This window comes from Dulcicalothrix desertica PCC 7102 (assembly GCF_003991905.1).
GTDB lineage: Bacteria > Cyanobacteriota > Cyanobacteriia > Cyanobacteriales > Nostocaceae > Dulcicalothrix > Dulcicalothrix desertica.
In genome coordinates, this window is record NZ_RSCL01000003.1 from 321,777 (window position 1) to 378,746 (window position 56,970).

General features: G+C 38.3%; 64 protein-coding genes and 1 pseudogene (2 of these 65 running past the window's edge). 34 read left to right on the forward strand and 31 right to left on the reverse strand.

Features of this window, described 5'->3' with window-relative positions:
• Nucleotides 1-102, forward strand: partial view of a hypothetical protein gene (locus DSM106972_RS08105; RefSeq protein ID WP_127080213.1) — the 3' end only. The gene continues 576 nt to the left of window position 1, outside the view; 102 of the gene's 678 nt are visible here — the last part of the coding sequence; its start codon lies beyond the left edge, outside the window; its stop codon occupies nt 100-102.
• A gap of 210 nt (nt 103-312) precedes the next feature.
• On the opposite strand, the gene DSM106972_RS08110 is transcribed toward DSM106972_RS08105, so the two are convergent.
• The 6 genes and pseudogenes from DSM106972_RS08110 to DSM106972_RS08135 form a co-directional block, all read right to left on the reverse strand.
• On the reverse strand, nt 313-603 hold the full coding sequence (locus tag DSM106972_RS08110) for a hypothetical protein (RefSeq protein WP_127080214.1): 291 nt from the start codon (nt 601-603) through the stop codon (nt 313-315).
• 430 nt (nt 604-1,033) lie between these two features.
• Nucleotides 1,034-1,135, reverse strand: a pseudogene (locus DSM106972_RS08115) (element excision factor XisI family protein); the annotation flags it as partial.
• Nucleotides 1,136-1,327: 192 nt separating this feature from the next.
• Nucleotides 1,328-2,545, reverse strand: a complete 1,218-nt coding sequence (locus DSM106972_RS08120; RefSeq protein ID WP_127080215.1) for a SulP family inorganic anion transporter — start codon at nt 2,543-2,545, stop codon at nt 1,328-1,330.
• 234 nt (nt 2,546-2,779) lie between these two features.
• Nucleotides 2,780-3,475, reverse strand: coding sequence for a L,D-transpeptidase family protein (locus DSM106972_RS08125; RefSeq protein ID WP_127080216.1), 696 nt, complete (start codon nt 3,473-3,475; stop codon nt 2,780-2,782).
• Between the two features lie 5 nt (nt 3,476-3,480).
• Nucleotides 3,481-4,038, reverse strand: coding sequence for a hypothetical protein (locus DSM106972_RS08130; RefSeq protein WP_127080217.1), 558 nt, complete (start codon nt 4,036-4,038; stop codon nt 3,481-3,483).
• Nucleotides 4,039-4,127: 89 nt separating this feature from the next.
• Nucleotides 4,128-5,165: a hypothetical protein gene (locus DSM106972_RS08135; protein WP_127080218.1), complete on the reverse strand. Its 1,038-nt coding sequence runs from the start codon at nt 5,163-5,165 to the stop codon at nt 4,128-4,130.
• A 318-nt stretch (nt 5,166-5,483) separates the two neighbouring features.
• Between DSM106972_RS08135 and DSM106972_RS08140 the strand changes: the two genes are divergently transcribed.
• Nucleotides 5,484-6,338, forward strand: coding sequence for an isocitrate lyase/PEP mutase family protein (locus DSM106972_RS08140; protein ID WP_127080219.1), 855 nt, complete (start codon nt 5,484-5,486; stop codon nt 6,336-6,338).
• 109 nt (nt 6,339-6,447) lie between these two features.
• On the opposite strand, the gene DSM106972_RS08145 is transcribed toward DSM106972_RS08140, so the two are convergent.
• From DSM106972_RS08145 to DSM106972_RS08155, 3 genes are all read right to left on the reverse strand, one after another.
• On the reverse strand, nt 6,448-10,962 hold the full coding sequence (locus DSM106972_RS08145; protein ID WP_127080220.1) for an nSTAND1 domain-containing NTPase: 4,515 nt from the start codon (nt 10,960-10,962) through the stop codon (nt 6,448-6,450).
• Between the two features lie 188 nt (nt 10,963-11,150).
• A complete protein-coding gene (locus tag DSM106972_RS08150; RefSeq protein ID WP_127080221.1) occupies nt 11,151-11,909 on the reverse strand; it encodes a class I SAM-dependent methyltransferase in 759 nt (252 codons plus the stop codon).
• A 26-nt stretch (nt 11,910-11,935) separates the two neighbouring features.
• On the reverse strand, nt 11,936-12,862 hold the full coding sequence (locus DSM106972_RS08155) for a sugar phosphate isomerase/epimerase family protein (protein WP_127080222.1): 927 nt from the start codon (nt 12,860-12,862) through the stop codon (nt 11,936-11,938).
• 259 nt (nt 12,863-13,121) lie between these two features.
• On the opposite strand from DSM106972_RS08155, the gene DSM106972_RS08160 reads away from it, so the two are divergent.
• Nucleotides 13,122-16,286 (forward strand): hypothetical protein, encoded by a 3,165-nt coding sequence (locus DSM106972_RS08160; RefSeq protein WP_127080223.1) that lies wholly within the window; start codon nt 13,122-13,124, stop codon nt 16,284-16,286.
• 380 nt (nt 16,287-16,666) lie between these two features.
• Here the strand turns inward: DSM106972_RS08160 and DSM106972_RS08165 are convergent, their stop codons facing one another.
• The 12 genes from DSM106972_RS08165 to DSM106972_RS08220 all read right to left on the reverse strand — a co-directional run bounded on the left by DSM106972_RS08165 (nt 16,667) and on the right by DSM106972_RS08220 (nt 24,986).
• A complete protein-coding gene (locus DSM106972_RS08165) occupies nt 16,667-16,918 on the reverse strand; it encodes a hypothetical protein (protein ID WP_127080224.1) in 252 nt (83 codons plus the stop codon).
• Nucleotides 16,919-16,921: 3 nt separating this feature from the next.
• A complete protein-coding gene (locus DSM106972_RS08170; protein WP_127080225.1) occupies nt 16,922-18,001 on the reverse strand; it encodes a hypothetical protein in 1,080 nt (359 codons plus the stop codon).
• The gene (locus DSM106972_RS08175) at nt 18,002-18,499 is read right to left on the reverse strand and encodes a hypothetical protein (RefSeq protein WP_127080226.1); all 498 of its coding nucleotides are present in this window, start codon (nt 18,497-18,499) and stop codon (nt 18,002-18,004) included.
• Complete coding sequence (locus DSM106972_RS08180) at nt 18,480-18,761, reverse strand: hypothetical protein (protein ID WP_127080227.1); 282 nt, start codon at nt 18,759-18,761, stop codon at nt 18,480-18,482. Before DSM106972_RS08180 ends, DSM106972_RS08175 begins: the two co-directional genes overlap by 20 nt.
• Entirely contained in the window at nt 18,761-19,297 is a 537-nt protein-coding gene (locus DSM106972_RS08185; protein ID WP_127080228.1) for a hypothetical protein, read from the reverse strand. Before DSM106972_RS08185 ends, DSM106972_RS08180 begins: the two co-directional genes overlap by 1 nt.
• A 130-nt stretch (nt 19,298-19,427) precedes the next feature.
• Nucleotides 19,428-20,228 carry a hypothetical protein gene (locus tag DSM106972_RS08190; RefSeq protein ID WP_127080229.1) on the reverse strand — a complete coding sequence of 267 codons (801 nt, stop codon included), beginning with the start codon at nt 20,226-20,228 and terminating at the stop codon, nt 19,428-19,430.
• On the reverse strand, nt 20,221-22,518 hold the full coding sequence (locus DSM106972_RS08195; RefSeq protein WP_127080230.1) for a hypothetical protein: 2,298 nt from the start codon (nt 22,516-22,518) through the stop codon (nt 20,221-20,223). The genes DSM106972_RS08190 and DSM106972_RS08195 overlap by 8 nt, the downstream gene beginning before the upstream one ends.
• Nucleotides 22,519-22,521: 3 nt before the next feature.
• Nucleotides 22,522-22,848 (reverse strand): hypothetical protein, encoded by a 327-nt coding sequence (locus tag DSM106972_RS08200; RefSeq protein WP_127080231.1) that lies wholly within the window; start codon nt 22,846-22,848, stop codon nt 22,522-22,524.
• Nucleotides 22,848-23,417: a hypothetical protein gene (locus DSM106972_RS08205; protein WP_127080232.1), complete on the reverse strand. Its 570-nt coding sequence runs from the start codon at nt 23,415-23,417 to the stop codon at nt 22,848-22,850. The genes DSM106972_RS08200 and DSM106972_RS08205 overlap by 1 nt, the downstream gene beginning before the upstream one ends.
• A 1-nt stretch (nt 23,418) precedes the next feature.
• Nucleotides 23,419-23,868 (reverse strand): hypothetical protein, encoded by a 450-nt coding sequence (locus DSM106972_RS08210; protein WP_145837742.1) that lies wholly within the window; start codon nt 23,866-23,868, stop codon nt 23,419-23,421.
• A 12-nt stretch (nt 23,869-23,880) separates the two neighbouring features.
• A complete protein-coding gene (locus tag DSM106972_RS08215) occupies nt 23,881-24,651 on the reverse strand; it encodes a hypothetical protein (protein WP_127080234.1) in 771 nt (256 codons plus the stop codon).
• 2 nt (nt 24,652-24,653) lie between these two features.
• Complete coding sequence (locus DSM106972_RS08220) at nt 24,654-24,986, reverse strand: hypothetical protein (RefSeq protein ID WP_127080235.1); 333 nt, start codon at nt 24,984-24,986, stop codon at nt 24,654-24,656.
• A gap of 215 nt (nt 24,987-25,201) precedes the next feature.
• Here DSM106972_RS08220 and DSM106972_RS08225 point away from each other — a divergent pair, with 215 nt between their 5' ends.
• From DSM106972_RS08225 to DSM106972_RS51260, 4 genes are read left to right on the forward strand one after another with little or no spacing between them, the layout of a single operon-like run.
• Nucleotides 25,202-25,792 (forward strand): tyrosine-type recombinase/integrase, encoded by a 591-nt coding sequence (locus tag DSM106972_RS08225; RefSeq protein WP_127080236.1) that lies wholly within the window; start codon nt 25,202-25,204, stop codon nt 25,790-25,792.
• An 11-nt stretch (nt 25,793-25,803) separates the two neighbouring features.
• Nucleotides 25,804-26,316: an N-acetylmuramoyl-L-alanine amidase gene (locus DSM106972_RS08230; protein ID WP_127080237.1), complete on the forward strand. Its 513-nt coding sequence runs from the start codon at nt 25,804-25,806 to the stop codon at nt 26,314-26,316.
• The gene (locus DSM106972_RS08235) at nt 26,313-26,510 is read left to right on the forward strand and encodes a hypothetical protein (protein WP_127080238.1); all 198 of its coding nucleotides are present in this window, start codon (nt 26,313-26,315) and stop codon (nt 26,508-26,510) included. The genes DSM106972_RS08230 and DSM106972_RS08235 overlap by 4 nt, the downstream gene beginning before the upstream one ends.
• Complete coding sequence (locus DSM106972_RS51260; RefSeq protein WP_158632780.1) at nt 26,507-26,665, forward strand: hypothetical protein; 159 nt, start codon at nt 26,507-26,509, stop codon at nt 26,663-26,665. The genes DSM106972_RS08235 and DSM106972_RS51260 overlap by 4 nt, the downstream gene beginning before the upstream one ends.
• A gap of 53 nt (nt 26,666-26,718) precedes the next feature.
• Here the strand turns inward: DSM106972_RS51260 and DSM106972_RS08240 are convergent, their stop codons facing one another.
• The 6 genes from DSM106972_RS08240 to DSM106972_RS51265 all read right to left on the reverse strand — a co-directional run bounded on the left by DSM106972_RS08240 (nt 26,719) and on the right by DSM106972_RS51265 (nt 29,665).
• A complete protein-coding gene (locus DSM106972_RS08240; protein WP_127080239.1) occupies nt 26,719-27,513 on the reverse strand; it encodes a hypothetical protein in 795 nt (264 codons plus the stop codon).
• Nucleotides 27,506-27,709 (reverse strand): hypothetical protein, encoded by a 204-nt coding sequence (locus tag DSM106972_RS08245; protein ID WP_127080240.1) that lies wholly within the window; start codon nt 27,707-27,709, stop codon nt 27,506-27,508. The genes DSM106972_RS08240 and DSM106972_RS08245 overlap by 8 nt, the downstream gene beginning before the upstream one ends.
• A gap of 34 nt (nt 27,710-27,743) precedes the next feature.
• Nucleotides 27,744-28,505: a hypothetical protein gene (locus DSM106972_RS08250; RefSeq protein ID WP_127080241.1), complete on the reverse strand. Its 762-nt coding sequence runs from the start codon at nt 28,503-28,505 to the stop codon at nt 27,744-27,746.
• Between the two features lie 169 nt (nt 28,506-28,674).
• A complete protein-coding gene (locus tag DSM106972_RS08255) occupies nt 28,675-28,965 on the reverse strand; it encodes a hypothetical protein (RefSeq protein ID WP_127080242.1) in 291 nt (96 codons plus the stop codon).
• Between the two features lie 27 nt (nt 28,966-28,992).
• Complete coding sequence (locus tag DSM106972_RS08260) at nt 28,993-29,178, reverse strand: hypothetical protein (RefSeq protein WP_127080243.1); 186 nt, start codon at nt 29,176-29,178, stop codon at nt 28,993-28,995.
• A gap of 142 nt (nt 29,179-29,320) precedes the next feature.
• Nucleotides 29,321-29,665, reverse strand: a complete 345-nt coding sequence (locus DSM106972_RS51265; protein WP_158632781.1) for a hypothetical protein — start codon at nt 29,663-29,665, stop codon at nt 29,321-29,323.
• Nucleotides 29,666-30,246: 581 nt separating this feature from the next.
• On the opposite strand from DSM106972_RS51265, the gene DSM106972_RS08270 reads away from it, so the two are divergent.
• The 10 genes from DSM106972_RS08270 (at nt 30,247) to DSM106972_RS08315 (ending at nt 36,493) form a co-directional block, all read left to right on the forward strand.
• The gene (locus DSM106972_RS08270; RefSeq protein ID WP_127080245.1) at nt 30,247-30,450 is read left to right on the forward strand and encodes a hypothetical protein; all 204 of its coding nucleotides are present in this window, start codon (nt 30,247-30,249) and stop codon (nt 30,448-30,450) included.
• Nucleotides 30,451-30,556: 106 nt separating this feature from the next.
• A complete protein-coding gene (locus DSM106972_RS08275) occupies nt 30,557-30,793 on the forward strand; it encodes a hypothetical protein (RefSeq protein WP_127080246.1) in 237 nt (78 codons plus the stop codon).
• 34 nt (nt 30,794-30,827) lie between these two features.
• On the forward strand, nt 30,828-31,100 hold the full coding sequence (locus DSM106972_RS08280) for a hypothetical protein (protein WP_127080247.1): 273 nt from the start codon (nt 30,828-30,830) through the stop codon (nt 31,098-31,100).
• A gap of 2 nt (nt 31,101-31,102) precedes the next feature.
• Complete coding sequence (locus DSM106972_RS08285; RefSeq protein ID WP_127080248.1) at nt 31,103-31,393, forward strand: hypothetical protein; 291 nt, start codon at nt 31,103-31,105, stop codon at nt 31,391-31,393.
• 7 nt (nt 31,394-31,400) lie between these two features.
• Nucleotides 31,401-31,616 carry a hypothetical protein gene (locus tag DSM106972_RS08290; protein ID WP_127080249.1) on the forward strand — a complete coding sequence of 72 codons (216 nt, stop codon included), beginning with the start codon at nt 31,401-31,403 and terminating at the stop codon, nt 31,614-31,616.
• Nucleotides 31,600-31,824: a hypothetical protein gene (locus DSM106972_RS08295; RefSeq protein WP_127080250.1), complete on the forward strand. Its 225-nt coding sequence runs from the start codon at nt 31,600-31,602 to the stop codon at nt 31,822-31,824. The genes DSM106972_RS08290 and DSM106972_RS08295 overlap by 17 nt, the downstream gene beginning before the upstream one ends.
• A gap of 265 nt (nt 31,825-32,089) precedes the next feature.
• Nucleotides 32,090-33,505, forward strand: a complete 1,416-nt coding sequence (locus DSM106972_RS08300; protein ID WP_186538894.1) for an IS110 family transposase — start codon at nt 32,090-32,092, stop codon at nt 33,503-33,505.
• Between the two features lie 222 nt (nt 33,506-33,727).
• Nucleotides 33,728-35,761, forward strand: a complete 2,034-nt coding sequence (locus tag DSM106972_RS08305) for an FAD-dependent oxidoreductase (RefSeq protein ID WP_127080251.1) — start codon at nt 33,728-33,730, stop codon at nt 35,759-35,761.
• 106 nt (nt 35,762-35,867) lie between these two features.
• Nucleotides 35,868-36,191 carry an ATP-dependent Clp protease adapter ClpS gene (clpS, locus tag DSM106972_RS08310; RefSeq protein WP_026093452.1) on the forward strand — a complete coding sequence of 108 codons (324 nt, stop codon included), beginning with the start codon at nt 35,868-35,870 and terminating at the stop codon, nt 36,189-36,191.
• Nucleotides 36,192-36,199: 8 nt separating this feature from the next.
• Entirely contained in the window at nt 36,200-36,493 is a 294-nt protein-coding gene (locus DSM106972_RS08315; protein ID WP_127080252.1) for a DUF2103 domain-containing protein, read from the forward strand.
• A 13-nt stretch (nt 36,494-36,506) separates the two neighbouring features.
• On the opposite strand, the gene DSM106972_RS08320 is transcribed toward DSM106972_RS08315, so the two are convergent.
• Complete coding sequence (locus tag DSM106972_RS08320) at nt 36,507-36,830, reverse strand: hypothetical protein (protein WP_127080253.1); 324 nt, start codon at nt 36,828-36,830, stop codon at nt 36,507-36,509.
• A 343-nt stretch (nt 36,831-37,173) separates the two neighbouring features.
• On the opposite strand from DSM106972_RS08320, the gene bcp reads away from it, so the two are divergent.
• From bcp to DSM106972_RS08355, 7 genes are all read left to right on the forward strand, one after another.
• On the forward strand, nt 37,174-37,653 hold the full coding sequence (bcp, locus tag DSM106972_RS08325) for a thioredoxin-dependent thiol peroxidase (RefSeq protein ID WP_127080254.1): 480 nt from the start codon (nt 37,174-37,176) through the stop codon (nt 37,651-37,653).
• Between the two features lie 3 nt (nt 37,654-37,656).
• Entirely contained in the window at nt 37,657-39,081 is a 1,425-nt protein-coding gene (locus DSM106972_RS08330) for an aldehyde dehydrogenase family protein (protein ID WP_127080255.1), read from the forward strand.
• A 227-nt stretch (nt 39,082-39,308) separates the two neighbouring features.
• Nucleotides 39,309-40,703 carry a histidine--tRNA ligase gene (hisS, locus tag DSM106972_RS08335; protein ID WP_127080256.1) on the forward strand — a complete coding sequence of 465 codons (1,395 nt, stop codon included), beginning with the start codon at nt 39,309-39,311 and terminating at the stop codon, nt 40,701-40,703.
• A 234-nt stretch (nt 40,704-40,937) separates the two neighbouring features.
• A complete protein-coding gene (locus tag DSM106972_RS53240) occupies nt 40,938-41,078 on the forward strand; it encodes a hypothetical protein (protein WP_233787737.1) in 141 nt (46 codons plus the stop codon).
• A gap of 130 nt (nt 41,079-41,208) precedes the next feature.
• On the forward strand, nt 41,209-41,481 hold the full coding sequence (locus DSM106972_RS08345; protein WP_127080257.1) for a hypothetical protein: 273 nt from the start codon (nt 41,209-41,211) through the stop codon (nt 41,479-41,481).
• Nucleotides 41,482-41,831: 350 nt separating this feature from the next.
• Nucleotides 41,832-43,373, forward strand: coding sequence for a type I restriction-modification system subunit M (locus tag DSM106972_RS08350; RefSeq protein WP_127080258.1), 1,542 nt, complete (start codon nt 41,832-41,834; stop codon nt 43,371-43,373).
• The gene (locus DSM106972_RS08355; protein ID WP_127080259.1) at nt 43,363-44,691 is read left to right on the forward strand and encodes a restriction endonuclease subunit S; all 1,329 of its coding nucleotides are present in this window, start codon (nt 43,363-43,365) and stop codon (nt 44,689-44,691) included. Before DSM106972_RS08350 ends, DSM106972_RS08355 begins: the two co-directional genes overlap by 11 nt.
• Before the next feature lie 109 nt (nt 44,692-44,800).
• On the opposite strand, the gene DSM106972_RS08360 is transcribed toward DSM106972_RS08355, so the two are convergent.
• The gene (locus DSM106972_RS08360) at nt 44,801-45,082 is read right to left on the reverse strand and encodes a hypothetical protein (protein ID WP_127080260.1); all 282 of its coding nucleotides are present in this window, start codon (nt 45,080-45,082) and stop codon (nt 44,801-44,803) included.
• A 17-nt stretch (nt 45,083-45,099) separates the two neighbouring features.
• Entirely contained in the window at nt 45,100-45,678 is a 579-nt protein-coding gene (locus DSM106972_RS08365) for a hypothetical protein (RefSeq protein WP_127080261.1), read from the reverse strand.
• A gap of 183 nt (nt 45,679-45,861) precedes the next feature.
• Here DSM106972_RS08365 and DSM106972_RS52135 point away from each other — a divergent pair, with 183 nt between their 5' ends.
• Nucleotides 45,862-46,107: a hypothetical protein gene (locus DSM106972_RS52135; RefSeq protein WP_170213557.1), complete on the forward strand. Its 246-nt coding sequence runs from the start codon at nt 45,862-45,864 to the stop codon at nt 46,105-46,107.
• Nucleotides 46,108-46,278: 171 nt separating this feature from the next.
• Complete coding sequence (locus tag DSM106972_RS08370) at nt 46,279-46,593, forward strand: hypothetical protein (protein ID WP_170213562.1); 315 nt, start codon at nt 46,279-46,281, stop codon at nt 46,591-46,593.
• 79 nt (nt 46,594-46,672) lie between these two features.
• Here the strand turns inward: DSM106972_RS08370 and DSM106972_RS08375 are convergent, their stop codons facing one another.
• A complete protein-coding gene (locus tag DSM106972_RS08375) occupies nt 46,673-47,299 on the reverse strand; it encodes a hypothetical protein (RefSeq protein WP_127080263.1) in 627 nt (208 codons plus the stop codon).
• A 282-nt stretch (nt 47,300-47,581) separates the two neighbouring features.
• On the opposite strand from DSM106972_RS08375, the gene DSM106972_RS08380 reads away from it, so the two are divergent.
• The 8 genes from DSM106972_RS08380 to DSM106972_RS08415 form a co-directional block, all read left to right on the forward strand.
• Complete coding sequence (locus DSM106972_RS08380) at nt 47,582-49,849, forward strand: type I restriction endonuclease subunit R (RefSeq protein ID WP_127080264.1); 2,268 nt, start codon at nt 47,582-47,584, stop codon at nt 49,847-49,849.
• Nucleotides 49,850-50,094: 245 nt separating this feature from the next.
• A complete protein-coding gene (locus DSM106972_RS08385; protein WP_127080265.1) occupies nt 50,095-51,759 on the forward strand; it encodes an IS200/IS605 family accessory protein TnpB-related protein in 1,665 nt (554 codons plus the stop codon).
• A gap of 165 nt (nt 51,760-51,924) precedes the next feature.
• Nucleotides 51,925-52,734 (forward strand): type I restriction enzyme endonuclease domain-containing protein, encoded by an 810-nt coding sequence (locus DSM106972_RS08390; RefSeq protein WP_475395214.1) that lies wholly within the window; start codon nt 51,925-51,927, stop codon nt 52,732-52,734.
• A gap of 140 nt (nt 52,735-52,874) precedes the next feature.
• Nucleotides 52,875-53,321: a hypothetical protein gene (locus tag DSM106972_RS08395; protein ID WP_127080267.1), complete on the forward strand. Its 447-nt coding sequence runs from the start codon at nt 52,875-52,877 to the stop codon at nt 53,319-53,321.
• 226 nt (nt 53,322-53,547) lie between these two features.
• Nucleotides 53,548-54,345 carry a hypothetical protein gene (locus DSM106972_RS08400; protein ID WP_127080268.1) on the forward strand — a complete coding sequence of 266 codons (798 nt, stop codon included), beginning with the start codon at nt 53,548-53,550 and terminating at the stop codon, nt 54,343-54,345.
• A complete protein-coding gene (locus DSM106972_RS08405; protein ID WP_127080269.1) occupies nt 54,327-55,961 on the forward strand; it encodes an ATP-grasp domain-containing protein in 1,635 nt (544 codons plus the stop codon). Before DSM106972_RS08400 ends, DSM106972_RS08405 begins: the two co-directional genes overlap by 19 nt.
• A 105-nt stretch (nt 55,962-56,066) precedes the next feature.
• Nucleotides 56,067-56,651 carry a protoporphyrinogen oxidase HemJ gene (gene hemJ, locus DSM106972_RS08410; protein ID WP_127080270.1) on the forward strand — a complete coding sequence of 195 codons (585 nt, stop codon included), beginning with the start codon at nt 56,067-56,069 and terminating at the stop codon, nt 56,649-56,651.
• A 141-nt stretch (nt 56,652-56,792) separates the two neighbouring features.
• Nucleotides 56,793-56,970 carry the beginning of a hypothetical protein gene (locus DSM106972_RS08415; protein WP_127080271.1) on the forward strand. It continues 302 nt past the right edge of the window, so only the first 178 of its 480 coding nucleotides appear in the window; its start codon is at nt 56,793-56,795; its stop codon lies off the right edge, out of view.

The window sequence follows — 56,970 nt, forward strand, 5'->3', positions numbered from 1 at the left end:
TTGGGTACCTTAGCTTTTGGCATTGGTGGTATAGCTTTGCTTATGAAACGCAAGATAAAAACAAAGCGGTATCAAGATAAACTTAGTAAAGCTAGTATTTAGGTTTCGGCGTTGCATCCGAGCAAGTATAAACTAATTTTTTTTATGAAAAGCAAACCTTAATTCTTTGCGCCTTTGAGTCCTATTTTGTAGAGTAGCGGGTATGCCCACCCCCTAGATAAAACCTTTGTCAGCTTCCTTAAAAATGGAGAAACATCAACTACCTATATATTAACCTTTGAGTAGAGTCGGCGCCGTCTACCGCTGCTGCCACTACGTACTTGAAATATCTTTAAGATTGAAGTACAAAAAATTAGCTGAAGGGTGCCGAACTACTCGACCATTAATCACAGAAGTAATATCGATTGTGTAAACAAAAGACAACTTAGGATTTTTCAGCAAATCAAAAGGAACGTTAAAACGGCAAAGCAATGTTTTCTCAACATTAGAACAACTTAGTTTACGAACACCTTTAATACTCGAAGAATTCTTAGTAATCTCAACCAAGCTCAAACTAGTTTCTGTATACTGCGGCAGTTCCACAGATTTAGATATAATTCTCACCTCAAAGGCAACCTAGTTGGGATTCTTGTTCTGAAGGCACCTTGCCTCAAACTGTAATCCTTTCTGAATACTTGTATTAACTTGCACTTTATTAATAACACTGGCTGCATTTACTGTTAAACAACAAGTAAATGTCAAAACGCTTATAATTACACTTAAACAATATTTATTCATAACATTCAACGCAACTCAAAAGGCGCCAGCCATTACAAAGACAGTTGTAACATAGACCAAGGCGCCTGTGCAGTCTACGAGTGTGCCCATGTATCTTTAAAATATAGAGTCAGAGTATACATCTTGCATACGAGCCTTTTTTAAAGCCGTCGATAATTGACGCAAACGCTCGCTCACCTCTAAGTTTGACTCTTGCGACCTTAAAGAGGGGCCAACTTACAGTTACTTCAGGCGCCCTGTTGCGTTCAAACTAGTTTTAACCCACCGCATATTCTGTAAACTGACGTTTAAATGGAGAATGAAAACCAATTACAATATCTTGCTTGGGAACACCCATATTTACCAGGTCTTCTGTCACTATATTATTTTAAATGTTGTTTTTTCCTCTGTGTCCTCTGTGTCTCTGTGGTAAAAATGAAACAACGGCACATCTGAGGACAGATGTTCCACAAGATGCTACATCTTTGAGAAACGAAAAAACCGTCCCAATTACTTAATTGGAACGGAAATATTCTGTGCAGAACGTTTAAAACTTGTAGTATTAGGCGCCTCAATGCTTCATTTTCTTCAATCCAAAGACCATACCGCTAACTACCAAACCCACTGCAACTCCTTTTGCCAAATCATGAGTCCAGAGGGCAAATACCATAGTTATGGGCATAATCACAGCTTGCGAAGGCGCCAATTCACGGAATAACTTCAAAGATTTCCAGTCAAAAGTCTCAAAAGCCACCATAATCATTACACCAACCAAAGCAGCCATTGGTATTTTGACGACAATATCTTTGAGTACAAATATCAAAACTAGTAAAAATGCTCCAGATACGAAGGTAGACAACCTACTGCGTCCACCACAGCGATTATTGATAATCGACTGTCCCACCATACCACAGCCAGCCATACCACCAAAAAACCCAGTAATAATATTAGCTATACCTTGTCCAGATGCTTCATGGTTTTTAGAACTCTTAGTTTGAGTCGTCTCATCCAGCAAGTCAGCTGTTAATAAAGACTCTAAAAGCCCAACCATTGCTAAAGGTATTGAATAAGGCAGTATAATTGACAGCGTTTGTAGTGATAAATCAACATGTGGCAAATGCAGCGATGGTAATTGGTTTGTAATAGTACCAATATCACCAACACGACGAACATCGGCGCCTGTTGATATTGCAATAACTGTCATTACCACAATAGCGACCAAAGGTGATGGTATAGCTTTAGTAAAGCGCGGAAGTAAATATACAATTGCTAATGTACCTGCAACCATAAAGTACATAGGTAAAGCTTCACCAGCAAAAAGTTTAATTTGGGCAATAAAAATTAGAATACCAAGCGCATTAACAAATCCCGCTACAACCGTTTTGGGAATGAAGCGAAAAAATCTACCTAATTTGAATAAACCAATAAAAAACTGAATGATACCTGTTAATATAGTAGCCGCAAATAAATATTCAATACCATATTTTTCTACCAGCGTTGTCATTAACAACGACATAGAACCCGTTGCCGCTGATATCATCGCAGGGCGTCCACCAAATATAGATATACTGATTGCAATGCAAAATGAAGTGTATAAAGCAACCATTGGCGGAACTTTTGCTATTGCAGCAAAAGCCAATGACTCAGGTATTAGCGCTAATGCAACGGTTATCCCCGCTAACACCTCTGTTTTTATATTCGCACTTTCTAAATTTTGATACTCTCCTAATTTAAATTTGTGAGCTAACTTAATATTGATTTTTTTTGCTTGGTCTTTGAATGATATCACTAATTAGTCCCCACATAACTCACATTCAGCCAAAATCATTGCTTCTTCAGCTTTTTAATTAAGTAATGCTATCACTACTCGTGTACTTCCAAAGATTTAACTATATGAAAACTATAAATTTCATCAATAATTTATTGTTCGCAAGTGAAATATAAATTTTTGATAAATTTAGAAACCGGGTTTCCTTATCAATATCTTCTAAAAAAAGAAAAATTTTGCTTAGAAACCCGGTTTCTAGGGTTGTGAGACAAATGCTACAGGTAAAGTGTTTTGATACCAGTTAGGGGGCAAGTTTGCGTCGGCACCAGCTTTTTTAATTATTGCCATAAATCTTTGCATATCTTCAACACGATGACGATAGCAACCATTAGACCCACCTCCTGCCATTAAGTTACCTGCACGTCCGTGAAACCCAATATTTACCGGATTTCCATTTTTATCTTTTTTGCCTTTCGGAGAATAAAAGTTTGCATATGCGGGTTTGAAGCTAGGACTATTATCTGATTTAATATAATCTAGGGTATACATTCCCGCTTCTGGATACCACTGTTGATAACGGGCGCCGACTGCTTGGAATTTTTCTTGGATAATTTTATTTTTGATTTTGTAAATAATAGTAGTTGTAATGGTTTGTGATGGTTTGCCCACCTCAAAAACTATCATCACAGGAGATTTTATATTTGTATCGGGGTTATAGCCAAATGTATTGAGACAAGCTTCGGTAGTTTGTCTATCTCCGTTTTGAGGTAGTCGCTTTAATAGTCCGTCTAAGCATTTATTATTTTCTGAAGTTATACTAGGGTCATGATAAGCATTGTCTGTAAGGCTCAAGTTATCGGTATTATAAGTATATATTTGTGCTGAATTAGCTTTTGAAATAGTCGCAGTGAAAATCAATGCGGCTATGAATAGTTTATTGAATTTTAACATGAGTATTAATATGTAAAATTTATTTCCCAACCTTGGTTATATGGTAAATTTAAATTTAAGTGCTGTTGAGGCAAGGGTCTGATTAATTTGAGATTTCTTCCGAATATACGATAGGCGCCAACCGCACATTTAGTTTGTGCATCTAATAATAATGTATTACTTTGTTCAACTTGAATTGGAATTGAAGGATGGCGCCCAAGTTGTAAAAGCATGACTTTAGTTTCTCCTCCTAGGTAGTCTGTTAGCTGAGATTTCCAAGGTTGCTTATATTCAGTTCGCCATGCAGGTAGTGTTTGACCAGAACCTGCAAAATAGTAAGGAGTGGAAAGAATTGTGCCGTCATTTAAATAGTTAGTGTAAAAAGCTGTTTTGAGGAAACAACTATTTTGACGAGTAAATGTAACAGTTCCAGGAAGGATTTCACGTTTTATTATAGTTGCTTGTGGAGCTTGGATTAGTAGCGCTTGGGCATTTGAAGCTTGAACTTGTGCTGTTGCTATTGTATAAGGTGTAAATCCAAGAATTGTAGAGATTATGGCTATATAAATATTTTTAATTTTCATTTTAATGTACCCTTTTTATTTAAATTTGATTTTGTAGGGTGGGCAGTGCCCACCCTACAGACGTTACATGTAACGTCTCTACAACTGTATTAATTACAACCGCGCGCTGTGCATGTACGTGGTTTTTCAGTAACTTCGCGTCGAATAATTACTGTTCCGTCGCTTGAAACATTGCGAACAACAGGAGTAGTAGGAGCGCAATTTGCTATTGCACGAGTTTGCGCTTCAGCTAAGGTTACAGTGCCTAAGTTTAAACGTCTTTCAAATGCTTGTTGAGTATCAACTACATTTAACGCTGTTTCAAAAGCGCTGTCCATTTTTCTTTGAACACCCGAACGATTATCGAGTGTATCTATATCTGTACTTGAAATATCGAGTGCAAAACCTAAACCACCACCACCAAAACGCTTGGGTTTGAGTGCAAAACCTTGACGATAACCAACTGATGCTCCACAAGCTGAACGATATTGGAAAGAAAATGCTTCTCCACCTGTTCCAGGCGCCTGATTACCAAATTGGATATTATTATATTGGTCGCCGTCAACTTTAACTCGTGTAGATGGCGAAACTGATGTTCCACCAGTACTGATGTTTCCAACGCTGGCGCCGCTACTTGCATTACCACCAGCACTGTTTGAGTTGTTTGTATTTTTGCTGTTAACGCTGTTATTAATATCTACATTAGAGGTTGCATTGCTATTTGAATTACTTGAAGAGTTAGAATTAGCTGTGTTAGGAGTAATAACAGTTGTATTGCTTCCACCATTGGAGACGTTTTGATTCAAGGTTGGAGGAATATTGTTGTTATTGTTATTGTTATTGTTGTTATTATTGTTGTTATTATTGTTATGACCACCTGTGCCATGCTGACCATAAATTGCAATATTACGTCCATCGCAGCGTGGGTCAATAGGTACAGTGTTTCTAGCTTCGCAATCAATCTTCTGATTTAAAGTACCTGTGGGATTAACTGTAAAGTTAGTGATATCAACAAATGTGTCAGGTCCAATAGCGCGACCATTAAGTTCTTGGTTTACGGTTTGAGCAATAGCTGCGTTCCCGAATAAAATAGAAGTCGCAGAAAAACCAGCTAAACTAATCAAAGCAAATTTCTTAGATAAAAACATAATAAAACCCTGTTTTATTTAAATAGGTAAAAGTTTGGTAAATGAACAGTAGGTATACACTTATTTATTTAAATGTAGTGAACTTTATATATATGTGTGGCTCACTGTATTTATTTATTCAGTGTTTTCACTGTGATGGAATAGACTTCAGCTACATTTGAAGATATTTCGGAAAACATATCTATAAAACTTTTAAGTAATATTTCGCCATGAGAAATGTCCCCTAGAGGGTAGGCGTCCCACCTAGTCCTGAATATTGGTAGCGAAAATTGAGCTTGGCATCAATTAGAATAACTTGATTATTAAAGATGAAAGAAGATGTCTAGTCAAACATTACGCCAGTTACTCGCACGTCCTTCTATTCTTGTTATTCCAGGTATTTACGACTGTATAAGTGCTAAACTTGCCGAGCAGTCAGGGTTTGAGGTTGTGGCAACTAGTGGTTTTGGTATTGCTGCATCAACGCTTGGTTTACCTGACTATGGGTTTATGACTGCTACTGAAGTACTTGATAGTGTTGGTAAAATTGCTCAGTCGGTAAATATTCCCGTCATCGCTGATATGGATACTGGTTACGGGAATGCTTTAAACGTGATGCGGACTGTAAAAGATGCTGTTAAGGCAGGTTTAGCTGGTGTAATTTTAGAAGACCAAGAGTTTCCGAAAAAATGCGGACACTTTGAAGGTAAGCGTGTTATTCCAACAATTGAACATGTTAATAAAATTAAAGCAGCAGTTCAAGCGCGTGGTGATAGCGGTTTGGTAATTATTGCCCGTACTGACGCACGCGCTGTGTTGGGTTTGGATGAAGCTATACAACGTGGACGTGCGTATATTGATGCAGGTGCTGATGTACTGTTTGTTGAGGCGCCGCAGTCTGTGGAAGAATTACAAGTAATTGCAGCAGCGTTTCCAAATGTACCCTTGGTTGCAAATATCATAGAAGGAGGCAAAACACCCCAACTTTCTGCCGCAGAGTTGGAAAAGATGGGTTTTAAAATCGTATTCTTTGCACTTTCAACATTGCTAGCTGTGACTAAAGTGATGAAAGCTTGTTTGCAAGAATTGAAGGAGAAGGGGACAACAAAAGATTTTACAGAAATGATGACCTTTGACGAGTTTAAAGAACTGATAGAAGTTTCTAAATATCTAGATTTAGAAAAGCAGTTTTAAATTAACATGGCCAGCAGTATCCTGTTGGATATATGTGGGATAGTTAAATTTTTTTAGAGGCGGGCAGGGATGCCCGCTCCACAAGATGTTATTAATTTAACATTTGCTCCTAGTTCCCCTTCTCCTTTACTAGGCAAGTATTGAATTGTGTTTTTTGTTGAGGATTACTTTTAAAATAGTCTTGGAGCCAGGTACAGCCTTCTGAAAGTAGTTGATTTAAATCTTTAATTTGCCAAATTATAGCGGCGCCATCTTCGCTTGCTGTACCTAAAAGCTTACTATCAGGGCTAAAGTTTACACTTCTAATAATGCCTTGGTGTCCTCTTAATTCCGCTAATTGTTTTCCTGAAGATGTCCATAATCTCACAGTTCGATTAGTTGAACCTGTAGCAATTAGCTTACCATCTTCGCTAAAAGTCATATTTTCGACCTTGCCCTGATACGTTTTAAATCTTACTAATTGCTTTCCAGAATCAGTATCCCAAATTCTAACTGTGCCATCATCTCCAGAGGTGGCTAGTTGTTTATTTTTATAACCAAAATTAAGCGTATTGACCCTGCCTTTATGCCCTTCAAGTATTTGTAAAATTTCACCTTTGTTGCTCCATAGCTTGACAAGACCATTATTATCACCTGTCGCAATAATTTTATCATCTGAGCTAAATCGGAAGTTTTTGATGTTTTCATCAGGTAGCAGCAATGGATGGAGAGATTCACTATTAATATTCCATAGCTTTAGTGTGCCATCTTTTCCAAGTGTACCGATTACTTTTGCGTTGTCATACTCTCCAAAATTAATACTCGTGATTCCATCTTGTTCGGTATGAATTGGTTTTTTAAATAATTTAACTTCAAGTTTGCTATCAATTTTCCAAATTTTTAGCCAGTCGTCTTTTCCACCCGTGGCAATCAATTTTCCATCTGGACTAAAACGGACGCTCTGAACTATACTATCAGCATCAAATTCTTTTAGTTTTGTTCCATCGCGGTTCCACAAAATTACTTTACCATCCTCAAAAGAAGTGGCAATTATTTTACCATTTTTGGTAAAGCGTATACTAGAAACAGCACTACTTTGGCGCCGTGTTAGTTTAGTTAATGGCTTCTCTTGAAGATTCCACAACCTGATGGTACTATCCTCTTTTCCAACTGTAGCAAGTATTCTTTCATCAGTTGGGTTAAAACGAATACTTTCAATACTGCCCTGATGCGCTCTAAATTCTTTCAAAAGCTCACCATTTAAGTTCCAGATTTTAAGTGTTCCGTCTTTACCAGATGTAACTAATTTTTTATCACCTTTGCTAAAACGAACGGTTTCAGTACTACCTTGATTAGCTCTAAAGTTTAATATCTCTTTTCCTGATAAATCCCAATGTCTAACTGTACCATCTTCGCCTGCTGTTGCAATTGAGGCGCCACTACTACTAAATTGCACACTGTTTACAGAACCTTGATGACCTTTAAATTCTGCCAGTAACACTCCATTCAAATCCCATAGTTTTGCTGTACCATCTTCACTTGATGATACAATTTGCTTTCCATCCTGACTCAAAATAAGGCTTTTAATACTTTTTGTATGAGCTTGAAATTCTTTTTCCTGGCGCCCTGATAAATTCCATAGTCTAACTGTACCATCATCTCCAGATGTTACAACCCGTTTGCTATCAGGAGTAAAACGAACATGGTTAACACTACCATCATGACCATTAAATATTGCTATTAACCTTCTTTCTCCTGCCGACGACTTCTCAGCATCCCACAATTTTGCCGTACCATCACTTCCTGCTGTAGCTATATATCTCTCATCTGAACTCAAACGAACACTTTTGACAGCATTGTTTCCATGAGCCTTAAATTCTTCGGGTGGATTTTTTCCAGATAAATCCCATAATTTTACAGTACCATCCTTTCCACCTGTGGCAAGTGTTTTACCATTTTTGTCAAAGCTGACGCTGTTAATACCATCTTGGTAAGTTTCGATTTGGTTTGTTTGGCTAATACTGTCTAAAATTGTTTGCAATACTAGTAGTGGACTGACTGCTGGATATTTTTCTGTCGAGCGAGTGTTTTTAATAAAGCTTAATGGCTCTTTAATTAAGTCTTGTAGTTGTTGCCCTGTTTGCATCGCTGCTAATAAAGCTTCTATTTGTACAAACTCAAACTGTTGTAAAGCTGTATAACCTGCGCGCTCAAGTTGTGTCGCTTTAGCTTCTTGTTGTTGCCAAACTGTCCCCCACGCCAAGCTTAATGCTAAAAACACTCCAAAAACTAATCCAGCAATAATACTTCTTCTTTGATATTTCTCTTTTTGTCGTAGTCTTATACTTTTTTGAATGAATATCTGCTGTGGTTTACTAATTTCTGCACTGCGTTTTTGCAAATAGTCTTCTGCTGCTGCTAAAGGCGCCCCCCTCAACAAAGCTCCATTATCCTGTTTACTATCTATCCATTGCTGCAACGCTATTTTCAACCCTTCTTGCCAAGTGCGAAATTTACGGTTTTCTTGCATCCAACCACTTAGGCGCCCCCAATGTTGAATTAAGGCTTCATGCACAAGTTCGACTGTTTCCTCAAAAGTTGATTCATTTCTATTTGTAACAACCAAACGTTCGGATGCTAAGTATATAACTAAATCCCAATTTTCGTCTAATATATCCTCGCGCGTTGCTAACTTGCGGGTATCTTGTGTACCTTCACCAGGTTGTACTAACTGAATAAAAATTTGTTGGGCTGCTTTTTGTTGTTCCTCGCTTAAAGAAGTGTAAACAGCTTCAGCATAATTAGCCAGCGCTTGCTCAACTCTTCCTATTTTTTGATATGCTTGATACGTCAAACGTCCTGATTGTTGCTGTTTCCATAGTTGAGTCAGTGTAAACTCTAATAATGGTAGGCGCCCTTCTCCATCTTGAATATGATTAATTATTGTTTGGCATAAACCTGGCTCGAACTCAAAGCCTAATTTAGTTGCAGGTAGTGTAATAGCACGTTTTAATTCTTCTTTGTTCATCCGTACAAGTAGTTCTTGCTGATACTCTTTAAGTGCTTTGCCAAATGGTTCATAATCAAGTAATTTGCTCAAAAAGTCTATCCGTAAAGTCAGTACTACCGTGCAAAATGAAGAGTCATTTATTACATTTAATAATTCATCTAAAAAGATTTTGCGTTCAGATGTATCTGTGCAAAGAGTGAAAATTTCTTCAAATTGGTCTATAACGAGTAAAACCCGATGGTTAGATGAAGCGTTATTATGTTGTAATGCTGTCGTTAAACACTTTAATGGATTTTTGAGAGGACGAAACGATATTATATGCCAATAGTTTGCAGCATCTTGACGTAAGCGAGGAATTAAACCAGCAAATACTAGTGATGACTTGCCACTTCCAGAGGCGCCGATAACAGCTACTAATGGTTTACTATTAACAGCAGCGACTAAATCAGACGTAGCTTTTTCTCTACCAAAAAAGTATTGAGCATTTTTTTCGGTAAATGCAGCTAACCCTTGGTAAGGACAAAACGAAATTATACCTAAGCTTTGCCAGGTTGGTGGTGTTTCTGTTTGATTTTGAATAATTATAGGCAACCAGCTTGCACAAGGAAAATATTTCTCTTGCTTCCGTAAAAGTTGACGCGCGTTTTTTACAGAAGCGTACAACGACTCTCCACGAGTAAAATGTAATAAAAAAGATTTTAAGAATATTTGTGCGACTTTATCAGGAACAGGTTCACGCATAACAATTACTTGGGGAATATGTAATTGTTCTAACTCATAGGCAATACCCAACCCATCACAAGAATTAAAAAATGCTATTTGTAAGCGCTTAGTAATTGCAACTTGTAAAGCATCATTTAACTCTCCCATCGTCAAGCTATCGTAGCTATTTATAAAAATTCTACTAAAAATTCTACTAAAAACTCTACCATGTATACTCTCTTGGTTATGAGTTCGGGAATGTCCAGAGAAAAAGAGAATATCCCAACCGATATTATCTTGTAAGTGGTGACTTAATTCTTCACGCGAAGGTTGTTTGAGCAAGACAATTTCTGCCTCACCGCAATATTTTTCCAACTCAATTTTATCAACATCTACATTGATTCCGGTAGTGTCACCCAGAATAATCAAAATTCTAATTTTTTCGCGTAAAGGTCGTTCACCCCGTTTAGCATTAGGCGAACTCAAAGCTACTTCTGCCCGTGTATACTTATTTATGGCGCCGCACAAATGCCAAGGTAGTTGACGTAGTTCGTGACAACAGCTACAAATAATAACTCTAATTTCATCTTGATGCTGCTTTAATTCCCTGAGACAGTTAATAACAGGACTAAAATCATCTGAGTTTAACCAGGAGTTAAAATTACTTAACAAACTCTGCGACTTACGTTTAAAATCTTTACTTAGCGTATCAATATTTACGCTTCTACTATTAATCGCTTTAATCCTGAAATCACCAAACTGACCGCGATAGGTGTTCTGCCACTCATTCAATAAAGAAAAGAGAGTAGTATTTGCAGGTAACTTCGCTGTCACCATGCGATAAGCTCGTTCTCCTTCATTGGCAACTTCTAAGCTTACATTAAACTCAGTGCCAGAATCACCATCAAACTTGAGAATTATCAATTTTTTCATAGGCAATGCTTTTTATCATCCTAAAGATAGATTGACATAATATATTTATTGGTATGGGCGCCGGATTAACATAACAACCCTAAACAGTAATACAAATTTAATCGCAGTTTTTATGCAAGGACTTGCAAAACTGCCTTCATTTTGAGAACGGGCAGGGATGCCCATTCCACAAGAAAGAATAAAAATAATCAAGAATGCTTTCTGCCAACACGCAGATAAACAGGCCATTGAATAGTTCGTCTAGAATTTTCACAACTATTCCAAAGCTCAGATATTCGTCCAAACAGTCTCAAAATATACTCTTCCCCCTCCAAAGCAATGCATCTTTGAGTTGCAGACCAGGTTCTTAAATAACCTATCAACTCACTAACCCCCCACTCAGCAGTCATTAAAAAAATGGGAGTCTCTAATTCGACGAAGGGAAAGGGAACAGTTAAGTACCGTTCATCAACAAATTTTCTTTCTGGAGGCCAAAAAGGTTTTATCCTGTCGTAAAACACAAGAAAGCTATCTTGCAATTCCTCCGAAGCATCTAATAGATTAAAAAGCCCATAGCACCAAATTGCTAGAACTCCTTCTGCTTTCAGAACTCGGTTTGCTTCATTATAAAAGCGGTTAAAATCAAACCAGTGAAAAGCTTGTCCAACAGTAATGAGGTCAATTGAACTACTAGGAAGCGAAGTTGACTCAGCACGAGCAACAAAGTACTTAATACGCTTGTTTTGCAAAGCATTGGCAATCTGTTTTGAACTAGCATCAGAAGCATAGACAGATGAAAAATATTTTACCAATCCCTGTGCAACCTGACCATTACCAGTTCCACAGTCCCAGGCTAATTCATGAGATTGAACTAATCCACTTAGATACTTAAAGAGTTCTTCTGGATACAAGGGACGATAGCGAACATACTCGCTCGCTTGCTTGGAAAAATAATCTTTGAAGCTCATTACTGACATCCTTTCATCAGGTTGACTTAATTATCTCTAAAGGCAGCAGCACAAGCAATATACTCTTCTGCTCTGTAACCTCTGTCAAGAGCATCTACAATTAACTTCCCTCTATAAGAATGCTTATCAAGCACAGCAAGAATTTGATGAACTGGAAGATTTCCTTTCCCTAAAGGAAGATGCAGGTGTTGGCTGTCATATGTATCTGCCAAGTGGCAGTTCCTTGTAAAAGGAAGTAACTTTTCTAGAGTTGCAAAGGGGTCTGACTTTAGAGAAAAAACATGTACAAAATCCGTAGTCAGCGCACAACCTGTTGTATAACAGGCAGTTATGCACTCCTCATCAGTTAAGAGTAGCCATCCCGGACGATCTGCTCCAGTATTCTCTAGACAAATACAAATTCCATACTTTTGAGTCTGAGACACTAGTAAATCAAGTGAACGTAATAGTTGTTCTAAACTATGCGCTCCTCGTCCACTCGTGTGAACCGTCAAGTATCTCACTCCTAGTTCAGCACAGAAAGGAATAAGAGTTGCGACTTGCAAACAAGAGTAGCTACGCAAATCTTCATCATTGGCGCCTAAATTTATCTTTAAATAAGGTGCATGAACCGTGAAATCCATGCCAAAATTTAACGTGCAACCTTCAAGAAATCGTTCTACTTCAAGTAATGCGTAATCATACCTAGCTCTAAACTCTAACTGCAACTCGATATGCTTAAATTTATATTGATGAAAGCAGTAAACAGCTTCTATCAAAGACAAGTTCGGCAAAATGTTAGTGGAAATACCAAGAGGAATACCATATAATTGCATTGGGTTTCCGAGTGGAAATGCTCGTTCCCAAATTTGCCCAGAATATCGAACAGATGAAAAGTCAGTACTTGTGTTCTGAAAATAACGCGAATGATGTTGTGAGAGACTATTTTCCCGAAAGCATTTGATTTGCGACATATGTATTACCAACAAAACAGAATTCTTAAGAGTTGCTTTACTTTTATCGTGAAGCAATTTGGCTGTCAACAATTGACATAATGTCAAATAAAAAATAAATTAATCTTGTGGAACAGGCATCTTGCCTGTCCTATAATATAGAAGAACAGGCAAGATGCCTATTCCACGAGATTCAAAACAGATATTTTTTGACAAAACGTCAATAAATATGTAAGATTTAGAAACAAAAATATTTTCTACAACTTAATAAGTATACAAGATGTCAAAAAAGACACGGCGAGACACAGAAGATACCGCGCGCGATGCAAAGATATATGCTTATCTTCTGCATATAAGTGGTATTAAAAACAATCCGCAAAATCTGAATATCAATAAACTGGAAGCGGATATAGCTAAAATATGGGATCAAACAGCTAATAGAACATTTGTTCGGAGAGTAATTAACAACCTCTACCCAGGTTTAGCTAAAAACAAAATGAGCGAACAAGATGCTTTACCAGCTCTTAGCTTGAATAAACTAGTAAAAATATTAACGGCAATAGAAGAATATTGGAAAAAAGACGCTAAAAACTTCAGAGCTAATGATAGTCAGTCAATACCAGAGTTTTTAAAAGATGCAGATAAGCTTCGAGCTATTCGCAAGTATTGTGAGTTGTCGCGCGCAGAAAGGAAAGAACTAAAACTTCCCGTTGATTTTGATACCTATGTCAAAGATAACTTTATTAGTGATGTAATTACTGAAAATAAATCAAACACCTCTGACATTCCATCTAACATTCCATCTAACATTCCAAAATATATTGAAAAAGAAGACAATAATGGCAAAACTAAGATTATCAACGAAGCTTACATTGATAATTTAATTCAAAGTGTGATTGAGCAAGAATTACAACTTGAATGGGAAAATAGAAATAATACAATTTTAGAGATAAAGGAAAAGGTAAAGAATGAGATTAAAGCAATAGAAATGCAATCGGGTTTGCAAGCTGTTAAATATATGCGTCCAATTATAGGAAATAGTAACGCAAACCTTTTTGATGAAGCATTTATAAAAAAATGGGAAAGTTGCTTACCTAATGAATTGATTGAAAGATTAACTAAGTTTTTTGTTGATAATGTAAGACTTTCCAATGAGTTTCCTATTTACTTCAAGTACATTGAAGTAGAAAAAGTAAGGACATTACCACTATACGTGAAAACAGAATATAATAGTGTTGGTTTACTCAATAAAGAATTGTGGAAACTAGACGAACGAAAAAGTAAAGTAGTCGGTGAGGGAATTAATGAATTTATAAACGCATTAGGGGGAAGACATGCATGTCGTGTCAGAGTACATTTTTGTTTAAAGTTCGATGAACATAACCATGAAAATTTACTAAAGAAGTATAAAGATAAGTTAGATAAAAATTTTGTTAAAGAACTACATTTTTTTGAAGAGGTGAGTGGCGCCTCTAGTATAATTTCTTTAATAAGAAAAGCTTTAAATAGAGCAGTTTTATGGGACTTACCAAGTCTTAAAAAATATTTTCCTGTTGCTCAAGAAGTATACATTGCACCCGAAGGAAAACTTTATGGGAATGATACGTTAGCAACTGTTTGGTCTGCATCGAGAGTTAGATTAGTTGAATTAGAAGATGTCAAAAAACTTTTGAATTTAACTCACCATAATCAAGAAACCGAGTCTAATTTGATTGATTTCGATTCGTATATTAATGGTTCAGATATTTTTCAAGGAGATTATATTTGTTTTGATATGGTGGAAGCAATTGCTGTTTCGGGATTTTACGCACGCTTGAAAACAGTGAGGGAAATTGGAGTTGATGCACAAATTTATCTAGAAGAACTTTGTGATAGAATTATTGCTCAAAAAAGTTTAATCAAAGGGAAAAAACGTTTATGGTCTTATCCATTTTCGCTAAGAGTAATGGAAAGTTATCTTCAAAATACAATACTTCCAAAAAACTCTAAAAATAGCAATGAACCTTGGAGTAATCTTGCTTACGAAGCTCAACTACATATAACTCAAGGATATATTGAAGAAGGTTTGACGAAAGCAGCGAATACTTTGCTTGAAGAATTAGAACCACATATTAAATATTTTAGCCATTTAACGCGCGCAAATTATTACTTATGCAAAGCTACGTGCGAATTTCTTTCAGAGGATGAAAGAGAACGTGCTATTTCAAAATGTGAAAATTTTTTAGACGAAGCTAGTAAAGAACTAGAGGAACGCTCGCTCAAGTTTTTTAGAATAGGTGAGTTTTCTCAAGCAAATCTTTCTCCTTCTTTTTCTTATTGGGCACGTATTTATGCTCTCAAAGCACGTATTTCTGTCTTTTTCCCATTATTTATCCAAGAAAGCGTTAATGATTTAATTTACCCTATATCTTTATTAGAAAAAGCAAGAATATCTGCTGCTAGAGATGGAAATTCTGATTACTATGCCAAAGCAACACTTTCTCAAAGCTGGTGTTACTTAATGCAAGCATATATTGGCAAAACAAGAGAAGGAGAATTTGAACAATCTAATTGTATAGAGTGGGCAAGAAGGTTAATTGACCATGCGCTTCTTTGCTACTCAGAAACCAGTCAAAAAGCATATCAAGATTATTTAAAAGATGTGGTGTTTTATAACAATGAACAAGACATCGATAGAATGGAAAGATTTGGAGATATCATAGTTCCATCACCTCCATTGCTTCATCCAGTTTTTAACATGACTTCGGGTCATAAAGATAATGAACGAACTAATAATGAAGAGACTGCTTTGAATAAATCGAATATGGTCATTAATATAGACTCATTTCTCATCAAAATACATTGCAGTTCAACTGGTAAAGTCGTTGACTTATTTGGTCAACATTCTTCAAGCTATTTTTTTTCTTGTGGAATGTTGAAACTCTGTGATAATTACTCTAATGCTTCAGACGATGAAATTATAGAAAGAATAAAAGAAGCAAATAAATTTTTTGTTTGTTGCTGGGCAATTGCCGAAGGAGGTGCTTATCTTAACGAAGAGACTAATACAATTGAAAGAAATTTTAAAAAGTTACCATCCGATAATTATGGTGTATCAACAATTCGAGGATTATACTTACACCGTATAAGTGAAATTGCAGACTTAGGAAAGGTTTTTACTGTTGTTTGCAAGTGTATAATATCTAAATGTCAACCACCGACTAATCAGAATTGGGATGATATTATTGGAGAAATTTTTCCACATGAAAAAGGTGTAATCAGCAAAATTAGAGATGAGCAGTTAGAATATGCCAAAAAGCAAAAGCATTATAATACTCATTTAAAAAGACACTTTGAACATATCGTTGAATATCTCAGAAGCTGCGAATCAAAAACTTTTGAGTCTGTCCAAAGTTGTCGAAAGGAGATTTTGATTGGTACTTTCAGGCGCCTGCGAGGAGAGTAGTGGTCTGTATCATTAATTCTGAGATGTAGAGACGCGATATATCGCGTCTCTACAAGATTTCTCTCTCCGTGTACTCTGTGTGCCTGTGGGAAAAATTATACAAATGCACAGACTTTTAGCCCTGTGCTACATGAAATGCTCAGGATATTTACTGTATGAGGTTGAGGGAATCCCCAAAGAGTTGGAACCTACTAGTTGAAGTGAACTAGTGAGTGAGAATCGAATCCCCAAAGAGTTGGAACCTACTAGTTGAAGTGAACTAGTGAGTGAGAATTATGGGAATTTGGTTTAACAAATGTTGCGTAGTCACATAACTCACACATAACTCACACGTTTTTATGAGTAAACCCACTAGCTTAAATGAACTAGTGGGTTGTGTACTACTCGCGGCGCCCGTTACCAGGAAATTTTTTATCCTCAAGCTGTTGTAATCGGTACTCGTATATCTGATTTTGAGCTTGATATAACTGGTTTTGAGTTTGTACGTCTTTGCGTAACAGCTTTAGCTCTGTCTGCATTGCTTCCATACGACTACCAGCGTTATAGCTGCCTGATGCCAAACTCCAAAAAAGCTGCACACCAGCTGTTGCAATTCCCGTTGCGGCTGCAATAGCTCCTAGCTTTACAGTCACGGTTTACCTCCTCAGCAAGTGATAGCGTAAAGAAACTCCAATCCTTACGCCTGGTGGATTACCGTATTTTTGATACATCAAAAGTACTCGTTCGCCTTGTGCGGGTACGAATTTTTGGTTTATTGGAAATAGCTTTGACATGTTGTCATTTGGGATGGCGCCACTTCGAGCGAAAGTTGTACCTGTGGGTTGGGTGGTGACAATAGCGCGCCAGTAATTTGTAGTTTCGTCTACAGTTCCACTTCCTGAGTAGATACAGTGAACCAAAAAGTCTTTAAACAGGTAATCGTAGCGAAAATCAAACGGGATGTTGTAGCTAACATTGCCTGCAATACTGCTAGTTGGTCCCCAGTAATCAAAGCTGTATTTGGTTTGACTTTGCCAGCGGCTGTCAATATACACCCAAGTTTCAACCAAGCAACCATCTGTATCAAGTTCATTCCACCCTAAACCCTGAAACGGGTTATTAGGTACAGTTTTGGACGTAACAAAATCAATGGGTACTGGTGGTTGTATCGATTGAATCAACTCAACCAATCCAGCAATATCAGCAACTACGTGTGTGTGTTCTACTGGAGCCTTTTGAGCAACTTGGGCTAGTATCAATTGCTCAAGCGTTGTTAAATCAGTTATTTCAGCCTTTTGAGCTAGAGTTGCTACTAGTCCTGTAATATCAGAAATAACGTGCTGGTGTGGGTTTTGCGCTTTGCTGTCGAGTGCAGATTGTAACCCATCAATTTGAGATATGGGTAAAGGTAGAGATTCAGCCAAATCTATTAACTCCTCAATTTTTACAGTCCAAGTAACCGGAATATCGTCTAAGCGTTGCAGCGCTAAAAACCTGCTTTCAATACCATCAGGCTTATTAAATAAATGCCCCTCTTCTGTACCCAACTTGTACCCAATCATGCGACGGTCAAACACAATCGACTCTACGCTTTGACCAATAGCAGCCCTCAAGGTACCTGATGGGTTAGCGCTTACAGTGTGTGTAATTCGATAAAGCGTTGCAGAAGTTAGTTGTGTAAATTGCCATTGTTTAATTAAGTTAAACTTTGCGACTTCTCGCCAAACAAGAAGCATTTAACTACCTCCATAAGTCGAGATATCATCAATTTTTCGTTCAATACTTGCAAGGTTTACATCTCTAATTTCTTCAATCAAGTTATCAGTCGAATCAATCGAGTCACCTGTATATTGCCAGATATTAATTGCTACATCTTGTATCCAATAATGAATATTTATTGATATTGAATATTCATTTGACAACTGCGGCAGTATCAACAAAGTAATGGCATTTAAATTTATCCTGTATCCACTGCCGAATCGGGTATTCGGAGTGCCCCCAACTACTAAACCAGTTCGTATCAAATAGTTAAGGAAACCCGCCGACTTCCATTTATTTGATGCATTCTGGCTACTGGTTGATATAGCTAGAATATGATTTTCAAGAAGCAGCGGGACGGTAGTTTCTTGAATAGGAAAGTACCGTCCGTTCCCAGCATCAGCCCCGACTAGGTTCGTGTTATATATCGATTCCCAGTTGTTTGGATTTCCAAAATTAGCTATTAGTCGGCTCATAATAGAAAATCGTGTGGGGAACGATTAAATCATTGCAAATAACAAAATCAACATTTGACTCAACCATATCAACATATTCGGCTGAGTCGATGCCTTGTTCCTCTAATAAATCGAACAAATCATCAAAATCTTCACCTTTTAGTAAGGTATTTTGTATGACTTGTTGGCGTTGCAATAACTGTTGCATTTCTCTGGCAGCATCAGCATTGTTGTACTCGCTATTTTCTCGGTAGCAAGTACCAAAAATTAATAATTCATCCACTAGACTATGGGTACCACTTCGGGTGAAATAGTAACAATGGCGCCTGCGACTCGTGTTTGGATTGCAGCCTTAACCTCTGCTGCCGCTGCTGCAAATTCCTCTGTCTCGTTTTTTCGCCCAAAAGCGACAGATATGGATTTTCCCCCATAGCTTAAATACTTCAAGCCAGTAACTCTAGAAGTTTTAGCTGTACCACTAGTGGTTCGACCTGTAGTAATAATTGCACGAGCTGCACGGTAGCTACGAACAGGAATGATATTATCCTCGTTTGCCTCAGTAGCTTGAAAACGTCCTGCAATGTCAGCACTATAGGCAGTGAAAGCGGGTTCACTACTGGTAACAGGTACCACTTGACCGGCTCCAAGCTTAATACCGAATGGGTCAATAAAATATTTTTTGGATTTAGGACGTGGGTCACCAGTTCCTACCCTACCACCGCGCTTGGATGCATCTGTAATGTACTTGATGTAGTTATCGACTGCTGAGTAATACTTTGCTGCTTGCAAAATACGGCTGTACTTTCTATCACGTGCCATAAGTTAAAGATTGGTTGGTAAAAATATTGAAGCTCTAAAGCCTTTATAGCAAGCGGGTTTCACGTCTACGGATATCTGGAAAGGCTTAACCCTTCCAGGAGTAAACACCGTATAACAAATCTATGCCACTTCACAGAGTTACCAGTGGATTAGCAAACGTACCCGTTCGGTCAACCAAGGTTATTGCTCTTGGTAGCCCGTGGACGTGAAGCAAAGCATACTGAAAGCGAACATCAGCAATAGGACGCTGTCTAGGTTTCTTCTGCGATTTACCGAGAATTGTTTGGTTTCCTGGGATAGTAGGGTAAGTAGCAGCCGAATCTACAGCCTCATTTTTACGCAAGCGCTTCCATTCGGGTGAATGGGACTGTATATCTAGTACTTGCTCAACCACGCGACGCGCTTCGGACTCGTTTCTACAAAGTAGCTGCAACTGATACCCCTTAGCCCAGTCAGTATACGAGTATAATTCTTTACCTTTTTTCCAAACGAATGATGGTTTAGCGAACGCCGTTTTAATTTTATTTGCGTAGCTAGTAGCTTCAGCTTTTGACAAGGTTGTGGTTTCTTGGTTCATCAACCTAAAGGATATTTCACCTGTAACAGGACTGTAACCCGCGTCTACGTCCCCTAAGTCCTCCTGAAAATACAATTGTACTTGAGGTTTAAATTTACGCTGTTCCTGGAATGAAGTTGTAGGAATACCGTATACAGGACGCCCCTCAAAGGCGCCGCAAATAATATAGTAAGCAAATAACCTCATTATGCTTAGTTCTGATGTATCAACGTCTTTGTGCAAACAAAGGTTTTTAGCTAACCCGCGCGGTGTTGTTAAATCGTCATCCGCTGTTACATCCTTAAAAAACTTCCTAACTTCTTTGTTAACCTGTAACCTGAAAAAGTTTTGTAATAGCTCTACATCGTTACTCATCGCTGTCACTCCTAGATAAATTAGAACCATCGAAGGTGAGTGTTAAGTTCGGCTTTTCTTTCTGTTCATCTTGTTCTTTTTTCTCAGTTTCACCATTTACAGCGCTAATAAAATTATCTTTATTCTGCTTAAATTCATTTAATTCGCTTTGAATAGAAACAACATCACTAGCGACACTTTCAACACTGGATGCTATATTTTCTGCCGATTCTAAACCTTGACGAAACTTTTCAAAAGATTGCTGTCTCGCTGTAGCTGCACTCGCTTTTTCTGACATCCAATTGTAAGCATTTTCATAAACCGCACCCGCTTTTTTGAGTGCATTACCAATTTTACCAACGTTAGCAACAGTCATTTCTGCTATACTTCGAGCAGTGTCAAACATAGATTGCACATTATTTAATAAGTTTGAAGCTGATTGATAAATACGCGAGTAAGTCAACCATGCTTTACGCATTCCACTATAGTTATCATCACCAAAGATTAACTTGAATGTGCTTTCAAACATTCCGTTAATTACATTGCCTATGCCTATCTCATCACCCTTTGCATCTTTAATTTTTACACCAAATGCTTGTAGAATTGTGTCACCTGCACTGAATAATGTTTGAGCGAGGTTATTTGAAAGCATCAAAGCATTGTGAAGCGAAGTAACCATTGTTATGTAGGCAATAGCTCTATCAATTATTTTGTTCTCAAATATTCGACCAATTGCACCCCCTAAACCACCATTAGGGATTGCCGTGCCGATTTTATCATTGATGGTATTTGATATTGCTGTATTTGCTGTAATTAATGCGGTTTGGGCGGCGTCGAGCGCGCTAACTTGAGTTTTGACACCATTCGCCGCATCATAAATCGGTACTTCAGTAAATCGACAGCTAGACTGTGGTGTGTTGTCACGCACAATATTTTTAATATCATTCTTACTAGGAATATTCGGATTAACCAAATCAGCAGTTTTACGTGGTATTAATGCCAGTATTGGAGGTATTCCTAATGACCATTTTAATAAATCATCAAGTTTTTTGTTGCCCTCTGCATTCACTTTTTCTTGCTCCCTAACTTTCTGCTTTAATACTTCTATGTCAATAGCCTGTCTATCGTTATCAATGGATTCTCTATCGATTCTGCGAGTGTTATTGTCTAAGTCAGTTCGGAATCCACCAAACTTTTGTGATAGATTCCCGATAGCTTGCGCTAAATTTGGTACTGTCAATTCAAGCCCTTTGACGCTAGTGGCAACGGGAGAAATAGCGTTAGTAATTGCAGGGGTGATAATCCTGATAATATCGCCAGATTTTTGCTGTATTTCAGTAATTAATTTGTCTTTGTCCAACTTTTGACTAAGCTTACCGTCAAAACCTTTTCTTACACTTTCTAACTTACCATCTACATATTTGGCGGTGAATGGTTCAGTAATGTTATTAATAGTTTGGGCGTTCTGCCTAATCAAGTTAGGGAAGTCAAACTTTCTTACTAAGTCGTTAGTATTTGGGTTATTGTTCGGTGTGGTTGGAATAAGTCTAAGTTTATTTTCTACGGTTTGAACTCTCGTGTTCAAAGAGTTAACTCTCGTGTTTTGTTGATTTAAGCTTACTTCGAGTTTCGCACGACCCGCACGCACCTCAAATAATGCATCATTCCCCTTTTTCGCAGCTGCCGCAATTTGTGCTTCGAGTTTCGCACGACCCGCGCGCACCTCAAATAATGCATCATTCCCCTTTTTCGCAGCTGCCGCAATTAACGCTTCGAGCTTCGCACGACCAGCGCGTACCTCAAATAAAGCATCATTTGCAGTTTTACGAACGCGGGGTAAATTTCTTAACAGATTTTGAACATCACCATATAGCGTAACTTTCGTTGCATCTAAGTCGCGCTTTAACTTCTCAAATTGTTTATTTAATGCTGTCACACGAGAGTTAACAACAAGCGTAGCCTGCAAAGAGCGCGTTAAACTTTTTGATAAAATTTCAAAATTCCGAATAGCTGACTCATTTATCTGACTAGATAAAAGTAAATTACCTACTCCCATTAGTACGCCAAATATATTAATGGCAATACCAGCAAGTTTCATAAAAGCACCGAATTTAGAGCCGACTTGCGACCATCTACCATTTTGCATAGCTTCGGTAACTTTTTTTGATGCAAGAATACTCTTCTTGCTTACTCTCAAATACTTCCCTTGCTTTGTAAGAAATTTATCAAGTTTGGGAGGAGTGCTTTTAACAATTTGCTCTACACTCTTTACTCTCCCGCCCAAAACAGCATCATAAGGTCTAGGTTGCATAATTTAAATACTAAAGTCTAGGTTTACAAATTTATTCATAACTTCTAAAAAAGGTTTGAAATTAACAAGAGCTTCAGCTATATCTGTAGTCGTTTTATAATGGTTCTCTTCCTGTTGTTTTAAAGAATTAAAATCACGCTCTAATTTAGCCAATCGCCTTAATATATCAGCTAAGTTATCCCCTTTCCCCTCTTCCTGTTTGGTTTTATCTTTGCAGCATTTCAACGCATCATTGGTTTTATCATCAAGATTTTTTAGCTTATCTTTGAAACCGTCAATTTTTCCGCTTAAATCTCGCAACGCCTTATCTATATCTTTACATTCAGCCATTACTTTATTTTGTTAGATAGGTTTTTAATTCTTTGAGAAGTTCCTTGACAAGAAATGCAGCAATAACCGGGATAAGTGTTACTTTTGCATTCAATTTCACCACTTGCACAATTGCCGCACTGAACAGAATAAATTAACGGACATTGTCCTTGGTCTTGGAAAATAATTAAATCTTGATGTCTTATTATTATCGAACATCTAACTTTACCTTGTTGGTCAATAGGACATTTTTTAGTTGCGTCAATAGTTAACGTCTGAGGGTCGATTTCAACTGAGCTTTGAAAGGAAGTCTCACCGCAATTTTTCCATTTAATTGAATTATACAAGATTCCATCTATTTCTTCTTTAAATACTTTATAATCCAAAACTGTTGCTTCTACAAACCTAGAATTATTAGGTGAATAAAATGTAATAGTGAACCCTTCAGCCTGGTAACTGTCACTTCCCTCTATCGGTGTTTCTTTTGTTTCTATGGTTATTGGAGATTTTGGAGATTTGAATTTTTTCTCTACACCATTAAAGCTATATTTTACTATTGGTTTATCCCCTTCTGAGCAGTAAGTAATCATATTAGTAGTTATTTGGATTTACTATATTATTTAATTGTTGTATTTCGTATGTATCAAGTACTGTCAAATTGTCTAGTAGTTCAAGTTCGTAATAAGTTTTGATTTTTGTGGCATTAATGGCACTTCCCCACAAAGATAAATTTACTCTACTTATTGAATTGTTTAGATAAAGCAAGCGGAGTAACAAAGCAACCAGTAAACTTTCTGCTGTGTTATTAGTAGATACGCTTAAATTAGTAAGGCTAGTTTTATCAATAAACAATTGAGTAGATGATTGATAAGCCTTTAATCCGAATAGTACTTGTAAGTTAGTTAAACTCGTTTTGTGTTTAGAATTGGCATACTTTAATCCATTTAAAGAAACACTTCCTAATCTTGGAGAAGGGGAAGAAAGAAGAGAGGTATTAGTAAATATTCTCGCTCCTCTTACTGTTGGTGATTGATAAAGCATCAAAGTTTCAAGTTATTGGATTCTAAAAATCAAACCATTAGCAGTGTTTACAGCGAGTAAATATCTTTGTGTATTGTTATTGAATGACAAAGTATCGTAACGTATTGCTCCGTTACCTGCTGCGGTTCCAATATCATCTGAGGTTTTAGCACTGATACCAGAGTTGCTATTATTTAAAAGTACCAATCCTGCCAGTGAATCTCTCGATAAGCCTGGATTGCTATTCGATAAAAAAGCACTAGTAAGTGCTGTATTATCAGCATTCCCATATGGGTTAGCACTGCTACCTCTAAAATTCAAACCCGTAATCGTACTAAAAAAATATCCATAACTCCAGGTGTCTAAATTCCACCACGTTGGTCTATTCGCAGGAATTAAAATTCCAAGTGGTATAAATGCAGTCCCTTGAGAAAGAAAAATAAATCTTCCCTCGCTAGCACAATTTAAAGAGACAAAGTTTATAGGTAAAGAAGCACTCAACGCTGTAGGAGCAAATTCTGCACTACTATCAGTCATTGCTTTAGTGGTAGTGTTCCAGTCCGTACCTATTAAACAAGCAATAACCAAAGTATTGGAGATTCTTACTCTTAAAAAGTTTCTACCTTTATTTCTTGCAGTCTCTGTATCGAACCTATAAACTAATATTCGGTCGGTTCCACTTGTGTAATCATCAGTAGGAGTGCTAAAACCAGCGTTAATAAATGCTGTTTTCAATGCATCTGCTAATGTACTTTGAGTAATTGTTGGGCTTAAGCTAGAATCTATTCTTGTTGCAATAGCCATTTTTAATAATTATCTGGGTCAATAGTTGTAGCTGTATCTAAAGTTTGCAGTTCGACTGTATACGTTACCTGTCGATAATTCGCATCGTTCCTACTAATAATGGATGGAGTTGTGCCAGCACTGATAACAACCTGAATATCTGGGTTAGTTTCTTGCTTAGTTTCGTTTAGTTCAATTGCAGCTAACAGCAGAATTGCAACCTTTAATGATTCTGCTGTATTGTCAGCTAAAGGTGTTAAACCTACCAAGGCTAAGTCGCTTTTAGAAATTGTGAGGAAACTAGCATCCTGAGTTGCATTGGCGCCGAATACCTGAGCTAATGTTGGTTCTGCCATTTGTCAAGAGATTTTTAAAATATTTACTAATCTCTTTTGTAAGCATTTATAAGTAAAAGCGTAAAGTGCCTCTTTTATGTAAATCCGGAACTATACCGAAGGCACGAAAGTATTGCAGCAAATAGAATGTAACCATTCATGCTAAAAATTGAAAAAAAACAGTACTGGAAAAACCTTTTTAAATGGTTAATCCGGTACTTTTCAAAATCCCTATTATGAAGAATAACCGCTATGGGCAATCAGCAATTTTATCTGACTCTGAATATTCCAAAATCAGACGCGAAATTAGAAGTAGTAAATATAAACTGCTTTTAGATTTGGCTTGGTACACTGGCGAACGTTGGGGCGCCTTAGTTCAACTTAAGTATGAGGATGTTTATCAACCAAACGGTAAACCGCTCGATACTATTACGTTTCGTGCCAACACACGCAAAGCTCGACCGGACGGGAAACGTGAAACCAGGCAAGTGCCTGTACATCGTAATTTGTTCGACTCACTCAAAGAATATAAGCCTGATACCCTTTTCAGCCCTGAAAGCTACTTATTTCCAGGTCAAAAAGCAGGTACTCATATCGAGTTGAGGTTTGCTGATAAGATTTTACGCGCTGCTGTTGAACGTGCAGGGCTGGAGCATCAGGGCATTAGCACCCATAGCACCCGCCGGTCATTTATCACGAAGCTGCACGAGAAGGGGACAGATATTTACGTGATTCAGCAAATCACTGGTCACAAAGATTTGAAAGCGCTATCGCGGTACATCGAGGTACGAGCTGACCGTATCGCTGGCGCCATTGCTTTACTATAGGAATTTAAAAAATGACAACATATGCAATTGATTTAGGGCACGGGTGCAATTTCGATGGTGGCGCCGTTGGTATTCTCAAAGAAGAGAATGTAATTAATGTAGTTGGTAGGTTAGTTATAAATAAACTGCTGCAACTTGGGCACGAAGTGATTGAAGTACGTCCAGTAACTGCCAACAGCACCAGACACTCACTTCAGCAAAGGTGTAATACTGCAAATGCTTTTAAAGCTGATGTGTTTGTGTCGATACATGCCAACAAGCATAAAGGTCAAGCGCATGGTACAGAAGTTTTTGCCATCAGTACTAAAGGTAGGGCATTAGCTGCTAAAGTTTTGCGGAATATCTGCTCATTGGGTTTCTTTAGCCGGGGGGTGAAAAATGGTTCTCACCTGTTTGTCCTCAAAAACACCGCGATGGTAGCGATTTTAATTGAGTTGTTTTTTCTTGATTCCACAAAGGACGTAGCCCTATACAATGCCGAAAAATTGGCCACTGCAATTGTTGAGGGGTTAACCGCCGCATGACACTAATACCGACGCACTTGATTGACTCGCTTATCGACATTAACAACAAAGTGCTTAATCACAAAATCATTGACCCCCATCAATTAGCAGCGGCACTTGAAGAGGTTGCCGAAAATGCTTGGCAGGAAGTTGAAAAACGTGCTTTACTGCAAACCGCTTACGATGTGGCGCCATCGCTCCGGATTGACCCATGAAAAGTAAAAACGCTCCAATTTGGTTGGTATTTATGGCATGTGTTGGCGCCGCAGTAGTGGCAATTCTTGATGCACACTACCGCGAAGCATTTATGCAGCTAACACAATCAATCGTTGTTGGCTTTTGGGGTTACATGCAGGCGCCTAAAGAATAAAACCTTGTAACAGCAAGTATTACAAGGTTTTAAATTCATCAGAAAACAAGAATCTAGTTTTTGATTTCTGGTTTTAAATAGTCGATTATTTCTCCAGGCAGTTTGCCAGTACTAATTAATTGCAAGACTTCATGGCGCCTCTCCTTTGCAACGTTTGAGTTTACCGAACCAATATGTATCCGATTAATTTTTCTTCCCTGCATCCAGCAGTAACGATAGTATTTGTACTTTTTAGCTGCACGTTCAACCCAATAGGGTTCGACCCAATGAGTTACTTGTTTTTGACCTGGTTTTTGATTACTTGTGCAGCCATTTACAAGATTTTGCGGTAACTGCTGTAGTTGCTCCCGAACAGCCGTGTTTAATAGTGATGAGGTTGTATGCGCTACCTTAGAGCTACTGTTATTAGTGTGTTCGGGGGCAACCTGTAATGATTGCTCTGTCTGCCCCCGAACACCCGTGTTTAATAATTGTGATGTCGTATAAGTTACATCACTGCTATTATTATCGATGTGTTCGGGAGCAGTTTTTTGAGGAGCATTTATTACCTGCTCCCGAACACTCTCCCACGTAGACCAGGCTTTCTCGAATTCTTCAATACTATTAAAGTCGTCCGGTTCGGGTGGTTCCTTCAAATCGTCGTAAAAAATAGTAAGTTGATCACCCTCAGCTTTAAATGATGTTCCCCCAAAATCGTCAGGGTTCCATTTCTCCTCTATGTGTTCGGGGGCAATTTCTTTAGTTATCTCATCCCAATAAGGCTCATGTTTAGGAGTTGGGAGTTGAGAAAAAGAAGGGTGAGGGGTAAACAATGCTAGCTGCTCGTAACAAGCCTCATAACTACTCATCGCGTCCCCCTCTGTGAAATGGTACTACTTCGTGAGTCACGTAGCTAGACATTTCTCGCATTGCTTCTGACCATGCTAAGGCGACGGTTGGGGGAAGTTGCTGTAAATCACACTCGGATATAAACCTGCGCTTAATCCAGTTTTTAAACAGTAACAATTGCCCTTTATCTATGAAGGAACTTTTGGAATAATTCATGGTATTGATAACTAGGTTTTTTGTTTTACACCCTTTATTGGGTGTTTTTTATTGGATACATTTGCTCATCAATGTAAATGTCGGTGTACGTATCAAAGGTTGAAATTACACCCATGTTTTCAAGTATCCATTGATTCTCTAATTCCTCCCAGTAACGATGTCTTAAACACTGTACAAGCCATCCTATCCTTCTCGCGATGACTTTCTTTTTACATTGAAATTTAAGTAACTCAAGAGCCATCTGTACTTCCTCTATCGAATAGCGATAAATATCACAGATTTCGGGAAGTTCTAAACCAGCTTCAAAGTTAACTAAATCTCTAATTTCATCCTTGGTTTCTTTGGATACCTCCTCTAAAGTCGGCAAAGAGTAAGACTGCTGCTGTGAAAGGGGGTTCGCAAAGTTTGTAGAGCCGTCCCCATTTTCGGGCTGTAAATTGGAACTATTTGTATTGTTTTGGAATGATTGTTTTCTAGGTGGTTTCAAGCAATCGAGTGGTCTAATTAGCAACTTAAACACATGCCAACTGTACTGTTTTACGATTTTTATTACTTCCAGTTTTTCAAGTTTGGCGAACACTTGTTTAAGATGCCTGTTACAATACGGCTCGCCTCTTCTCTTTCCAACTAGCTGGTTAAAATCAATCAAATCGATTTCTATTTCCTTACCAGCTTCGTTATTATTGGTTAGCCAGTACCATAATTGTTGTGCAGCACACTTAATTCCTAATTTGAGACAGAATGCTTCATGTTCTTCCGTCCATTGATTGATGTTATTTTTGGCTGTTTTGTGCATAATAAAAGTACAAGTTTTATAAAATCGTTTAACCATTAAAGCTGTTAGCCCTTCGGAAAATGCTTTTTTGGTTCTTTTTTATATGTGATAGTGTTTTTGTGTTGTTCATCACCTCTTTTTCTCTCCCTCGCTGCGAGTGCGAGGGATTTTGTTAACTGTGATTGGTAATTTAGTACCTATCTCGCTCTAAATCCCAAATCACTTTTTCTACGTGCCATTTAGCATTACGACCTGGATATCTTTGACGGGATAACCTAAGTAATCGCTTTGCTGCGGCGCCATCTCCTCTTAGTAAAGTTAATAGTTTGTCTTCAAGTTGGTATACGTCATCTCCATAGCGTCGTTTACGTTTTCGTGGTTGAAATTGATACAACTTTTCAAGGGAAGGAGCTAACAATCTAATTAGCTGGAGAGATAGCGAAATAATGCTGAGAACAATCAGTAAACCTGTTATTTCCATGATGGTATTTGGTAGATGTTTGTACTATTACTCGGTAATGCCGTTAATAACTTTCTCCAAATACCAGGTTTCTGAGTAACCTGGATTACGCTTTTTCTCTCGTTCAATCAGTTGATTTGCTCTTGGTGTGTCCTCTCCAAGTAAGGTTAATAAGTGGCTGTGCAGTTCCCGATATATAAAAGGGCAGTAAGCGGAACCCTGTAAAATGTTCATAGGATTGATGAATTTGATAGTGTCTCAATCCCAAAATGCAGGACTTTACCCTGATAGGTCATCGGGAAAGTCCGCATTTTTTGAACTACGAGTTTTCCCTTATACAAAAAATAAAGCCGCTCTATCCGTAGATAGAACAGCTTTATATGGTTTCTTCAGATGTTGCGCGAAGTTGCTTGGACAGTTCTTTCAGTTCCTTGAGGTACCCTTGGCGATCAGCTATTCGCTCCTCAGCGTCCGCTATTTCTTTAGTCACTTTAGAAATTAGCTGATCGACAATTCCCCCAAGAGTCGCTTGTCCACATTCGTTAAAGATATTTCCCCACGACCTATCATCTCTATGAGTTGAGAGCGACTCACTCCCAGCTTTGACGCTTGCTCGTCCAGTCCCTGTACCCCCGTCTGAGTTAGTCCCAAGCTGTACTGCTTCTTCGTTTCCCCGTGTTCCCGGTGCTTCGATTTGGGCTTCGGCATCTGTAACAACCATAATGTACTTCTTATATAAGATAACAAGATTCTGTACAAAAAATATTGTATAAGATGCTAGACTAAATTGCAAATCTTATATAAGATATAGAAGTTGATTAAAAGCTCCCTCCTCACACATATATGTGACTGTCGTGTCACCCGTGAGGACACCCATATAAACCGGAGCGCGAACCTCCACTACTTGTGGAGAAACACCCTTAACTAATTCGATATCTCAGCTAGCACGCTAGTTGTAGACTTTTGCGCCAAAATTTCTGGCGCCAATGCGCTTCAAATTCGGCGCCAATTTCCAAAAATGTTGTTTCGTTGGAGGTACATCAAACTAAAAACCTAATACACTTCTCAAACCTCAAATTTGTACATGCTTTGTCAGTAGTACACTCTCTACTACTGGCTTACCTAAAGTCACGAAAAGTGCAAGGAGTGACTTTGTGTGTTTTGTATATCTTAAAAACTAGGGGTTAAGCCTATTGAAGTAAACACTTGTCATTGATCAAAACCTACTCTCCCAACTGCGCTTCTACCGTGTAACGGCACTGCGTAGGAGCGCTTACTTGTCCAAAAAACCTTATTCTAATTATGACAACAAAAGTTAAGCAAGAAGTAATCAAACCTTGGGCTGTTTATTACCTAACAAACCAAGGAGCAGGGACGTATGCGTGTTTTGCACGATTTGCTACCCGTGGAGATGCCGAAGTTTGTCTTTTCAGCGCGCGTAAATCACTACCTAAAAACTTTAACCCTACTCTCGTGTATGAGCATCCTACTGACCTAATTGGTTAGTTAGTATAAAGCTGCACTTTTGGTGGAAGTGCAGTTAGCGAAAATCATCACGTGCATCTACATTTCGTCCCTAAGTTATAACTCATGCAATACAAAACTGTCAGGTATGAACCAAGAAAACGATGAACTTACACTTTCTTCTTACACTATCGCAAGCTATATTTTAGGATTTGACTTTGCTTGCGAAACTTTATGTACTCAAACTGGTATCCCTAAAGAAAAATGGGCTGAATGGATTAGTACACAAATAGAAAACACTTTTAAAGATGCAAAACAGGAGGATATAAACAAAGTTATTTACGGAGCCATCGATGCTCAAAATGAATCAGAATCAGAAGAATAAGTTACTCAGTTAACTCGTAATTAGGAGGTATTTTGTGCCAAAACCACCAATACAACAAGCTAAAGAAAACATTTTAAGAATACTCAGGAATGCAGCCCCAGAGGTTGAAGAAATTGTTTATCCTTGCTTACCTCAAGACATGGCTGATTATCGAAGTGCGCTTGATTTGGTTGAAGTGCAGCAAGAATTTAACCGTCGGAAAGTCAAGGCAACACTGGAGTTATACAAAGAAACATCACCACCTCAAATTGTAGTTGCAACTCTTGATGACATAGCCAGTGGTAAACTTGATGAGTACATGAGGTAGCAATGTTTGGTTTTGATGGCAATACAAAAGGGCTAGAAGCAATTTTAAGAGAGTACACGAACGGACGAGAAACAATTACCCATAAGGAGATAAGAGCTTATGCTCGATGTTTACTAAAAATTCTTCCAGAAATACGCATAGTTGACCGACATAAGCCAAAAGTAGAAATATTACTTACAGCATTAAGCGCTTCTGGCTTACCTCATTACGACCGTATTACTTTAGCAAAGCGAATTTTACAATTATTGGAGTACAGCAACAAGCCAGAAGATAATACAAGCGATATTTTTTAATTTGAGTATGGATAAAAAAGAATTTAAAGCAGGTTATCACTGGTGTCACGTGTGCCACAATTACACCTTTCATGATTGGTGTATTCCTGTTGATATACAGTTTTTTGAAACTTGTCCAGATAACACACCTATTCCTGATGAGGTATTTGTGTGTTTAAGATGTAACGACACAGAAGGGTACGATGAATCTAATTACGACGGTGCTTATGAACCAGGAAATTGAAAAAATTCTTGTTAGTAAAGAGAGAATTACTATTAACTCTTTAGTAATTTGGAGTGCTTGTAACATAATTGCCAATAATAGCCCGTTATCGGTAGGGGAAATTTCAGACCAACTTGCAGACTGGGCAAAAAATTATTACCTAACGCTTGCACCTGCTGAAAGAGAAAGTTTTATATCTAGGTTTTATCCGCCTGATGAGGCTACGTAACCCCGTAACCGAAACACTACTATCTTTTAGTCGTGTCGCGGATTGGGTCCAAACCAGTCTTGCACCCAAAAATTGGAGGGATGCGGCGTTATGAGGGAAATGCGCTTTTAGCGTTATAAGGTTCAAGCGCAGCCCCTCAAACTTTTAGGGTACCCAGTGCGTTGAGAACTGAATCGCGCCTGCTGTTTATGCGAGGCGTTAGGGTGATTCGTGCGCTTTTATCTGGGTTATTTAACGTAAACACTTCTCATTGACCGTCTGAACCATGACAATCGAATTAAAAGTATTAGGGGTTGACGTTTCTAAAAGTAGCGTTACAACTCACTTGATGGACTGCTATCCAACAGGTGGATTACGTTCTTACTGGGAAAAAACAAGGAATAAAAGTAGCATTTTATATCCTACCTTTTTTTCTAATCCTGACGCCAGAAAGAAACAAAAAAGCGCTTATGACTTTGCTGATTACCTCAAGGAAATTAAACCAGATGTAGCTGTAATTGAACCGACTGGCAATCATTACAGCCGGATATGGGCATCGATTTTAACTGCACTTGGTATTAAGACGCTTTGGGTCGGTCACATTGAATTAAGGCGTTACCGAGGTAGCAAACACTTACCTAACAAAAGTGACCCTGCTGACGCTTTGGCTATGGCTGCATATCCCCATGATACTGACCATAAACATGAAAATGGCGAATTAAATATGCGGTACTTTCTAATACATAGACCGGAATATATAGACCGCATTAGAGAGTTATGTCAGCAATTAGAACATTTGAACCGGGTACAGTCGCCAATTATTAATTACGCACGCCAATTACTCGCTTGGCAGTTCCCAGAAGTAGCCCATCGTAAGTCAGTATCAACGCGGCCAGGAGCGGCACCTCCATTATGGAGTTGGCTTGCTCAACGCAGCGATATTGCTCCTGCTAGCAAAACCCGACTTAAAAACCTTTACGAAAAGTCTATTGCTGTAACTTATGGTATAAAAATAGACTCAACATTGAGGCAACATGCTGAATGGTTATGTGATGTCTCTCTTAACGAACAAGCAATTGAAGCCGAACTGATGACGCTTGTGTGTTTAGATGAGTTCAAATTGTATAACAAAGTGTTTGATAAATTTGGCTTTGGTTTACGGGTAAGAGCGCGCTTACTATCACGAATTTACCCATTTGAGGCTTTTCTAACCAATGGTAAACAACTAATTGAGTATGAAGTTAAGGAAGTTAAGAAGGTAGAGAAAGCGCGCGTCAACGGTAAAACAGTTGTTAAGCGTAGTCCTGGTGATACGAAAAGAGTCAAACGCAACCGCTCACGGGATGCATTCAAAATGAGGCTAGGCATGGGTACGGTACTGGAACAATCAGGGGATGAGTTAGTGGAAAAAAATAGTGGTTCGGCACTGTGTCGTATGTCACTGTGGCAGTACGTATTATGCCAGGTTGAAACTGGGCGCCTACCCATCAACAACGTTACTGAAAAATTGCTTGATGCTTCTCTAAAGCTTAAAAACATAACTACGGAGCAAGGAAAAAAGTTACTCAACGGTAAGCATATGCAGAGCAAATTAATGTCAAAAGTAATACATCTCTTGTTTCAGGAGTTACTACATGAACATTCAAATGCTCAAATTATCGAGCCTAACCAAGAAACTAATGTTTCAACGCAAACCACTTAAGGCGCCACTAATTTATATTTGGTGGAGACGTTACACACCATCAGAGTTCATCTGTATCTCTGATGCTTAAGGTGCCACTACACACGTAGAGAAAATGATACTTAATAATTTAATCCCCCAACCCACGGGGGATTTTTTAGCATTTGGGGAAACTTGTTAGACTGAACCTTAATTGAATGCTACCTTCTTTGTTGTGAGTGAGAAGCAACAACTAGGGGTTATATGGATTGTATCAAAACTGTATCGCAGTTATCACTTGTTTGTTTAACGCTTGTTTCCAATATACTGGCGCCATTTTCAAGCATAGCGGCGCCTCCTCGCAATCCAGATAGAACAGTAAACTGTGATATTTTGGTTGCTGGTGGGGGTCTTTCGGGAGCAGCGACAGCTTATGAAGCGTTACTTTTGGGAAAAACAGTATGTTTGACGGAAATTACCGACTGGTTGGGAGGTCAAATTTCTTCGCAGGGTACTTCTGCTTTAGATGAACGTCCTACGCAGCGAGCTAAACAATTTTACTCGCGCGGTTATTTAGATTTACGTAACCGTATTGAAAAACGTTACAAAGGGGATATTAACCCTGGTGACTGCTGGGTAAGTGATGCTTGTTTTTTACCTAAAGATGGACATGAACTTCTGACGGCAATGCTTAGAGATGCAGCATCGCGCGGTAGAGGTAAGCTGGAGTGGTTCCCAAATACAGTAATTAAAGAATTAGAAAAAAGTAGTGATGGTAAAATTATTGATAGTGTTTATGCTATTCAACATCAACCAGCTAAAGGCGCCCCACCTATAAATGCATCCACACTATCGCAGAATATTGAAGATGCATATAAGTACGAAAACTCCGCGCGTCTGACTAAAACTATTATTAGGTTCAACCCTAAACAAACCAAAATAGCTAATAATGCTCCCAGATGGTACGTTGTAGATACTACCGAAACAGGAGAACTAATTGGTCTTGCTGATGTTCCGTACCGTTTGGGTATTGACCCCCTATCTTATTTAGAACCTTCTTCTTCAAGTACGACCAACGACCAATACTGTACTCAAGGGTTTACTTATACCTTTGCAATGGAGTCAACTAAAGACGCACAACCGCAAACCAAACCGGCTTACTACGACCAATATGCACCATACTTTAGCTACGAATTAAAGCGACTAGCTGATTTTGATTTGGTGTTTACATATCGTCGCATTTGGAGTCCTGGTGAAGGCAAACCAAAAACATTCGGTGGTGTTAAATTTACAACTCCTACACCAAATGATATTTCGATGCAAAACTGGACTTGGGGTAATGACTACCGTCCAGGTACCGCAAAAGATAATTTAATTTATACAAAGTCACAGTTACAAGCGACCGGGCAGCTAAACCCAGGTGGTTGGATGGGTGGACTGCGAACTGAGGCATTGAGTAAAGGTGAGGAAAAGGCTTTTTCTTATTATTATTGGCTAGTAGCGGGTACTACCGACTCTCAACTTGGTGATGGTGTAAAAGTCCCAGTACCTAACAACCGCTTTTTATCAGGTTTTAATTCCCCTATGGGAACCGCGCATGGGTTATCCAAATATCCTTACATGCGGGAAGGGAGACGAATTATTGGGCGCCCTTCTTGGGGACAACCGGAAGGTTTTACAATTGCGGAAATAGATATATCACGACGCGACTATAGTGAAGAATACTATCGTACAACATTGCCTGCTGATATGTACCGGAGGTTACGCGCGGCACTGGCAGGGTTAGAAGCAGCATCGGTACTATCTGGAAAAGTTGACCCAAATAAAGCCATGCGGAGAACTCGTTCTACGGTATTCCCTGACTCTATAGGTATAGGACATTACGCCATAGACTTTCACCCATGTATGGAAAAAAGCCCACCAGAAGCTCCAGGCAACCGCGAACGTCCCGGAGAAAGACGAGGCGCCGGACAAGCATATCCATTCCAAATAGCACTGCGGGCAATGATACCTCAAAAAATCGATAACTTAATAGTCGGTGGTAAAAGTATTGCTACAAGCCATATAGCTGCTGCTGCCTATAGAGTACACTCATTTGAATGGTCAGCAGGCGCCGCCGCAGGAACCGTGGTAGCATTTTCGTTAAAAAACGGAATAGCACCTTATCAAATGGTCGATGACCTACCAAGAGCAGAACCACAACTATTACAGCTACAACAGATGTTAAAACGAAACGGCAACCCCACCGCTTTCCCCGACACATCAATATTTAACCAAAACTGGCAAGACTGGAAATAATCTCTTGTGGGATGGGCATCCTTGCCCGTCCCATAGTCCAGGAATGAACTAAACTAGTTATTTGTAGTTGTAAATTTGGAAAACACCAAAAGGCAAAATTTTACTTATGGTTACAAGACTCTTCTCGGTTTACGGCATGGCGCCTGCACCTACTGTAACTCCTGAAAGGTCTAGTCAAGTCGTTAGCAAACCTTATCCGAACTATAAAGTAATTGTTTTAAACGATGACTTTAACACCTTTCAGCATGTAGCTGAATGTTTGATGAAATACATTCCTGGTATGACTGGTGATCTTGCTTGGGACTTAACGAACCAAGTACATTACGAAGGTCTTGCCACAGTTTGGACTGGTCCCTTAGAACAAGCAGAACTATACCACCAGCAATTACGTCGTGCTGGTTTAACAATGGCGCCCTTAGAAGCAGCTTAAATAAAACAATGGAAAAACCCTCCCCTGGCAGACTAGTCTGGAACCACTCTACCCATATACCGGGACTAATACCAATATTAGAACGTCTATGTAAACAAGACGGTATTGTTACCGTTACTCCGGGTGTCATTGGACGTTCTAAAGGTCACTGCCCTAGTCTGCAAATACGTATCTCAGTGCCGATACGGGGAGGTTTTAAAACCATTGCCCGTCAAGGGAAAACCGTACAAGAAGTATTTATTTTAACCGAGCTAGAAAAAGAACAGTTAGAGAGCGCAATCGCTATAGCAATGAGAAAGTAGTAATTACTATTAATTACTCTTCAACTTCTTCGTGGACTGCAAATTTGTGTAGCGGTAAACTTACAATGCACGAAAATGTTAAGAAATATGACAAAGCTGTTGTAATTTTTAGTGTCGTAGTTACATTTTCCCAGTCAGGAAGAACAAGCTTTTGAATACCGAAAGCTATGCAGTATACTAGCCAATAAGTAAAGCTCATTCTAAACAAGATTCGCTCGGTTTCTATCGCTTCGTTCTCTTCTGGCTTCACGTTCCAAAGTAGCGCTAATCCTGCGACACAAGCTATAAAAGACAGTGCAACAACAAACTCATGGCAAAGTAAACTTGATAAACACATTTTTACTTATCCTAATTTTTCTGATTTTTTATCAGTCTATAGGATGATAGTTTCAAACACCAAAAAATAGTTACAAACTGCAATATTTAGTTAAATAACTATAAATATCCCTAATAAAATAATTCACCATTCGTCAAGCTTATAAGAAAGACCTTCACATTAATTAACTTGGCAGCGGATACAACGGATGTAACGGATGAGAAACCGGGAATATGAGTCGATAACCTGTGATAGAAACGAAGATTTTGTCTAGAAACCCGGTTTCTTTGGATGAATCTGTTACCAACAAAGACTTATTATATAGAATCAACCATCCGTTACATCCGTTCATCATCCGTTGCCAATGAGTGATATTCTTCAACCTGGACAAAACGCTCCCTCATTCTCGGCGCCAAATCAAAATGGCGAAACAGTCAGTCTCAGTGATTTTGAAGGTAAATGGCTGGTAATATACTTTTATCCAAAGGACGACACACCTGGTTGCACTACCGAAGCTAAAGATTTTAGTGCTTACGTTGACGACTTTAGTAAGTTGGGAGCATCGATAATAGGGGTTAGTACCGACTCTCAGAAGTCTCACTGTAAGTTCATCGATAAACATAATTTGACTATTACGCTACTAAGTGACCCAGAACATCAAGTAGCTGATGCTTTTAGTGTATGGCGCCTGAAAAAGTTTATGGGTAAAGAATACATGGGTATTGAGCGCTCAACGTTCATAGTATCTCCCGACCAGAAAATTGCTTATACTTGGACAAAAGTTAAAACTAAAGACCATGCACAAACAGTTCTTACGCGCCTTCAGGCTTTAGTTAATCAGTAATTAATGGAAAAATCAATCGAAGTTCGTAACCCCAGGACAGGGAAATTTGACTACGTAATAATACCGCCTCCTCAGAAGCTTTTGGCACAACAATGTCAACGAATGCGGAGGGCACAAGTGCGTTGGTTTACTCTGGGAATAGAAGGACGAATAGAGGCGTTACAAAGCTGGAAACAATATATTATCAAAGCACGTGAGAAGTTAATCGATGCTTTAATTGTTGACACTGGGCGATTATCTATGTCAGTGTTTGAGGTTGACTGGTTAATTGCTAGCATCGACCGTTGGTGTATGAAGGCGCCAAGATTATTGCGCGTAAATGAGTATGATACTTCGGTTAGCTACATTAACTTACAGCAAACAGCAGAACCATATCCTTTAGTAGGAGTTATTAGTCCGTGGAGTTTTCCATTACTGCTATCTACAGTTGATACTGTTCCTGCATTGCTAGCTGGATGTGCGGTTATTGTAAAACCCAGTGAAATTGCTCCCAGATTTATGGCGCCTTTGCAAGCTACACTCAATAACATTCCTCAACTACGCGATGTTCTTAGTTTTGTGGAAGGTGGCGAAGAAACTGGAGCTTTTTTGCTCGAATGCGTCGATGTGATATGTTTCACAGGTAATATAGAAACAGGACGAAGCGTATTTGAAACAGCAGCAGAACAATTTATTCCAGCTTATTTAGAGTTAGGTGGCAAAGATCCAGCAATAGTTTTAGAATCTGCCGATTTAGACTTAGCAACATCCGCGATATTATGGGGAGCAGTGGTTAACAGTGGACAATCATGTAACTCGATAGAACGAATTTATGTAGCTTCCTCAATCTTCGAGAAATTTTACCATCAACTCATAACCAAAGCGCATAAGCTGCAATTTGCATACCCAACGATTGAAAGTGGCGAACTTGGACCAATCATCGCCGCCAAACAAGCTATAATTATTTCCGAACATTTACAAGATGCAAAAGTTGCGGGAGCAGTAATTCATTGTGGTGGAATAGAAAACATTAATGGTGGTTGGTGGTGTCGTCCGACAGTATTAACAGAAGTTGACCACACAATGAAAGTAATGACCGAAGAAACCTTTGGACCAATCATGCCCGTAATGGCATTTAAAACTGTCTCTGAAGCGATAAACTTAGCAAACGACTCAATATATGGTAACGGCGCCGCAGTATTTGCACAAGAAGAACAAGAAGCTTCTTTAGTAGCACAGCATATACACACCAGCACAGTCAGTATAAACGATGCCAGCCTAGCCATAGCCATCCCCGAAGGAGAAACAAATGCATTTAAATTTTCAGGAATAGGAGAAAAACGTTTCGGCGCCGCCGGCTTAACAAGATTTTTATGTAAAAAAAACCTATTCATCAAAACCAAACCCATCCACAACCCCTGGTGGTTTAATAACCCAATGGACTCGTAACTGTTGAATTTCGATCCCCCCCAACCCCCCCTTAATAAGGGGGGGCTAAGAATAACCCTCTTGTCCCCCCCTTATTAAGGGGGGCTAGGGGGGATTATAATTTGTGACAAAACCCTAAAATTAATGACATAGACCACTAATGCTCCATGTCATAAAATTTGGCGAGTTGAATAAACGAACCGCAAAGGAAGACTTAAGAACAGATAACACTAATAACCTTATTTACCATGTCAAAATCAGAAAAAGTAAATTTCTCCACACCTAGCGGTTTCCCCGAATTCCTGCCCACAGAAAAACGGTTGGAAGTATATTTGCTTGATATAATTCGTCGAGTATACGAAAGCTACGGCTTTACACCAATTGAAACACCCGCTGTAGAACGGTTAGAAGTACTACAAGCCAAAGGCAACCAAGGCGACAACATCATCTACGGAATCTCCCCAATATTACCTCCCAACCGTCAAGAAGAAAAAGACAAAGCCGAAAAAGGCAGCGAAACAGGTTCAGAAGCGCGCGCGTTAAAATTTGACCAAACAGTACCCTTAGCTGCATACATCGCGCGTCACCTCAACGACCTAACGTTTCCCTTTGCACGCTACCAAATGGACTTAGTATTTCGCGGTGAACGTGCCAAAGATGGACGCTTTCGGTCATTTCGTCAATGCGATATCGATGTAGTCGGGCGCCGGGAATTAAGTTTACTGTATGATGCCCAAATGCCAGCAATTATCACAGAGATATTTGAGGCAATAAATATTGGTGATTTTCTAATTCGTATCAACAACCGTAAAATACTTACTGGATTTTTCCAATCAGTTGGAGTAGAAGCAAGTAAAATCAAAGCCTGTATCGGTATAATTGACAACTTGGAGAAGATAGGCGAAGCGAAAGTAAAGCAAGAATTAGATAAAGAAGGTATTGCCACTGAAGGTATTGATAAAATTATTGAGTTTATTAAAATTAAAGGTTCAGTCACAGAGATGCTTGATAAATTAAAGCATCTAAGTGACTCAATGCCTGAAGCAGAACAAGTTAAATTAGGTGTAACCGAACTAGAAACAGTTATTAATGGAGTTCGTAATTTAGGCGTCGCAGAAAATAGATATTGTATAGATTTATCAATCGCACGGGGATTAGATTACTATACAGGAACAGTTTACGAAACCAGTTTAATTGGACATGAAGCGCTAGGCAGTATTTGTTCCGGTGGTAGATATGAAGAATTAGTAGGGGTATTTCTAGGTGAGAAAATGCCAGGTGTTGGTATTTCCATAGGTTTAACTCGCTTAATAAGTCGTTTACTCAAAGCTGGTATTCTTTCACCCTTACCCGCAACACCTGCTCAAGTTATGGTAGTCAACATGCAGGATGATTTAATGCCTGTATATTTAGACGTATCACAGAAACTACGCAAAGCAGGACTTAATGTAATTACAAGTTTTGACCAGCAAAAGCTAGGTAAACAATTTCAATTGGCAGAAAAACAAGGAATTCAATTTTGTGTAATTATCGGTTCTGAAGAAGCGCAACAGCAAAAAGCTGCATTGAAGAACTTAAAGACGCGCGCACAAATAGATGTCGCAATTAATGAGCTAGCTGCTGAAATTCAAAAACAACTTTAGCTCAAGAAACCTGGTTTCTTCTCCACTGAACACCACAATCTTCACCATTACCAAAAGAAACCAGGTTTCTCACTGCAAACGAATAAACTGGCAACGGATACAACGGATGTAACGGATAAGTTATTTGTTACAAACAGATATTGGTTATTTAAGTTTTGTTTATGAAACTAGACAAAATCCATATCCAATAGATGAAGAATACTAAAATTTACCCGGTTAATGAGGGCTAGCTAAATGAGTCCATTATTTGAGAAAATCTGTAGTGAGATTGAGCAATTAACTCCAGAGGAGCAATTGACAGTGATGGGGTATTTGGTGGAGCGTGTCAAGAAACACGTAACCCAAACGCAATCAAAACCTAAATGGAGTGATTAAAAGGGTATGGCGCCTTATCCTCTTTTGGGTGAAGATGCTCAAGAATGGGTTTCGCAAACTCGACGGGAAGGTTCGGAGCATAGAGAACGGTTGTTGCAAGGCGAATAATGATTAAAAAAGGTAATTAAAAATGTCATCAGAAATTTATCAACCAACATCAAAACAACTAGAGCGCTGGGCAAAACGCGATGAACTTGATAAATACGCCTTTGCGGGTATAATGTCAGAGTCTGAGCAAGAACATCATGTTAAAAAATTTCTTGATAAAAACTATTACCATCATCATCTCGCTCAAGTTCGTGACAATAAACAAAAACTGCTAAAAGACCTTGAATATCTCGAACAACGCGAACAGCTACTGATAGAGCAAATCAATAAACAAGAACAATCTTCACAAAAATAGAGACTCACCCCTAGTATTAATACTTAGTAAATTTAAACAACTTTAAATCTCTTGTGGAACAGGCATCCCTGCCTGTTCTAATAATTACTGCCAAGAGAATTAGTGGTGTATATTTTTATCACAGAGGCACGTACAGATGCGTTCACGCAGTGTCCCGCAGGGAATTAATCGCGTCTGTACACAGAGGGACTTTGAGACAGGCGCCAATCTCCTAAAATTAATGATATAAAGCATTAAATGTGGGACGGGCAAGGATGCCCATTCCACAAAATGTTAATTTAATTTTTTGATATTACACCTGTTACACGGTGTAAGATATATTGCTTGTGCAAGACAAATCCTAAATCAATATGCCCCGAAAAATATTAAACGAAGAAATATTAACTCTTAATCTGACCTATACAGGGAAAATAACACAACAGCAATTAGAGAGACACCTCTGGGATGCTGCGGATATTTTGCGAGGAAAAATTGATTCGGGAGACTTCAAGCACTATATTTTCGGGCTATTGTTCTTTAAGCGGTTGTGTGATGTTTGGCAAGAGGAGTACGACGAGCGTCTCAAACTCTACCAAGATGAAGAACTCGCAAAAGACCCAGAAGAACACCGTTTTCACATACCACCAGGCGCCTTTTGGGATGATATACGCAAGTCATCTACAAATATAGGTGAGAGACTTAATATTGCTTTCCGGGCTATTGAAGATGCTAACACTCGCTTGCGGGGTGTATTTCAAGATGTAGATTTTAACAATAAAGAGCGTTTCCCAGATGCGGCATTAGAATTATTATTACAGCACTTTAGTAAATATAGGTTGCGGAATTGTGATGTTGAAGCAGATGTTTTAGGCGCCGCATATGAATATCTTATTGCTAAATTCGCCGATGATGCAGGAAAGAAGGGCGGTGAATTTTATACACCAAAAATGGTAACGCGCTTAATCGTCACATGCTTACAGCCAGATGAAGGAATGACTACCTATGACCCCACATGCGGAAGTGGAGGTATGTTATTAGAAGTAATAAATTACATTAAACGCCTAGGTAAAAACCCTAAATCATTACAACTGTATGGGCAGGAAATGAATCTCAACACCTGGGCAATATGTGAGATGAACCTATTCTTACATGATATAGATGATGCGTTTATAGTACGAGGTGACACCTTACGCGAACCCAAGCATTTAGCAGCAGAGGGAAGTAAAGTATTAAAGACATTTGACAGAGTATTAGCTAACCCTCCCTTCTCTTTAAAGAACTGGGGAGATGAAACTTGGAGCAAGGGAGATAAATTTAGCCGTGATACCTACGGATGTCCCCCAAAATCATATGGTGACTTAGCATTTGTGCAGCACATGATTGCTAGTTTAAACCCTACTGGTAAATTAGGGGTAGTGTTACCACACGGGATATTATTTAGAGGTGGCGCCGAAGCTAAAATTCGCCAAGGTATGCTAAAAGATGATTTGATAGAAGCAGTAATAGGACTGGCGCCAAACTTATTTTATGGCACAGGCATTCCCGCTTGCGTATTGATTATAAATAAAAACAAAGAAGTCACACGACAAGGTAAAGTATTATTTGTGAGCGGCGCCGAAGAGATGGTAGAAGGCAAAAATCAAAATATCCTCTCCGAAGCAAACGTCACACGACTAGCAAAAGCGTTCTTAGCATTTAATGATGAAGAACGGTTTGCGCGCGTAGTCGGGTTAGACGAAATAGCAAAGAATGACTTTAATCTTAATATTGCCCGGTATGTACAAACTAACGAGGAAGAAGAATTAATTGATGTAGCAGAGGAAGTAAGAGTGTTGAAGGAGCTAATGGAAGCGCGCGATAAAGCGGAAGCAACAATGTTAGGATTTTTGGAGGAACTGGGTTATGGTTCCTAATAAATCTTATCAAATGAATATTAATAATGTATCAAAAGAAGGTAATACTCGTTTCAAAAAAACTAAAATAGGGGAGATTCCAGTAGGTTGGGAGGTTGTTAACTACCAAGATATCTCGAAGCGGCTTACTTATGGGTTTACTAACCCAATGCCTACAACAGATAAGGGTCCTTGGATGGTTACGGCAACCAATATATCAGAAGGTCGTATTAACTATAATGAGACACGGCATACCTGTCAAAAAGCATTTGATGAGTTACTGACAGACAAAAGTCGTCCCTGTATTGGTGATGTACTCATTACAAAAGACGGTACCCTAGGCAGGGTAGCAATAGTTGACGTAGAAGGAATTTGTATAAATCAGTCTGTTGCTCTTATTCAACCAGATTACACACGTGTCTCTTCTGAGTTCCTAGCTTGGTCACTTCAATCACCACAAATGCAAAATCGGCTGATTGAAGATGCTGGCGGTTCAACAATTAAGCACATTTATATCACAAAACTTGCAACAACTCCTGTCGCACTTCCTCCCCTTCCTGAACAAAAGAAAATCACTGCTGTATTAAACAGTATGGATGAAGCTATCGCCAAGACCCAGGCAGTCACTGACCAAACCCGCAAAGTCAAGCAGGGACTACTCCAACAACTCCTCACGCGCGGTATTGGTCATACTAAGTTTAAAGATAGCGCGATTGGTAAAATTCCCGAAAATTGGAATGTTGTTGAGCTTAAGAAACTTTTATCTAAGGGAATTCAAAACGGCTACTCACCTATTTGTCCCAAAGAAGCAACTGGACATTGGATTCTTAGCTTGGGTGCGGTAAGTCCAGATGGATTTGATAAATCTTGTGTTAAACCTGCACCAATTAATGATTTAAAAGTATTTGAGTTTACTCTAGAACCTGGAGATTTTCTAATTAGTCGTTCAAACACTCGTGACCGTGTTGGTTTTTCAGCGCTTTTCAAAGGAGAAATAGATAATTGTTCTTATCCAGATTTGCTGATGCGTTTTCGTGTTAATAATAATTTGATATTAAATAACTTTTTGGAAATTTATCTTGCATCTTCAACTGCATTAGAATACTTACAAAATGCAGCAGCTGGTACAAGTGGTTCGATGGTAAAAATCACAAAAAGTATTGTAGAAAAATTACAAGTGCCTATACCACCGCTTTTGGAGCAAGAAGACATTTGTAAAACTATTCAACAAATTCAACAAGTGATTAAGCACGCTCATCAAGGTATTGAAAGACTGACAATTACAAAGAGCGGTTTAATGCAAGACCTTCTAACGGGTCATGTTCGTGTTTCTACGTGATTATACTAGTAAACTTGCATCAATAAAATGGAAAGGAAAAAATAAATATAAAGTCAAGTAGAGACACTTTAAAACTCTAGTATCTCTACAAACATTGCTAAACTGGCACCTATAACTTATTTTCTTTTCTACGTTTTCTGCGCTCCATTGCTTCAATTAATATTTCTTCATATTCTTCAGCCGATGCAACTTTTTTCAAAAGCTTCTCTTTGTAAGCACGTACTTCCTCAAGTCTCTTTTGAAAAAAGTTTGGGTCAAGCAATTCTTTAACATTTTTCCATTGTTGCTCTTCTGTCAAAATACCTGCAAATGCAGTTGAATCGAGTTCTTGAATTCGTTTCCATTTTGCTATTTGTTCTGGTGTTGGTTGATATTTTTGTGTTTCTGACATGTTTATATAATCCTCGATTAATCAAAAGGTTTTAATTCTCTGTTTTGCTCTTGAGTCAGAAGAAACATAGATGCTGTATTAGCTATAAGTATCATTTCTCCTGAACCATCAGTGTCAATAAACCCTATTTCTTGATAAAACTCTCTCGCGCTTGGAATTGCCATTAATTTTACTATACCACTAAATGCTGAAGCTTGGCTTTCACGTACTATTCCTTCGAGCAGTGATGTTGCTGCACCCTTCCTCTTTTCTACTTGTGGGTAGTCTATTGTGTTCCAGGGACTATTAGTCAGACTTTCTAGCTCTAAACAATCCAATCGTTCTCCATCAAAAATAATAGACGTTTCTTGAATTAGGCAAACAGCAGCTAACAAGTTTTGGTCATCTATTACGCCTCTAAAAGAATCGTCTCGATCAAATAGGTTACTTTCAATCTCTCTCGTTTTTGATATGCATTTAAAAAAATCAGTACCAAAAGCGTTTATTTCTTCACCCTGATAATATAAATTAAGATATTCATCAATTTTAGAAATCCAAGTTGATAAACCATCTCTAATCTCTCTTGTTGCACCCACAACAAATCTAAACTCGTTCATTATGTATACTTCCAACACATCACTTATTTTATTATAAAATAAAAATCAGATTTTAAACTTTAAAATTAATATTTTTATTAATAAGAATTGGCTGATTTTATATATTAGTTAACGATAGGTATGTAAATTTATATATGAACAAGTAAAATGGAACTAAAGTGCATTAAAATAAATTGAAAATTTATGAATACTGAACTTGTTGAATCATTGGCACAAGCTATTTTATCTCTTTCTGAGGATGAGCGCTCTCTTTTGTCAGCCAAACTGGGTATAGGAAATCAATTGACTGCTAACATAAAGCAAATAGAGCTAGAAGCTGATTTTACAAAACTTGCCAAACAATGGCGTGATGAAAATCATGGAGTATTTTCTACTAATCAAATATCAATGCATCGGACAATGGGAAAAACGCGACATGGTGAACGATGAGTTGTATCTCATAAATTCCAATGATGTCCAAGACAACTTGGATGATATGAGTGACGAGGAACCGGAAGAACCGGGAAGTAACCGTAACTAATTAACCTTATAGCCCCTAGCTTGCCTCTGGGGGCTATTCCTAATTTTAAATTATAAACATTTTTTACACAAGATAACATTATGTCAAATAATACATTAGTATATCCTGTTTACTATCGGTTAGTTGTCCGGCGCCATAAGACTTGGCATTTTACCAAAGGTGAACCGTTTATAAATTTGTTTAACGCTCCGTGGCTTGAGCAGGAAGATTTATTCTCAGCGTTCGATACTTCGATGAAGAAGGTAGCTAACCAACTACGGTTGATTAATAATGGCAAGGAAGGCTTTTACATAGCTGATATAAAAGACAAAAAATATTATTATTGTGGCACTGAGTGGAAAGATGTAAAAAATAAGCTACTAGAATTGGGAATTGGTAGAGATGACCCAATGTAGGGGCAGTTATACAATAATTTAATTAAATCTCTTTCTCTTGTGGAATGGGCATCCCTGCCCGTCCCATATTCAAAGCAGCTTACCCATTAATATTACTTAACTGCAGTTCGCATTCTTTGAAAATGTAATTAACGGCAGCAAACAAGCGCTCTAATTCTTGAATTGTATAGAAAGTTTTATTTTGGGTAAACAGATTTGAGTTGAGTTTGCGAAATTGCCAGATGGCGCCATTAGAAACGATACCAAATATATTTGGAATTACGTCTGGTTCAGTATTTAGCCTTTGTGCTGCTATCATTTCTGCTAAACATTGACCCCAACATAAAGTGAAGTCACTTTCTTTCTTGGCTTCAACAAGGACAATATATGGTTTGTCAAAAACTACTGTTCCAAGGGGTGAGCGTTTTGCCAATATATAGTCTGGGACACCACATAGTTTTTCGTCATACACTAATGTTTGGTGACTCCATAATAAGAATTTACTGCGGTACTGTTTCCATACCTCTCTTAGTACTGGGTAAATTATATTCTCACAAATAGCTATGTCGGAGTTATCATATACGCATTCGTTCAATGTTAATTCTAGTTCGTCTCTGAAGGTTTGGCTGATTGTAAACTCTGTTTCAATAATAAAGTCTTTTTTGACATATTTGATGATAAATTCTTTGGCTACATCGCTGATACTTTTATAACTGCTGGAGAGCATTTCTGATTTTTCCTGAATTAAAAAGAAGTATCAATAACTATTGTAATACCATTTTTCTCTGGTATCCCTAATGATTTATAAAAAATTATATCCACGTAGAGACGCGATTAATCGCGTCTCTACACATGATGTGATACAACACATGATGTGATACAACGCGCGGATTTTTCTCTTGCCTCTGTGCCCTCTGCGCCTCTGTGGTAAAGAAAATTACTGCACAGGAAAGATGCCTGTGCTACAATTGCTACATTATGATGTGTTGTAAAAGATACTACAGTCTCCATGACCTATGCGAACGAATATACTTTGGTTGAAAAGCCCTGTATCGGCGCCTTAACATCTTTTGGTTACACTTACTTACCTCCGCAACAAAACCAAGTAGCACGCGATACTCTTAACGAAGTTATTCTCCGCGATATTTTTATTACATCTATTCAACGTATTAACCAAGTACCCGAAGAAGCTGCGCGTGCTACTTATCAAGATATGCTGCGAGTTACTGATAATGAGCAATGGACAAATTTACTGCGTGGTAACTATAGTCGTAATGTCCCTGGTGAGAGTACAAAGAAAACTATTCGTCTTATTGATTTTCTAAACCCTGAAAATAATACTTTCACTGTTACTAACCAGTTTTACGTTAAATCTCAAAACGCGCGCAGACCTGATATAGTTATTTTCATTAATGGTATTCCCATTGTTGTTATTGAAGCTAAGAAGCCATTTACAGCAAAGGATAAGACAGGGGAAGCGTTTGAACAAATTAAACAGTATGAACGTGATATTCCTCGGTTGTTCTATTCCAATGCTTTTAATATTATTACTGACGGTGCCAATGTTCTGTATGGTGCTACAAATGCCTCGTCAGCATACTGGGGAAGTTGGAAGGATGACCCAGTAGGTATAAATTTGAATAACGAGTTAGAAAAACAGCTTTGGTGCTTATTAGAACCTTCCAAACTTCTAGATATATTGGCGCATTTCATTGTTTTTGAGAAGCGGGAACATAAGGTTACTAAAAAGATATGTCGTTATCAGCAGTTTCGCGCGGTTAACAAGATTGTACAGAGAGTACTGGCGCCTCTTCAACCAGACTCTACAGGACGCAAGTATCGTAAAGGTTTAATTTGGCATACCCAAGGTTCGGGTAAAAGTCTCACGATGGTGTTTGCTACTCTCAAGCTCAAAACTCATCGCACTATAAATTCTCCCACATTAGAAAATCCGAATATCTTAATTCTGACTGACCGCGTTGACTTGGATGAGCAAATTAGTAAAACTTTCCTTGCTTGCGGACTGCCTAACCCGACGAATATAAATTCTGGAAATGCACTACAAGAAGCTATACATAGTAACCCTGTTGGCTTAACTTTGCTTTCGACTATCTTTAAATTTGATGGTTCAGCACGAGAAGCAGCAAATAGCCATAATTGGATTATTCTAGTAGACGAGTGTCACCGTACTCAAGAAAAAGATTTAGGCGCCTATTTAGAAAAGACTTTACCTCATGCTTGTTTTATCGGCTTTACTGGTACACCTATTCAAACCACAGATAAAGACACTTACCAAAACTTTAGCCTTCCCAATGAAGGATATCTTGACCGTTATAGTATAGATGATGCCGTTACCGATGGCGCCACTGTTCCCATTCGTTATACCAGTCGTAAAGCTGAATGGCAAATCGATGAGAAGAAACTTGATATTCTATTTGATAACTGGTTTGCTCATGAACCAGAAGAGGTAGTTAATAAAATTAAAGCGCGTGGTGTTAAAGTCGATGATTTAGTCAAACACCGCGAACGTATCGAACTCTTAGCATACGATATTTGGGCGCATTTTTCTGCTCATGGGTTGCCGCAAGGGTTTAAAGCACAAATCGTTGCTATCGATAGAGAAGCTATTATTTTATACAAGCGTGAATTAAATAAGATTATTACCAAAAGCCTGCAAAAACAAGGTTTTGATAAAGAAACAGCTACAGCATGGGCGGATGCAATGAGTATCCCAGTTTACTCATCTAACCAAGAAGATGGTAAACCTAGCGAAGATATATATATAGATAAGCTTCGCCAAGACTTGGTAAAATATGCTCTTGATAAGAATGAAGAAACTGCTGCAATTAGAAAGTTTACCGGTGATGATACAGAATATGAAGCCAAAGTTCTAAACGGTGAGGCGCCTGCTGTACATTTTCTCATCGTCTGCAATAAACTACTTACAGGGTTTGACGCACCAAGAGAAAGTGTCATGTATCTCGATAACCCGTTAAAAGAGCATAACTTACTACAAGCAATCGCGCGTACTAACCGTGTTTATGGTGTACACAAAGAATTTGGTCTAATTGTAGATTATATCGGTGTCACCAAAAATCTTACCTCAGCCCTCTCCACCGACAGAACTGCTGATATTAAAAACGCTTTGGTAGACTTGGAAGTAGAGCGTAACCAACTAAAAAGCATTCATACTCAATTAACAAAATTTCTGAAAACAGCAGAAATATCACTTCCTACTTCTTTTGCTATTAGTTTTAGAATGCCAAAAAGCTGGTAATTCCTAGTAAAACAATGTAGAAACAGTAAGTTCTGTTTGTTATAACCCTCAAAAATCAAGCAATTTGATGCATAAGCGGGAAAAGAATAATACGTTTCGATTCCTTAATACCTCTAATATAGTTAAGAATTATTAAAGATTATATCAAAAACTGTATTAGAAAAAATACTAAAATCGTATGAATAAAAATGTGATTCTTGTATTAAAATAAAAATCAGCATCAATCCATTAGTTAGGTCGAAACTGTGGCAAAAAAGAAATCTTTGTATGCTGAGTTAACACATCGAAGCTACTCCCGTCAAAAAGATGATTCTGGTAATCGTATACCTCAATTGAGACGAGGAATAGAAGCCCAATTGCCATTTCATCCATTTTTAGAAGATTGGGGTCTTTACTATCAATCTTTCTTCCGTAGCGCAGTTAATCAGCTACAACTCGGTCAAACTGAAGACCAAATAGAAAAACAATTTCAAGAACGCTTTGGTATTGAATGGGCATGGGCTGATTCCTTAGCAACTGATGCTAAGTCAACATACGACCAATTGGTTACAGCTAGAGAGAATCGAATACTAGAACTTACTAAAGATATAGAAAGTGGGTGGAAAGCTGTATCCGAAGGGATTGAAGATTTAGAGAATAGATTAAAAAATCCGACTCGTAAAAATTTAAAGGGATTTGAGAAGAAATTATTGGGACTCGAGTCTAAAACATCTAGGCTAATACGTAAGCAATCTGAAAAAGATAGATTGTTATCACAAAAAAGGTTGCATGTCTGTTTTGGAGGAGCAAAATTATTTAATGCCCAGCACCATTTAGAAGCAAATGATTATAATTCTCATGGCGAATGGAAGTCAGATTGGGACAAATATCGTAGTGGCAATTTTTATTCCGTTGGCAAAGGAACAACACCTGGTAATAACCGAGTTGCGGGAATATTTTATCAGGGTGATGATAACTTTACCGTTCGTTTTTCTGTACCTGGCTTCTTAAGAGAAGATTATGGTCAATATGTTTACTTAACATTTGAAGTCACTGGGCAACGCAAACACGACTTATTATATGCTTTAGAATCGAATAAACCAGTTACAGTCCAGTGCTTTAGGCGCGAGCATAAATCCGACCAATGGTACATCCACCTGACAACTTATGTACAAGATGTGCCAAGAATCAGTAGCTTGAAAAATGGTTGTATTGGCATTGATTTAAATGCAGAAACTATTGACATTATTTATATAAAACGCGATGGTAATCCTTTACGGACATCGGGTAAGCAGATAATTTTAAGTTTTTCAATACCAACAGGTACAACTGGGCAAAATGTTGCTGTTCTCAGAGATATTGTTTGCGAAATAGTTAGATTAGCATCGATCTATCAATGTCCTATCGCCTGCGAAAATTTAGATTTCTCACTTAAGAAAGCTCAACTACGTCATAGTGGTTCAAAGCAATATAACAGAATGCTTTCAAATTTTATCTATGACAAATTTCGTAGTTTTTTAGTTGTAAGAGCCGAAAAATATGGAATAGAAGTCAAATTTGTTAGTCCATATATGACCAGTGTAATTGGAATGGTCAAGTATATGACGAAATATGGTTTAAACAGCGCTTCGGCTGCGGCAATGGTCATAGCACGTAGGGCTTTGGGTTTCAAAGAGTATATCCCCCACTTGTGGTTAAAAACGCTTTCTCCATTTTTTGCACCAGAGGATTCAAAGGATGGAGGCTTTGGGGGAGGATGGGGTAAAATTTCATACTGGTTAAAAATTTATTCTATCCGTAGACCCCGATTGTTTCAACCTGATACCGTATTGCGGTTCCTATTGGATTCCTTGACTGCGGCTAGTCCTAAAAAAACTAAACGTAGGAGGGGAAAAGTTACTGCAATTTCTACAACTGTAGAAACAGCTTGAAGCAAGGTTTCGATCCGAAGGAGGTTTCACCGACACGGCTAACCTCCGGCACTGGAAAACTACTGAATATACCAGTTTTGAGTAGATTATTTCAGGTTATTTGTAGGTGTAGGTGAGAAAAAAGGAGCTTATCAAACCAAACGTATACCTGCCAAAACAGAAAACATTCGTGTTTCATATGACACCCTCATTCAAAATTTAGGCAATGAGGAAAAATGGTATACTCTCCGGCGCCTAGCCAAAGATTTTATAAAAGCTTACGATGCTCTTAGTCCCGACCCATTTATTCTTGACTACAAAGATGATTTAAAATGGATTGCAGGATTTTTACCTTTAGCAACGCTGACATTCGAGAAACGTGAGTCAACACTCAGACGTGATGTTAGTGCCAAAATCAGAGAAATGCTCTCAGAACATCTAACCATCACGGGAATAACGACATTATGTCAGCTACACGACATCAACGACCCAGAATTTTGGCAAGATTTTAGTGATGACAAAGATATTCAAATTGCTGTAGTACGTAAAAGCGCTGAACTACTTCAAATTATGCAGAAAAAGCTTGATGAGAATGAATTATATTATGCTACATTCTCTAAGCGAGTCAAAGAAGTATTAAATCAGTTTGAACAAGGACAAATTCAAGGCGCCGAAACTCTTAAAAAATACGAACAAATTATTCGTGATATGCAAGCCTCTCTTGGCGCCCATACCAATACAAGCTTAAATCAAAAAGCTTACGGCATTCTCAAAATATTAGAAGCATTTCAAAACGAAGATAATATTCAACTCGAAGCTACCGCACAAGCTATTGATGCACTTTATACCAGTGAGGCGCCGTCTGGGTGGCAGTTAAAAGAGCAACTACGTAAACAGCTACGGCAACAAGTTCGCACTCTAGTATTCAAATTAGGGTTAAGTAACTGGAAGGATATTCCAGCGAAAGTTGAAGAGTACGCAATTAAACATTATTAAGACCCAAAGAAACCGGGTTTCTATGCAAAGTTGTCGTTTTTATTACAATATGTAACAAAAAAACCCGGTTTCTAATTTGCATAAAGTATCCTCACCAGACATATCAAGGTTTAGAAAGCAATGAGGGTTGGCGCCAAGGTATGGCTCAAAACCTTTATTATCAACATCAACAAACCTTAAATATCATGAAAATTCAATTGTCTCACTTTAAAGGTCAATTTCTTTTCCTTTTGGGTTTAACTATTCCTGCTGTTTTAGTAGCTAATGTAAACCCTGTAAAAGCAGAAGTTCCTAGTCAAGTAATGAAGCATAATGCTCCATTTATAGATATAAATCAGCGTTACGATTCATTAGGAGGGCTACAGCAAGTTAATCCTATTAAAATTAATGGACAAGATGGTGGTACTGGAAAAGAAGCCAGCGACGACAAGAAAAAAGAATCGAAAGATGGTAAAGAATCTTGTGAAAGCGGTAACTGTGGAGGTATTTACAGACCTGGAGATGAAAGGATTAATCCAGTTATTAGAGGAAATATTCGCAATCAACTTCCTGGTCAACTTTTAAAGAGCAAACAACCAATTTTCTAAGAGCATGTTTTAAAAGTTAAATCAGATACCAATTGCAATACTACTCGGTTAAGGTGTTTATCTAAAATCAATCCCCCTAAATCTCCCGTGAATTCGGGGGAATTTATAAGAATTTTAGCCCCCCTTATTAAGGGGGGTTGGGGGGATTTTAATAAATTGAGAATATATAGAGATGCTTCACTGCGTTCAGCATGACATGGGGAAGATTACATAAAAGAGGCGGGAAATGGACTTATTAATTGTCGGTGAAGCGGAAGATAAATTAGCGCAAGCTATCGTCTATTTTTTTACTGCTTTGAATAAAAATGTAGCGATTTTAGATGTTTTATCAGCATCTCAATTATTCACATTAGAAATAATCAATGGCAAAGTTAGCGTTAGTCCCGATTTACCGATGATTATTCGTACTGTTTCCCCGCCTTTAATGCGGAAAAATTTCGATGACACTTTTCAGTACGAGGAAGCTTTATCAACTCTTTGGGCTGTTGCAACTGCTAGTCAGGCGCCGATGTTAAATCGTCCTACACCTCGCAATATGTGGGGACAAATTGCAAGTTCTAGTGTGTTGACTCAAGTTCGTGCTGATTTAACTCCCGATACCCAAGAGATATTTACTTGCTATCAAAAGCAATCTTTTTCATTTGTACCCGAACAACAATGGTACGTTCAAGATTTGGGAACTTATGAAAGTGCTGTAGCTGGTGAAGTTCTACCTGGAAGTGGCCCCTATCGTTATCGTTCTACTTTATCAGGCGCCGACTATGAGGTTGTTGTTGTCTTGGCAAACAAAGCTTGGCGTTCGACTCAAGTACCTTTAGAACATTTAAATTTAGAAGACCGCAGTATTAGTCTATTGCGAAAGTTAGATTTAAATTTTGGTGTGGTGATTTGGAGTATTGAGCCAAATTTAGAGAAAGCAGCGATAGCACGGGTAGAAAGTTTCCCTACTTGGGAACAAGTCGAATTAGTTTGGTCAGAACTTGCAGATAGCTTATACGAGGTACTATGCCAAAAATCTATGTAATCGGTCTAGATAGTGACCGCACTTTTTGTTATTTCGTTAAACTAGCTGCTAGTAAAGGACTTGAGCTAGAAGTAATTAACTTACGCGAAGTGATTACTGAGGGGGATTGGTCGATACAATTACCTGTAGATGGTAATAGTTGGATTAGAAGCGGCGCCACTACCTACCACCTTGACCCAAATGCAGGATATTATTGTCGAATCATCAACCTTGCTTCTGTACAGTCAGATATATTACTTGCCCACCGATGGCAGGGTTTAGTTGTAGCTCTAACAGCTTGGTTAGAACAAATTCCTGGAAAAGTTATTAACCGTCCTAATTGCCGTGGTGATAATAGCAGTAAGCCTCTACATGAATTATCATTACAATATTACGGACTTAAAGTAGCTCCGAGTATAACTAGCTCTAATCCAATAAAATTAGCAGAATTTGTAAGTTCGCAACAAGCAATAGTAAAACCAATTTCTGGAATACGCGCAAATAGTCGCATTGTCAAACAAGAAGAATTTAGCAATTTCCATCCCAGTCAAGGGCCCGTTCACCTACAAAAATTTATCCTCGGTTCGGATGTGCGAGTTCATGTAGTGGACGATAATTATCAAGCCGAACTTATTCAATGTCCTACCGTTGATTATAGACTCGATTACCAATTAGCCGAACATTTTCCTAATCATCAAATTCCTTCAGATTTAGCAAGACAAATTATTAAAGCAACAAAAGCTTTTGGTTTGGTTTTTGCAGGTTGGGATTTTAAACTTACTCCCGAAGGTGAATATTGGTGCTTAGAAGCTAACCCTATGCCTGGTTTTGATGGTTATGACCGTCGTTGTGAAGGTCAAATTACTGATTTAATTATAGATTATCTCACTCCAAAAACTAAATTAATACCAACAACTTCTATATCAAATCCAAACCAATTAATTACTGCACAACAAGGCGCCAGTATATATTCAGATATTAACTCTCTAAGAGAACATTGGCTTGTACGCGGTAGTTCCGATAATATATTTGCTACTTTGGGAGCTGCTAGCTATTTAGACTGCGGTGAATATAAAGATACTCAAGATACTTATTTTCAAAAAGCTAGCCGTTATAATCCTATCTTGCGTCAACATTTCGGTTGGCTCTATAATTTAGTTCAAGAATATCTTGAAATTACACTCGGCGCCGAAGTTAAATATCGAGAAGATGCAGCATACCCAGGATTTCACATTTGGTTATCTAGTGCTATTCCCACCTTACCTGTAGCTTCAATGCACTTTGATTTACAGTATCAATATTTAACTTGGAATAAACCAGAAAATATCGACTTTAGCCAAAGTCTATCTTTTACCCTACCAATTCAGCTACCAGCTAGCGGTGGAGGTTTGAATCTTTGCGATATTAATTATATGGAGTACTTAGATATTCGACAACATAACCAACTCGATTGGGATTTAATTCCTCGATTTCGTAGTCAAAACTATCATCCTTACAAAGTTGGAGAAATAGTAATGCATTCTGGACATACAATGCACCAAATTGCACCAACTAGCACTGTACAACAAAGCGATGCACGAGTCACCCTTCAAGGTCATGGGGTTTGCGTAGATGGAGTATGGTGGATTTATTGGTGAGGAGCTTAAAAAGCAATGATTGTGGGGGATGTTTTTGTGTAACCTGTTATTTATAGAATATGCGGCTCATGTACGAGCGAATTAACAAAGGCAGGTTACGATTCAATGGCTTATTCCTGGTTTAAAGCATTTCACATTATTGGTGTCGTCGTTTGGTTCGCTGGGTTATTTTACTTAGTACGCTTGTTCATTTATCATATTGAGGCTGAACAAGAACCAGAACCAGCAAAAACGATACTTCAAAAACAGTATCAAATCATGGAGAAGCGTCTCTACAATATCATTACGACTCCTGGAATGTTGGTGACTGTCGCTTGTGCAGTTGGGTTACTGGTTTCTCAACCTGACTGGTTACACCAAACTTGGTTACACGTCAAACTTGGTTTTGTTGTTGTGTTATTAGGCTATCACCATTACTGCAAACGCTTAATGAAGCAACTAGAAGCGGGTACTTGTAAGTGGACGAGTAAACAAATGCGTGCGCTAAATGAGGCGCCTACGCTTTTACTAGTTGCTATTGTATTACTTGCAGTGTTCAAAAACAGCCTACCCACAGATACAACCGTCTGGGTAATTTTTGGACTAGTTGTCCTCATGGCTGTTACTATCCAACTTTACGCTCGTAAACGGCGCCTTGATAAAGAAAAAGAATTAGCTCAAGTCGCTAGTACCCAACAACTACAAGCCTAAACAAAGTTAAAAGTTATGAGTGCTGAGTGCTGAGTAATAATTTATAGTTCTTAACTCAGAACTCAGCACTCAGCACTCTTTACTCTCAAAATGTCATACATTAAGAAATGTAAACCTTAATTTTGACATCTCTGGCTAAGTATGTCCGACAAGCCTTTAGGGACACCTCGTCCTTTGTGGAAAGTAATATCATTATCTGTAGTTACGTTGATGTTGTACTACGGTTGGTACAAATGGATTATTCAAGAAGAACTGCGTAATTATAAAGGTAACGGTTGGTCGGGTACGCTTTGTATGGCGCCGTTTGTTTTAGGTGTAG

Excerpts from the sequence above, each read along its gene's own strand:
- DSM106972_RS08125 (WP_127080216.1), bottom strand. The coding sequence starts at position 3,475 with ATGTTAAAATTCAATAAACTATTCATAGCCGCATTGATTTTCACTGCG.
- DSM106972_RS08130 (WP_127080217.1), bottom strand. The coding sequence starts at position 4,038 with ATGAAAATTAAAAATATTTATATAGCCATAATCTCTACAATTCTTGGA.
- DSM106972_RS08135 (WP_127080218.1), bottom strand. The coding sequence starts at position 5,165 with ATGTTTTTATCTAAGAAATTTGCTTTGATTAGTTTAGCTGGTTTTTCT.
- DSM106972_RS08140 (WP_127080219.1), top strand. The coding sequence starts at position 5,484 with ATGTCTAGTCAAACATTACGCCAGTTACTCGCACGTCCTTCTATTCTT.
- DSM106972_RS08145 (WP_127080220.1), bottom strand. The coding sequence starts at position 10,962 with ATGAAAAAATTGATAATTCTCAAGTTTGATGGTGATTCTGGCACTGAG.
- DSM106972_RS08150 (WP_127080221.1), bottom strand. The coding sequence starts at position 11,909 with ATGAGCTTCAAAGATTATTTTTCCAAGCAAGCGAGCGAGTATGTTCGC.
- DSM106972_RS08155 (WP_127080222.1), bottom strand. The coding sequence starts at position 12,862 with ATGTCGCAAATCAAATGCTTTCGGGAAAATAGTCTCTCACAACATCAT.
- DSM106972_RS08160 (WP_127080223.1), top strand. The coding sequence starts at position 13,122 with ATGTCAAAAAAGACACGGCGAGACACAGAAGATACCGCGCGCGATGCA.
- DSM106972_RS08170 (WP_127080225.1), bottom strand. The coding sequence starts at position 18,001 with ATGCTTCTTGTTTGGCGAGAAGTCGCAAAGTTTAACTTAATTAAACAA.
- DSM106972_RS08175 (WP_127080226.1), bottom strand. The coding sequence starts at position 18,499 with ATGAGCCGACTAATAGCTAATTTTGGAAATCCAAACAACTGGGAATCG.
- DSM106972_RS08185 (WP_127080228.1), bottom strand. The coding sequence starts at position 19,297 with ATGGCACGTGATAGAAAGTACAGCCGTATTTTGCAAGCAGCAAAGTAT.
- DSM106972_RS08190 (WP_127080229.1), bottom strand. The coding sequence starts at position 20,228 with ATGAGTAACGATGTAGAGCTATTACAAAACTTTTTCAGGTTACAGGTT.
- DSM106972_RS08195 (WP_127080230.1), bottom strand. The coding sequence starts at position 22,518 with ATGCAACCTAGACCTTATGATGCTGTTTTGGGCGGGAGAGTAAAGAGT.
- DSM106972_RS08200 (WP_127080231.1), bottom strand. The coding sequence starts at position 22,848 with ATGGCTGAATGTAAAGATATAGATAAGGCGTTGCGAGATTTAAGCGGA.
- DSM106972_RS08205 (WP_127080232.1), bottom strand. The coding sequence starts at position 23,417 with ATGATTACTTACTGCTCAGAAGGGGATAAACCAATAGTAAAATATAGC.
- DSM106972_RS08210 (WP_145837742.1), bottom strand. The coding sequence starts at position 23,868 with ATGCTTTATCAATCACCAACAGTAAGAGGAGCGAGAATATTTACTAAT.
- DSM106972_RS08215 (WP_127080234.1), bottom strand. The coding sequence starts at position 24,651 with ATGGCTATTGCAACAAGAATAGATTCTAGCTTAAGCCCAACAATTACT.
- DSM106972_RS08220 (WP_127080235.1), bottom strand. The coding sequence starts at position 24,986 with ATGGCAGAACCAACATTAGCTCAGGTATTCGGCGCCAATGCAACTCAG.
- DSM106972_RS08225 (WP_127080236.1), top strand. The coding sequence starts at position 25,202 with ATGAAGAATAACCGCTATGGGCAATCAGCAATTTTATCTGACTCTGAA.
- DSM106972_RS08230 (WP_127080237.1), top strand. The coding sequence starts at position 25,804 with ATGACAACATATGCAATTGATTTAGGGCACGGGTGCAATTTCGATGGT.
- DSM106972_RS08235 (WP_127080238.1), top strand. The coding sequence starts at position 26,313 with ATGACACTAATACCGACGCACTTGATTGACTCGCTTATCGACATTAAC.
- DSM106972_RS51260 (WP_158632780.1), top strand. The coding sequence starts at position 26,507 with ATGAAAAGTAAAAACGCTCCAATTTGGTTGGTATTTATGGCATGTGTT.
- DSM106972_RS08240 (WP_127080239.1), bottom strand. The coding sequence starts at position 27,513 with ATGAGTAGTTATGAGGCTTGTTACGAGCAGCTAGCATTGTTTACCCCT.
- DSM106972_RS08245 (WP_127080240.1), bottom strand. The coding sequence starts at position 27,709 with ATGAATTATTCCAAAAGTTCCTTCATAGATAAAGGGCAATTGTTACTG.
- DSM106972_RS08250 (WP_127080241.1), bottom strand. The coding sequence starts at position 28,505 with ATGCACAAAACAGCCAAAAATAACATCAATCAATGGACGGAAGAACAT.
- DSM106972_RS08255 (WP_127080242.1), bottom strand. The coding sequence starts at position 28,965 with ATGGAAATAACAGGTTTACTGATTGTTCTCAGCATTATTTCGCTATCT.
- DSM106972_RS08260 (WP_127080243.1), bottom strand. The coding sequence starts at position 29,178 with ATGAACATTTTACAGGGTTCCGCTTACTGCCCTTTTATATATCGGGAA.
- DSM106972_RS51265 (WP_158632781.1), bottom strand. The coding sequence starts at position 29,665 with ATGGTTGTTACAGATGCCGAAGCCCAAATCGAAGCACCGGGAACACGG.
- DSM106972_RS08270 (WP_127080245.1), top strand. The coding sequence starts at position 30,247 with ATGACAACAAAAGTTAAGCAAGAAGTAATCAAACCTTGGGCTGTTTAT.
- DSM106972_RS08275 (WP_127080246.1), top strand. The coding sequence starts at position 30,557 with ATGAACCAAGAAAACGATGAACTTACACTTTCTTCTTACACTATCGCA.
- DSM106972_RS08285 (WP_127080248.1), top strand. The coding sequence starts at position 31,103 with ATGTTTGGTTTTGATGGCAATACAAAAGGGCTAGAAGCAATTTTAAGA.
- DSM106972_RS08290 (WP_127080249.1), top strand. The coding sequence starts at position 31,401 with ATGGATAAAAAAGAATTTAAAGCAGGTTATCACTGGTGTCACGTGTGC.
- DSM106972_RS08295 (WP_127080250.1), top strand. The coding sequence starts at position 31,600 with ATGAACCAGGAAATTGAAAAAATTCTTGTTAGTAAAGAGAGAATTACT.
- DSM106972_RS08300 (WP_186538894.1), top strand. The coding sequence starts at position 32,090 with ATGACAATCGAATTAAAAGTATTAGGGGTTGACGTTTCTAAAAGTAGC.
- DSM106972_RS08305 (WP_127080251.1), top strand. The coding sequence starts at position 33,728 with ATGGATTGTATCAAAACTGTATCGCAGTTATCACTTGTTTGTTTAACG.
- clpS (WP_026093452.1), top strand. The coding sequence starts at position 35,868 with ATGGTTACAAGACTCTTCTCGGTTTACGGCATGGCGCCTGCACCTACT.
- DSM106972_RS08315 (WP_127080252.1), top strand. The coding sequence starts at position 36,200 with ATGGAAAAACCCTCCCCTGGCAGACTAGTCTGGAACCACTCTACCCAT.
- DSM106972_RS08320 (WP_127080253.1), bottom strand. The coding sequence starts at position 36,830 with ATGTGTTTATCAAGTTTACTTTGCCATGAGTTTGTTGTTGCACTGTCT.
- bcp (WP_127080254.1), top strand. The coding sequence starts at position 37,174 with ATGAGTGATATTCTTCAACCTGGACAAAACGCTCCCTCATTCTCGGCG.
- DSM106972_RS08330 (WP_127080255.1), top strand. The coding sequence starts at position 37,657 with ATGGAAAAATCAATCGAAGTTCGTAACCCCAGGACAGGGAAATTTGAC.
- hisS (WP_127080256.1), top strand. The coding sequence starts at position 39,309 with ATGTCAAAATCAGAAAAAGTAAATTTCTCCACACCTAGCGGTTTCCCC.
- DSM106972_RS53240 (WP_233787737.1), top strand. The coding sequence starts at position 40,938 with ATGAGTCCATTATTTGAGAAAATCTGTAGTGAGATTGAGCAATTAACT.
- DSM106972_RS08345 (WP_127080257.1), top strand. The coding sequence starts at position 41,209 with ATGTCATCAGAAATTTATCAACCAACATCAAAACAACTAGAGCGCTGG.
- DSM106972_RS08350 (WP_127080258.1), top strand. The coding sequence starts at position 41,832 with ATGCCCCGAAAAATATTAAACGAAGAAATATTAACTCTTAATCTGACC.
- DSM106972_RS08355 (WP_127080259.1), top strand. The coding sequence starts at position 43,363 with ATGGTTCCTAATAAATCTTATCAAATGAATATTAATAATGTATCAAAA.
- DSM106972_RS08360 (WP_127080260.1), bottom strand. The coding sequence starts at position 45,082 with ATGTCAGAAACACAAAAATATCAACCAACACCAGAACAAATAGCAAAA.
- DSM106972_RS08365 (WP_127080261.1), bottom strand. The coding sequence starts at position 45,678 with ATGAACGAGTTTAGATTTGTTGTGGGTGCAACAAGAGAGATTAGAGAT.
- DSM106972_RS52135 (WP_170213557.1), top strand. The coding sequence starts at position 45,862 with ATGAATACTGAACTTGTTGAATCATTGGCACAAGCTATTTTATCTCTT.
- DSM106972_RS08370 (WP_170213562.1), top strand. The coding sequence starts at position 46,279 with ATGTCAAATAATACATTAGTATATCCTGTTTACTATCGGTTAGTTGTC.
- DSM106972_RS08375 (WP_127080263.1), bottom strand. The coding sequence starts at position 47,299 with ATGCTCTCCAGCAGTTATAAAAGTATCAGCGATGTAGCCAAAGAATTT.
- DSM106972_RS08380 (WP_127080264.1), top strand. The coding sequence starts at position 47,582 with ATGACCTATGCGAACGAATATACTTTGGTTGAAAAGCCCTGTATCGGC.
- DSM106972_RS08395 (WP_127080267.1), top strand. The coding sequence starts at position 52,875 with ATGGCTCAAAACCTTTATTATCAACATCAACAAACCTTAAATATCATG.
- DSM106972_RS08400 (WP_127080268.1), top strand. The coding sequence starts at position 53,548 with ATGGACTTATTAATTGTCGGTGAAGCGGAAGATAAATTAGCGCAAGCT.
- DSM106972_RS08405 (WP_127080269.1), top strand. The coding sequence starts at position 54,327 with ATGCCAAAAATCTATGTAATCGGTCTAGATAGTGACCGCACTTTTTGT.
- hemJ (WP_127080270.1), top strand. The coding sequence starts at position 56,067 with ATGGCTTATTCCTGGTTTAAAGCATTTCACATTATTGGTGTCGTCGTT.